Source organism: Streptomyces sp. S186, from assembly GCF_051603415.1.
GTDB lineage: Bacteria > Actinomycetota > Actinomycetes > Streptomycetales > Streptomycetaceae > Streptomyces.
Genome location: NZ_CP193932.1, coordinates 1,190,848 through 1,248,518, shown reverse-complemented (window position 1 = coordinate 1,248,518; position 57,671 = coordinate 1,190,848). Strand labels below are relative to the sequence as shown.

The following is a 57,671-nucleotide window of genomic DNA, read 5'->3' as shown; positions in this document are numbered from 1 at the left end:
GGTTCGCGGCGCTCGGCGTCCGCCGCGGGGAGATCGTCCTGCTCATGATGGGCAACCGGCCCGAGCACTGGCTGGGGGATCTAGGGCGCGGTGCCCGTCACGGTCCACGGCACTGCCGCCCCGGGCCAGATCGCCCAGATCGTCCGGCACAGCCGGGCCCGCCTGGCCGTGGTCGAGGGCCCGCGGGAGCGGGCGCGCTGGGCGCCGCTGCTCGACGACCCGGCGGCCCGGCTGGAGCGGCTGGTCGTCGTCGAGCCCGAGGACGGTTCGCCGGCCGCGGACCCCGGGGCGGCACACCGGTGCCGGAGCTTCGCCGCCGTGGCGGCCCGCGGCGCCGAGGCGTACGACCCCGCGGCGTTCGAGGCGGCCTGGCGGCGGGGCGACGCCGGCGACACCCTCACCGTCGTCTACACCTCCGGCACGACCGGCGACCCCAAGGGGGTGGTGATCACCCACCGCCAGGTGCTGCTGAACGCGGTGGCGCTGGACGGGGTCGTCGAGCTGCCGGATCACGCCGCGCACCTGAGCTACCTGCCGTTCGCGCATATCGCCGAGCGGATGCTGGGCCTCTACCTGCCGGTCTTCCGGGCGGCGCACGTCCACCTCTGCGCGGATCCGGCGGAGGTCGCGCCAGCCGTCCGCGAGCTGCGGCCGGTGCAGTTCTTCGGGGTGCCGCGGGTGTGGGAGAAGCCGGCGGCGGCCCTGAAGGCGACGCTGGCGGAGCTTCCCACGAAGCGGCGGGAGGCGGTGGCGGCGGCCGCGGAGACGGCACGGGCCCAGGTCGCGTGCCGGGAGCGCGGGGAGCGGCCGTCGGCCGAGCTGGCGGCCGCGTATGCGACGGCCAGGGCGCGGGTGCTGGACCCGCTGCCGGCGGCGGCGGGCTTCGACCGGCTGGTGTGGACGGCGAGCGCCGCCGCGCCGATGCCCCCGGAGGTGGTGCGGTTCTGGGCCGGCTTCGGCATCGTGATCATGGACGCGTGGGGGCTCACCGAGACGGTGGGGGTGGCCACGACCAACGGGCCCGACGGCTTCCGGCCGGGCTCGGTGGGCCGGCCGCTCGCCGGGCTGGAGGTGCGGACGGCCGCCGACGGCGAGATCGAGGTGCGCGGCCGGACGGTGTGCGCGGGGTATCTCCGGGCGGACGGGACGGTGGAGCCGGCGACGGGGGCGGACGGCTGGTTCCGCACCGGCGACATCGGCCGGATCGACGCGGACGGCTTCCTGTGGCTGACCGACCGCAAGAAGGAAATGATCGTGACCTCGACCGGCAGGAACGTCTCGCCCGCGCTGGTCGAGAACGTCCTCAAGGAGCATCCCCTCGTCGGGCAGGCGCTGGTGCACGGCGACGGCCGGTCGTATCTGGTGGCGCTGCTGGTGCTGGACCCTGAGCTGGCCCCGGCCTGAGCGGCCCGGCACGGGATCGCCGGGAGTCTGCCGGAACTGGCCCGGCATCCGGTCGGCGGCGCGGAGGTGGGGCGGGGCGTGGCGGCGGCCAATGCGCGCCTGAACCACACAGAACAGGTCAAGCGATTTTCTTTGCCGGGTGAGGAATGGCGGCTGGAAAGTGGCGAACTAACGCCGTCGCTGAAACTCCGGCGCCGTGTTATTCGCCACAAATATGGACAAATCCTGGAGCGAATGTACGCCATGTGATCTCGCACACAGACGGGGGGCCGTAACTCGTGGAAGGTGTGCGACTGGCCGGTTCGCGCGATCCGCGGAACCGGTCATGTTCAAGCGCTCCGAAAGTGAGATACCAGTAGTGAGCACAGAAACCGTCGTGGATGAAGCCCAGCGGCCATCGGACGGGGGGAGCGGGATCCGGCAGGACGCGGGCGACGCCGGATACAGCAAGGGCCTCAAGGGCCGGCACATCAACATGATCGCCATCGGCGGCGCGATCGGTACCGGCCTCTTCCTGGGTGCCGGCGGCCGACTGCACTCCGCCGGTCCCGCTCTGGCCGTCGCCTACGCGGTCTGCGGCCTGTTCGCCTTCTTCGTCGTCCGGGCCCTCGGCGAACTGGTGGTGCACCGCCCGTCCTCCGGCTCGTTCGTCTCCTACGCCCGGGAGTTCCTGGGGGAGAAGGGCGCCTACGTCGCGGGCTGGATGTACGTCGTCAACTGGTCGACGACCGGTATCGCCGACATCACCGCGATCGCTCTGTACACGCACTACTGGAGCATGTTCACCAGCATTCCGCAGTGGGTGATGGCGCTGATCGCGCTGGCGGTGGTGCTCTCGATCAACCTGATCTCGGTGAAGATCTTCGGTGAGATGGAGTTCTGGTTCGCGATCATCAAGGTCGCGGCGCTGGTCGTCTTCATGTTCATCGGGATCTTCCTGCTGGCCACCCAGCACCCGGTCGACGGACACACGCCGGGCCTGAACCTGATCACCGACCACGGCGGCATCTTCCCGACCGGCCTGCTCCCTGTGGTGATCGTGCTCCAGGGCGTCGTGTTCGCCTACTCCGCCGTCGAGCTGGTCGGTGTCACCGCGGGTGAGACCAGTGAGCCGCACAAGGTCGTGCCCAAGGCCGTGAACTCGATCATGTGGCGGGTCGGCATCTTCTACGTCGGCTCGGTGATCCTGCTGGCGATGCTGCTGCCGTGGAACATGTTCAGCGCCGATCAGAGCCCCTTCGTCACCGTGCTGTCCCACGTCGGCATCCCGCACGCCGGCGACGTGATGAACCTCGTCGTGCTCACCGCCGCGATGTCCAGCCTGAACTCCGGGCTGTACTCCACCGGCCGCATCCTGCGCTCGATGTCGATGGCCGGCTCCGCGCCGAAGTTCGCCGGGCGGATGAACCGCAACCAGGTGCCCTACGGCGGCATCATGCTCACCTCCGCGGTGTGTGTGCTCGGTGTCGGGCTCAACTACTGGCTGCCGGGCAAGGCGTTCGAGATCGTGATCAACATCGCGGCGCTGGGCATCATCAGCACCTGGTGCACCATCATGGTCTGTCACATGGTGTTCGTCCGCCGCGCCAAGGAGGGCTTGGTCGAGCGGCCGCGCTTCCGGCTGCCGGGCACGCCGGTCACCGACATCGCCACCATCGTGTTTCTGCTCGGCGTCATCGTGCTGATGTGGTTCGACGACGGCGTCGGCCGGCAGACCGTGCTGCTGATCCCGGTCCTCGCCGCGGCGCTGGTCGGCGGCTGGTACGCGGTCCGCGGCCGGGTCCGCCGGATCGCCGCGGAACGCGAACTCGCCCAGCAGGCCGAGTAGCCGCGCGAGAGCGCCCCACCCGCACACCGGAGGCGGCCGCGGAGGACCGGAAGGTCACCGCGGCCGCCCTCGTGCGTCCGGGGCCGGGCCGGCGGGCTCGGACGCGTACGGGCTCAGCCGCCGATCACCGGGTAGTGATCGGAGAGGTTGGTGTAGGTGTAGTCCTTGCCCCAGCTGGAGACGGTCCAGGGAGCCGACTGCTCCTTGACCACCGTGTTCCGCCAACCGGTGGGCCGGGCATGGCCGTTGCGGAACAGCACATAGTCCAGGTCCTCACGGGGATCGTTCGGGTAGCGGTCCTTGGCGATCGAGTTCTCCTGAGTGTCGAAGGAGTACGGGTGGCCGGTGCGGCTGTCCGCGGGGGCCAGGTCGGCGTTGGCCAACAGGGCGTCGTACTCGCTGCCGTGGGAGTCGATGTTCATGTCGCCGGCGACCATGATCTCCTCGTCCGCCGGGATGTTCCTGGCGTCGAGGAAGGCGTCCAGCTCCTTGAGCTGCCTGGCGCGGTCGGCGGCCGCCTCACCGGCCCCGCAGCCCGAGTCGGTGGACTGGGTGTGGGTGCCGACCACATGCACCCTGGTGCCGTTGACGTCCAGCACCGCGTAGACGAAGCCCTTGTTGGAGTAGGAGTCCGAACCGCAGGCGTCCTTGTAGATGTACTGCTCCTTGCGCAGCACCGGCCACTTGCTCAGCAGCGTCACCCCGCCGTCCTCGGGGGTGACGGCCGAGTAGGCGCCGCCGGTGGCGTCCCAGCCGCTACGGCTGCGGCCGACGATCGGCGTCTGGTGCGGGTACTCCGTGGCGGCCCGTGCCTTCAGCGCGTCCGACGAGGAGTTGTCGAAGGCTTCCTGGAGCACGACGACGTCGTTGCCGTGGAAGAAGTCCGCGGACGCGATGGCCTGGGCCCGGTGGTCCTGGCCCCAGTTGGGATAGAGGTTCTTGCTCATCAGGAAGGTGTTGTAGGTCAGCACCTTGAGCCGGGGCGCGCTCGCGGCCGGCGGGGCCGCGGCCGACGCGGTGGGGGCGGCGACGGCCAGCGTGACGGCGAGGGCCGCGGCGATCGCGGCGGCCCGGGATGTGCGCAGCGCGGAGTGCGGCACGGAAACTCCCTGTGGAGGTGGGGGCGTGGGGTGTGAACCGACGCCGCACATCAAACCAGTTGGAGTTACTTCCAGGTAACATCCCGGCGGGCGGAAGATTGACAACTCGCAGCGCTTGACGGCGGGTTCGCGGAGGCGAGCCGAGGCCGACGGCGGGGTGCAGGCCCTGCCTCAGTACGCGCGACTCTCGTCCGCGGCCCTGGCGCCGACCCGCTGTCCCCGGGGAGCCGCCGTATCATGAGTAGGCGTATGAGTACGGTACAAACGCTCCCAAAACGCACGGACCCCGCACCCCCGCCGCCCGGCGGCGTGCTCTGGTCGCTGGTCGGGGACATCAGATCGCTGCTGACCCTGCCCGCCGCGCTGACGATGCAGGTGGCGCACCCCGCGGTGGGCGCGGGCGTGGACGACCACTCGGTCTTCCGCACCGACCCCTGGGGCCGCGGCGAACGCTCCCTGGCCTCGCTCCAGCTGTGGGTCTACGGCGGGGCGGCGGCGGCCGAGGAGGGCCGGCGGCTGCGGCAGCTGCACCGCTCCATCCAGGGCACCGACGCCTACGGCCGGAAGTACCACGCGCTCACCCCCGCGTACTACGCCTGGGTGCATGCCACCGGCTACCCCGTTTTCCGGCACTCCCGGCGCTACCTCGGCCGCCCGTTCACCCCGGCACAGGAGCGGCAGCTCTACGCGGAATGGCTCCAGGTCGGCCGGATCCTCGGCATCCACGACCGGGACATGCCGCAGACCATCGAGGAGTTCTGGCCGTACTACCACAAGGTCCTCGACAACGAGATCGAGGAGACGGCGGTGGTGCGGGAGCTGACCGCCACCGACCGTCCGCTGCCGGCCCCGGACCGCGGCCCCTGGTGGGTGCTGCTGCCCTTGCGCCTCGTCTGGCCGGTGCTCAGGCCGGGCTTCGCCCGCTTCCGCCGGTTCGTCACCATCGGGCTGATGCCGCCGGACGCCCGGCGCGCCATCGGACTTCCCTGGACCGACGCCCAGGAGCGCCGGCTGCGCCGCCTGGGGCTGGTGGTGCGGCTGGTGGTGCCGGTGCTGCCGGAGCGGCTGCGGTTCATGCCGATCGCCCGGCGGGCCCGCCGGGAACACCGGGCGGCCCGCCGCTGAACGGCCGGCGGGCGGAGCCGGGCACGCCCGGACCCCGCCCGCCGCTCCGGGTCAGCGCCCGCCGTGCGCCTCGTGCACGTCGTGGGTGGCCGCGATCTGCTTCCACGACTTCGGCTGGGCGACCAGGCCGTGCGCGGCGAACGCCCGCACGCCCGCGCCGGCGGCCGGCCGGCTCGGCTGGTACAGCCAGGTGTCGAAGAAGCCGGCCAGCGGCTGCCCGGCCTTCTTCTCGGCGAACTTCACGAAGTCCCCGACCGCGGCGTTGCCGTACCGGTGCTCCGTCGGCCAGGACTTGAGGATGTCGAAGAACACCTTGTCGCCGACCTTGTCGCGCAGTGCCTGGAGGGCCAGCGCGCCGCGGTCGTAGACCGCCGAGTCGAACTGCTTGTCCGCGCCCGGGTCGCCCGGCTTCACCGTCCAGAACGGGTCGCCGGCCGGGTGCTGGGCGTAGACGTAGTCCGCCAGTTGCCGCGCGGTGCCCTCGCCCTCCTTCTCCGACCACAGCCACTGGCTGTACGCGGCGAAGCCCTCGTTGAGCCAGATGTCCTTCCAGTCCTTCAGCGACACGCTGTCGCCGTACCACTGGTGGGCCAGCTCGTGCACCACGACCGAGACGTTGGTGCCCTTGTCGAACGCCTTGCTGCCGTAGAACGGCCGGGTCTGGGTCTCCAGCGCGTAGTGCGCCGGGACGTTGGGGACATAGCCGCCGACCGAGTTGAACGGATACGGGCCGAAGACGCTCTCCAGCCACTCGGTGACCTCGGCGGTGCGCTCGATGCTCGCCCGCGCCGACCCCAGGTTGGCACCCAGGTCCGGGCTGACCGCGTTGATCACCGGCACCCCGTCCGCGGTGGTGTCGGTGGTGATGTCGAACTTTCCGATCGCCAGCGTCGTCAGGTACGTCGCCTGCGGCTTGTCCGAGCGCCAGTTGTAGCGCGTCCAGCCGAGCTTGGAGGTCTTCGAGGCCAGCACGCCGTTGCTGAGTGCCTGGGTGCCGTCGGGGACGGCGATGGAGATGTCGTACGTCGCCTTGTCGGAGGGGTGGTCGTTGCTGGGGAACCACCACACCGCGGAGTCCGGCTCCTGCGCCACCACCCCGCCGTCCGGCGTCCGGGCCCAGGCGCTGAAGCCGTCGATCTTCAGCTCGGAGGGCTTGCCGGCGTAGCGGACCACCACGCTGATGTCCTTGCCCTTCTCCAGCGGCGTGGCCGGAGTGACCTCCAGCTCGTGCAGCCCGGAGGTGGCGAAGGCGGCCTTCTTGCCGTTGACCCGGATCTCGCTGACCTTCAGCCCGAAGTCCAGGTTGAAGCGGGAGAGGTCCTGTGTGGTCCGGGCGAGCAGGGTCGCCGTGCCCTCCAACAGGTCGGTCTTCGGCTGGTACTTGAGCCGCAGGTCGTAGTGGGAGACGTGGTACCCGCCGTTGCCGCTGTACGGGTAGTAGCTGTCGCCCACGCCGGGGGCACCGGGCTTGAAGTCGGCTGCCGACGCCGGGATCGCCAGCAGCAGGCTGAGCGCAGCCGCGCCCGGGACCAGGAGTCTGTGACGCACGAGTCCTCCAACTCGTAGGGGAGGTCGATCTCCTACGGACCCTATGTACGCACTGGCAGCCGCGTCATGTCCATGGCCACATCCGACACATGACCGACATCTCGCCGACATGCGTCCCGGACCGCCCCCTTCTGCACAGGAGTTGACCCGCGCTACCGTCCGCCCGTGACAATACGTATGGGACCTCCCCACACCCCATGGAAAACGCTGGTCGGCGCGGCCGTGCTCGCGCTCCTCGCGCTGCTCGCCGCCCCCGGCGCGGCAAGCGCGGCCCCCGCCCCCCGGGAGAGCAAGCCCGTCTACTCCTACGACCGCGCCGTTCGCGAGACGGTCTGGGTGGACACCGGCCTCGACGGCGACGGCGACGGCCGCACCGACCGGGTCGCCGTCGACATCATCCGGCCCTCCGAACCCGCCCGGCAGGGCCGCCGGATCCCCGTGATCATGGACGCCAGCCCCTACTACTCCTGCTGCGGACGCGGCAACGAGAGCCAGAAGAAGACCTACGACGCCCAGGGCCGCCCGGTCCAGTTCCCGCTCTTCTACGACAACTACTTCGTGCCCCGCGGCTATGCGACGGTCCTCGTCGACCTGGCCGGAACCAATCGCTCCGACGGCTGCGTCGACGTCGGCGGACGCTCGGACATCCAGTCCGCCAAGGCCGTCGTCGACTGGCTGAACGGCCGGGGACGCGGCTACACCGCCCGCAGCGGCGGCAAACCCGTCACCGCCGACTGGTCCAACGGCAACACCGGGATGATCGGCAAGAGTTGGGACGGCACCATCGCCAACGGCGTCGCCGCCACCGGCGTCCCCGGCCTGAAGACCATCGTGCCGATCGCCGGCATCACCTCCTGGTACGACTACTACTTCGCCCAGGGCGCCCCGCTCTACGACGGCGGCCCCGACGGGCTGGCGGCCGCGGTCGAGAGCCCCGGCGCGCACAAGAACTGCGCCGCCGTCCAGCGCAAGCTCAAGGAGGGCGCTCCGCGCAACGGCGACTGGACCGGCCTGTGGACCGCACGGGACTACGTCCGCGCCGCCGCCAGGGTCCGCGCCAGCGTCTTCCTCGTCCACGGCATGCAGGACCTCAACGTCCGCACCAAGCACTTCGGCCAGTGGTGGGACGCGCTCGCCCGGCACGGCGTCCAGCGCAAGATCTGGCTCTCCCAGACCGGCCACGTCGACCCCTTCGACTACCGCCGCGCCGACTGGGTGCGCACCCTCCACCAGTGGTTCGACCACTACCTGATGGGCTACGACAACGGCATCGAGCGGGCCCCGATGGCCGACGTCGAACGCGCCCCCGACACCTGGACCACCGACGCCCGCTGGCCCGCGAAGGGCACCGCCACGGTCCCGCTGTACCCGCGCGTCGGCAGCACCGCTGGCGTCGGCGTCCTGGGCGCCCGCCCCGCGCCGGCCGGCCAGAAGGCGGCGTTCACCGACGACCCGGCGCTCGACGAGGCCGACTGGGCCGGCGCCGTCGACCGCCCGACCCCGGCCAAGGCCGGCTTCACCACCGGCCCGCTGACCGCACCGCTGCGGCTCTCCGGCGCCGGCACGGTGACCGTCACCGCCACCCCCAGCACCACCAGCGCCCACCTCTCCGCCGTCCTCGTCGACCTCGGCCCGGACACCATCCGGAACTACGCCGGCGACGGCGAGGGCATCGTCACCCGGAAGACCACCAGTTGCTGGGGCGCCGGCACCCGCGGCGACACCGGATGCTTCAAGGACACCGCGGCCGACACCAGCAAGGTCGGCTTCACCGTCTTCAGCCGCGGCTGGGCCGACCTCGGCCACGCCACCGACCCGCGCCACGGCCACCCGCTCACCCCCGGCAAGCCCTACACCCTCACCCTGCAACTCGCCGCGAGCGACCACATCGTCCCCGCCGGGCACCGGCTTGCGCTCATCGTGGCCGGCACCGACGCCCATCTGATCGACCCGCCCGCCTCCCGCCCCACCCTCACCCTCGACCTGGCCCGCACCGCGGCCCGGCTGCCGGTGACCGGTGGCGCCCCGGCCCTGGCCCGGGCCACCGCGGGCACCCCGGCGGCCCTCCGCCCGACCGGGACCGGGAGCGCACTCAAGGGCATCGCCCCGCCGCCGGCCCTCAGCCGGCTCCCGTACGGAGACTGACCGGAAGCGACCGGCCTGGGCCGCCCCGTGGGAACGGGGCGGCCCACCATCCCGCTGCCGACCCCGGAGGCATCACGTGGCACCTCTCGGCTCACTCCGTTCACTCCGCTCCCGCGGCCTCGCCCTCGGCGCCCTGGCCGCCGCCCTCACCGCCGCGTTCAACCCGTTCCCGTCCGCCCGGGCCACCGCAACTCCCGTGCCCCGTACGGGATTCGAGACCAGTCACGGCGCCCGCTGGACCGGCGAGGCCGAGGAGACGGCGTTCCTGGCGGCCGTCGCCCGGGCCCCCGGAGGCCCGACCCCGGTCCGCGTCGACCGGATCGGCACCACCGCACAGGGCCGCCCGCTGCGCCTGGTCCGCCTCGGCGCCCCCGCCCTCCGCGGCCGGCGCGCCGGCTCCGTGCTGCTGGTCTGCTCCCAGCACGGCGACGAACCCGCCGGCCGCGAGGCATGTCTGACCACCGTCCGCGACCTCGCTCATGCCAGGGACCCCGCCACCCGGAACCTCCTGGCACACACCGGCGTCCTGGTGGTACCCACCGCCAACCCCGACGGCCGGGCCGCCGACACCCGCGGCAACGCCGACGGCACCGACATCAACCGCGACCATGTGGCGCTGGCCACCCCCGAGGCCCGCGCGATCGCCGCGGTGCTCCGCGACCAACGCCCCGAGGTCGTCTACGACCTGCACGAATACACCCCCAAGGCGCCGTACTACACCAAGGACCTGCTCTCCCTGTGGCCGCGCAACCTCAACACCGCGGCCCCCGTCCACCGCGAATCGGCCGCCCTGTCCGAGGACTTCGTCGCCCCCGCCGCCCGGGCGGCCGGTTTCAGCACCGGCGTCTACGGCATCTGGACCGACCCGGTCACCGGCGCGCCCGTCAAACAGGTCGCCGGCGACGGCCAGGAGCGCATCCTGCGCAACACCGCCGGGATCAAGGGCTCCGTCGGGCTGCTCGTGGAAACCCGCGTCGACGCCCGCACCGAAGCCGAGAAGGCCGACCCGGCGCGGAACAACCGGCGCCGGGTGTCCTCCCAACGCGCCGCCCTCAAAGGGCTGTTCACCTTCCTCGTGCGGCACCGCGGACGCGTCGAGGCGGCCACCGCGGCGGCCCGCACGGCCGGCCTGGCCGACCGCGGTCCCGTGTACCTCGGCGGCGCCGACAACGAACCACCGGCCGCTGAGCGGGTCCTGACGCATCCGCCGCGCGCCTACCGCCTCGACCCGACGCGGTTCGCCCGGGCCGAAGCCGTACTGGCGGCGCACGGCGTGCACTGGCGGCGGGACCCCGGCGGCGGTGCCACCGTCCCGCTCCGCCAGCCGCTGCGCGCCCTGATCCCGCTGCTGCTGGACGCGCGGGCCGACCATCCCGTCGTGGCCGGCACACCGGTGGACGGGCGGGACGACGGGTGAACGGGCGGGCCGGCGAGGGGCTGCTGACGGGTCTCCGTGGAGGAGCTCCCCAGGTCCGCCGCCACCGCGTCCCCCGTGGCGATCAGGACGGCGCGAGCCTGTCCCGCACCAGCCGCAGGACCTCGTCCGCGCACCCCCAGGAGACGGTCACCCCGGCGCCCCCGTGGCCGTAGTTGTGCACACAGACCGTCCCGTCCGGCAGGCGCTCCGCCGCGAGCCGCACCACCGGGCGGGCCGGGCGCAGGCCCACCCGGTGCGCCAGCACGCGGGCCCGTGCCACCCGTGGGAAGAACCGGGCACAGCGCGCCACGATCGCCTCCGCCACCGCCGGATCGGGCACCCGCGACCAGGCCCCCGCCCGCGCCGTCCCGCCCAGGACCAGCCCGAACGGCTGCGGCAGGAGATACGTCGAGTCCGCCGCGTCCGCCGCGCCCTCGTCGGCGGCGGTGAACCACTCCTCGACTCCCGGGTTCTCGACGATCACCAACTGCCCCTGGACGGGGTGGACCGCGGGATCGGGGACCAGCTCGCGGGCGCCGAGCCCGGAGCAGTTCACCACCGCCCGGACGCCGACGGCCGCCTCCGCCAGGGACGCCACCGGGCGCGCCACCACTGTCCCGCCGGCCGCCGCCAGCCGCCGCTCCAGATAGCGCAGGTGCACCGGCATCTCCACCAGCGGCGTCCGCGCCCGCCGGCCCCCGGTGCAGCCCGGCGGGAGTTCCCCGGCGCGGGCCCGCCGCAGCCCCGGGACCGCCGCGTACCAGGCACCGAGACCGTCGTCGGGGAGCCCGTCACCGCCGGCCGCCCCCGGCCCGTCCGCCACGGTGCCCGTCACCAGCCGCGCCCCGGTCTCCGCCGGCCGCCCGGCGAGGGCGGTGAGCACCTCCAGGGAGCGCAGCGACCACCGGACCGCGTCGTCGTACGGCCGGATCCGGTACGGCCAGCACAGGCCGCCGGCGATCGCCGAGGTCGTCGCACCGGCGGAGTCCCGGGCGACCACCCGCACCCCGTACCCGGCCTCGGCGAGCACGATCGCCGAGGTCAGGCCGATCACCCCGGCGCCGACCACGCAGATCTCCGGTATCTCCGGTGGCGCCGACTTGGGGGGCGCGCTGTCCGGGGGCGCTCCGTCCGGGGCCGCCGGGCCGCCCGTTTCCCCAGACCGCTCGTCCGTCATCTCCGCAGCCTCCCCTGGTCCCGGATCGATCCGATGTCCGCCTGTGATCTTCCACCTGTGATCCGCGCGTAACCCGCCGGCAGCGGTCCGGACAGAACCGGACCTTAGGCTGGTAGGGCCCCCGGTGGACCGGCTCGTACCGTGCCACACCCGGGCCCCGGCACCGTCGGCCGATGACGCCCCTCGGATCCGCCCGCGCGACCTACGCGACCCCGCTGGCTCGCGCTCCGTATTCCGTGCCCCTGCCATCGCCGAGGAGACCCATGCCCCGCCACCGGCGCGCCGTGCCCGCCTGGCTCGCCCACCCCTTCCGCTGGCAGCGGCTGCCCGTGCCCTGGGCCGCGGTGGCCCGCGGCGCGCTGTGCGCGGGACCGCTGCTGGCCGCGGGGATCGCCGCCGGGCGCCCGGCCGCCGGCGTGCTGACCGCCCTCGGCTCGATGCTCGCCGGCGTCAACGACCGCCCCGGCACCCGGCGCACCGGCATCGTCCACATCGGCCTGCCGGCGCTGGCCGCCGCGTTCGGGATGCTGATCGGCGCCTCCCTGCGGGCCGCCGACGCGGGCTGGTGGGTGGTGCCGGCGCTCTGCGCGGTCGGCTTCGTCTCCGGCGCGGGCAGCGTGGCCGGCCCGGTGCGCTCCACCGCCGGGATGCAGATGCTGGCCACCACCGTCCTCGGCGCTGGCATGCCGCTGCCCGGCACACCCTGGGCCAAGGCTCTCTACGTCCTCGCCGGATGCCTGTGGCTGCTCCTGCTGCGGCTCGTGCTGCGCTCCCCGCGCCCGGCGGGCGGCCCGCTCAGCGGGGAGCGGGCGGCCGTCGCCGCGGTCTTCGACGCGCTCTCCGACGCGCTGGCGGCGGTCGGCGGGCCGGGCGCGGAGCCCGCCCGTCGCCGGCTCACCGCCGCCCTGGACCGCGCCGACGAGGCACTACGGTTGCGCCGGCTCACCAGCCGCCTGCTGCGCCGCCCCGCCCGCCCCGAGGAGCGGCTGCTCGCCGAGCGGTTCGCCGCGGCCACTGCGCTCTGCGAGGCCAGCGTCGCCCTCCTGTGGGAGGCCCGGCCGCTGCCGCCGCGGGTCGCCGCGAGCCCCCGCCGGTTCGCCCGGGCGCTGCGCACCGGAGAGCCGCCGGGCCGGCTCTCCGCCCCGGAGAACAGCTCCGCCGCCCGCGGCGCCTTCGACCACGCCCTGCTGGACGCCGCGGTCGCCTTCGCCCGCGAGCGGCCGCTGCCGCCGCCGACGACCGGCGAGCGCACCCCGCCCGCCCGGCCGACCGGGACCCGCGGCGCGCTCGGCCCGGCCGCCCGGGACTACGGCCTGCGGGTCGCCCTCTGCATCGGGGCCAGCACGGCGGCGGCCCTGCTGCTGCGCGCCGACCACTGGTACTGGCTCCCGGCGACCGTCACCTTCCTCGTCAAGCCCGACCTGGGCCCGCTGTTCTCCCGTACGGTCAACCGCTTCGCCGGCACCGCGGCCGGCGTCCTGGTCTTCGCGGCGGCCGCGGCACTACTGTCCGGGAGCTGGTGGCCGGCGGCGTTCGCCGGCGCGGGCGGCGCACTACTGCCGTTCGCCACCCGGCACTTCGCCCTCCAGACCGGCGCGATCACCGTGATGGTGCTGTCCTTCGTCTACGTCGGAGGCGCCCCCGAGGCCGCCGGCGAGCGGCTCGTCGACACCTCCCTCGCCTGCGCGATCGTGCTCGTCGTCGGGCATCTGCCGCGGCTGGCCGACCCGCGCCGCCGGGTCGGCCCGCGGGTCACGGAGGCGCTGCGGAGCACCGAGCGCTTTCTGCGCCACGTCCTGGCGCCCCGGCCCGCCGCCAACCAGGAGGCCGGAATCGGCGCCTTCGCCGCCCGCCGGCTGGCGCTGCGCCGGGACGCCTACCGGACGCTGGCCCAGGCCCGAGCTGCCGCGGAGACCGCCGCGGCGGAGTTCCGCCCCGGCCGCGACCCCGGCACCGACTGGCCGACCGTGGTCGCCGCCGCGGAACGCATCGTCGACGCCGCCACCGCCTGCGCCGTCCGCCTCGACCGCGGCGCCCACCGCCCGGGCCCGGAGGAGTCCGCACGGCTCTGCCAGGCGCTCCTGGCGATGGCCGACGTCCTGGAGGACCCCCGCCGCCCGCCCGGCACCCCGCAGCCGGAACTGCGGCCGGTACCGGACTGCGCCACTCTCACCGACGTCGCCGCCGAACTGGAGCGACTGCGCGAGTACGCGGCCGCCCGGTGACCGTGCGGCCCCGGCCGCGGGGCCGCACGGCCAGGACCCTGGACTCCCGCCCGTCACGGAGCGGGCGCCGGCACCTTCCCGCCACCGCCGGTCGCCCGCCGCCGACTCCGCAGCCGTACGCCCTCCGCCGCCCCGCCGAGCGCCAGCGCCACGGCCACCAGCAGGGCGCTGACCCACAGCGGCGCGCGGTAGCCGAAGCCCGCGGCGAGGGCGACACCGCCCCACCAAGGCCCGGTCGCGGCGCCCACGTTGAGCGCGGCGGTCGCGAAACCCCCGCCCAGCGTGGGCGCTTCGACCGCCGCGTAGAGCACCTGCGCGATCAGCGTGGAGCCGACCGCGAACGACAGCGTCCCCTGGACGAGGACCAGGACGACGGTGGCCACCGCGTTCTGGGCCGTCAGCGCGAACACCGCCCAGCCCGCGAGCAGTGCCCCGCCCCCGACGGCGAGCACCGCCCGGGGCCGCCGGTCGGCCAGTCGCCCGCCGGCTGTGACACCGGCGAACGAGCCCAGCCCGAACAGCGCCAGCACCACCGGCACCCCGCCCGCACCCAGGCCGGTGACGCCGGTGACCAGCGGCGCGAGATAGGTGAAGGTGCAGAACGTGGCGCCGTTGACCAGCGCCCCCAGCAGCAGCGTCACCAGCAGCCGCGGACGGCGCAGCGCCCGCAGCTCACCGCGCGCACCCGTCCCGGCCGCGCCGGACCCGGCCGGACCGCCCGGCACCGACACCACGATGGCGACCAAGGCCGGTACCGACACCGTGGCCACCGCCCAGAACGCCGCCCGCCAGCCCCACTCCTGGCCCAGCACGGCACCGGCCGGGACACCCGCGACACAGGCCAGCGTCGTACCGCCCAACAGGATGGCGGTGGCCCGGCCCTTGGCGTCCGGTGCGGCCATCGCCGCCGCGGTCGCCAGCGCCACCGCCAGGAACCCGGCGTTGGCCAGCGCCGCCACCACACGGGTCGCCAGCAGCACCGCGAAGCTGGTGGTCACCGCGCCCAGGACGTGCACCAGCAGAAAGGCGACCAGGAACACCAGCAGGGCGCGCCGCCGCGGCCAGCGCCGGATCAGCAGCGCCATCAGTGGCGCCCCGACGATCATCCCGGCGGCGAACGCCGAGGTCAGCGCCCCGGCGGCCGGTATGGAGACCTGGAGATCGGCGGCGATGTCCGGGATCAGCCCGGACAGCATGAACTCCGACGTGCCCTGCGCGAACACCGCCAGCGCGAGCATGTAGAGAGCGAATGGCATAGAGAAGTCTCCGCAACCACACAGGCACCGGCACGGGATACCGACGCGTGGCGTCGACGGAGCCGACGGCGCGTCGGTACGGCCGGTGAAGGAAGCGGCAGCCCCGGCTACCGCGATGACAAGACCTGCCCGAAGAGGCGGTCCGGTGGCGGAGAACGACGAAAGCCACCGGACGGCGCCCGGTGGCTAACGTCTTGAGGACTCGGGGCTGGACATGATCAGCAGGCTAACCGGCCGGCCCGGCAGCCGTCCACGTAATTACCGCGCTAGCGGCCGCCGTTGCCGCCCAGCAGCCCGGCCCGCCGCAGCGCGTCCGCCATCGCGTCGTTGACCGGCCCGGCGTCCCGGCCGCCGGCCCGGCGCTCGCCGCCCCGCTGGCCGCCGTCCTGCCGCTGCCGCGGCGCACCGCCCCGGCCGCCGCCGCGCCGTTCACCGTTGCCGCGCCGTTCAGCGCTGCCGCCGCGTCGCTCACCGCCGCCGGCCGGCGCGGCCTTCCCCGGCGCGGCCTTTGCCGGCTCGTCGTCCAGCCGCAGGGTCAGCGAGATCCGCTTCCGCGGGATGTCGACGTCGAGCACCTTGACCCGGACGATGTCGCCGGGCTTGACCACGTCCCGCGGGTCCTTGACGAAGGTCTTCGACATCGCAGAGACGTGCACCAGCCCGTCCTGGTGGACGCCCACGTCCACGAACGCCCCGAAGGCGGCGACGTTGGTGACCACACCTTCCAGGAGCATCCCGGGCGTCAGGTCGCCGATCTTCTCCACGCCCTCCTTGAAGGTCGCGGTCCTGAACTCCGGCCGCGGGTCGCGACCCGGCTTCTCCAGCTCCTGGAGGATGTCGCCGACCGTCGGCAGACCGAAGGAGTCGTCGACGAAGTCCGCCGGCCGCAGACCGCGCAGCACCGCGGTGTTGCCGATCAGCTCGCCGACCTCGCGCTTGGCCGCCCGCACGATCCGGCGCACCACCGGATACGCCTCCGGGTGCACGCTGGAGGCGTCCAGCGGGTCGTCGCCGTCCCGGATCCGCAGGAAGCCCGCGCACTGCTCGTACGCCTTGGGGCCCAGCCGCGGCACGTCCTTGAGGGCCTTGCGGGAGCGGAACGGGCCGTTGCCGTCGCGGTGGGCGACGATGTTCTCGGCCAGGCCCGAGCTGATGCCGGAGACCCGGGCGAGCAGTGGCGCGGAGGCGGTGTTGACGTCCACGCCGACACCGTTCACACAGTCCTCGACCACCGCGTCCAGCGAGCGCGACAGCTTGGTCTCGGCCAGGTCGTGCTGGTACTGGCCGACGCCGATCGACTTGGGGTCGATCTTGACGAGTTCGGCGAGCGGGTCCTGGAGGCGGCGGGCGATGGAGACCGCGCCGCGCAGCGAGACATCCAGGTCCGGCAGCTCCTGGGAGGCGAACGCGGAGGCGGAGTACACCGAGGCGCCGGCCTCCGACACCATCACCTTCGTCAGCTTCAACTCCGGCTGCGCGGCGATCAGTTCGGCGGCCAGCTTGTCGGTCTCCCGGGAGGCGGTGCCGTTGCCGATCGCGATCAGCTCGACGCGGTGCTCGCGCGCCAGCCGGGCCAGGGTGGCCAGCGCCGCGTCCCACTTCTGCTGCGGCACATGCGGGTAGATCGTCTCGGTCGCCGCCACCTTGCCGGTCGCGTCCACCACGGCGACCTTCACGCCGGTGCGGAAACCGGGATCCAGGCCCATCGTGGCGCGCGTCCCGGCGGGCGCCGCCAGCAGCAGATCGCGCAGGTTCGCGGCGAAGACCCGGACCGCCTCGTCCTCGGCGGCCTGCCGCAGCCGCAGCCGCAGATCGATCCCGAGGTGCACCTGCACGCGCGTGCGCCAGGCCCAACGGACCGTGTCCTGCAGCCACTTGTCGGCCGGCCGGCCCCGGTCGGCGATCCCGAAGCGGTGCGCGATGGACCGCTCGTACGCGCTGGGCCCCTCGCCCGCCTCCGCCGGGTCCTCCGGCTCCAGGGTGAGGTCGAGGACGTCCTCCTTCTCACCGCGCAGCATCGCCAGCACCCGGTGCGAGGGCAGCTCGGTGAACGGCTCGGCGAAGTCGAAGTAGTCGGCGAACTTGGCGCCTTCCTCCTCCTTGCCGGCGCGCACCTTCGCCGCGACCCGGCCGCGCGACCACATCCTCTCGCGCAGCTCACCGATCAGGTCCGCGTCCTCGCTGAACCGCTCGGTGAGGATGGCCCGCGCGCCCTCCAGGGCCGCGGCCGGATCGGCGACGCCCTTGTCCGCGTCCACGAACGCCGCGGCGGCCGCGGACGGTTCCACCGACGGGTCGGCGAGCAGCCCGTCGGCCAGCGGCTCCAGCCCCGCCTCCCGGGCGATCTGCGCCTTGGTGCGCCGCTTCGGCTTGAACGGCAGGTAGATGTCCTCCAGCCGGGCCTTGGACTCGGCACCGCGGACCTGCGCCTCCAGCGCGGCGTCCAGCTTGCCCTGGGACCGCACGGACTCCAGGACGGCGGTCCGCCGCTCCTCCAGCTCCCGCAGATAGCGCAGCCGCTCCTCCAGGGACCGCAGCTGCGCGTCGTCGAGCAGCTCGGTCGCTTCCTTGCGGTAGCGCGCGATGAACGGGACGGTCGAGCCGCCGTCGAGCAGTTCGACCGCGGCCTTCACCTGCCGCTCCCTGACGCCGAGCTCGTCGGCGATCCGCGCTTCGATGGACCCGAGGGCCCCGATGGGCTCAGTGGCTGCCGTCACGTTGATCCTGCCCGCCTTCCAGCGACTTTCCTGAGCCTGCATTGTGCCGCCTGGCGGCCCGGACTGTCGCACCGCCCGGCCGGGAACGCCGGGGTGTGAGAAGACGCACCCACACCCCGGCGGCCCGGACGGACGGGTGCGTCACTCCTTGCCGAACAGGGCGGCGGGGAACGCCCCGGACTCCATGAGGCGGGCGGCGAACGCGCCCGCCAGTTCGGTCAGCCGGGCCACGCCCGCCGCCCCCAGATGCTCGTACGGAGCCCGGTCCAGACGGTCCGTCGCCCGCTCCAGATCCTTGCGCAGCTTCACACCGGCCTCGGTCAGCTCGCCCCCGGCGGTCAGCAGCCCGCGGCCGCGCAGCCGCTCCTGTGCCGCCGTCAGCTCCTCGTCCGACCAGCCGCGGGTCGCCTTGACGCCGCGGTAGTTCATCCCGCGCCCGCTGGCGGTGTGCGTGACCAGGGCCTCCACCGGGTCCAGCTCGGCGTCCATCAGGGCGATCAGATGGCCGTCGCCGCGGTGTTCGCGCAGCAGCGTCGCGGCGTGCCAGTAGGCGAGGTGCGGGGCGTCCGGCACCGGCAGGTCGGCGTGAGCGGAGTACAGCGGCCGCGAGTAGCGGGTGCAGCCCTCGGCGGCCCGCAGGGCGAGCTTCGCCGCCTCCGCCATCTCCGGCGACGCGAGCGCCTCCGCGCCGAGCTGCCGGCGCAGGCTGCCGTCCACCGCCCGCAGCCGGGCGTCCAGGACGACCTGCGGGGCGGCGACCGTCCACACCTGCGGGACGTGCTGCGCGACCAGCTCGTGACTGAAGGAGTAGAAGGCGGCGGTGACCGTCCCGGGACCCACCGCGCCCATCGGCGCGCTCCGGGCGGCGAGGTAGCCGGCCCTGCTGTTCTCCACGCCCACCGCGGTCAGTTCGGTGGCGAGCTCCGGGGCGAAGTAGTGCGCCGAGTGCAGGGGGTTGAGGGCGTTGTGGCAGTGCCGTCCGGCCCGTTCGGGCAGTGCGCTGGAAGACGTCATGCGAGCAGGTTACCGACCCGTTGGTATGGCGCCACCCCTGGCCCGTGCCCGCCTCTGCCGAGTCCGGCCCCGCTCCGCGGCCGGCAGGAAGGCATGGCAGGAAAGGTGGGAAACCTGTCATTGCCGCCATCCGTCCCGCCGACCAGGATGGACGGCATGGAACAGCGCGACGTGCTGGTCGTCCTCTACGACGGCGTGCAGAGCCTCGACGTGACCGGACCCGTCGAGGTCTTCGACGGCGCCGGGCGGGGCGTCCCGGGCGCCTACCGCATCCGCACCGCCACCCTGGACGGCGCCCCGGTCCGCACCACCAGCGGCCTCACCCTCGTGCCCGACCTCGCGCTGGCCGCCGCCGAGCCCCCGCACACCCTCCTCGTCCCCGGCGGCCACGGCACCGGCGACCCCGATCCGCGGCTGGTCGACTGGCTGCGCACCCACGCCCCGCGGACCCGCCGCCAGGTCTCGGTGTGCAGCGGCGCCTTCCTGCTGGCCGCGGCCGGCCTGCTGGACGGCCGCCGCGCCACCACCCACTGGAGCCTGTGCGCCGACCTCGCCGCCGCCCACCCCGCGGTCCGCGTCGACCCCGAGCCGATCTACGTCCGCGACGGCAGCGTGGCCACCTCCGCGGGCGTCACCGCCGGCATCGACCTGGCCCTGGCCCTCGTCGAGGAGGACCTGGGCCGCGACCTCGCGCTGGCCGTCGCCCGGCACCTCGTCGTCTTCCTCCGCCGGCCCGGCAACCAGACCCAGTTCAGCGCCCAGCTCGCCGCGCAGACCGCGGAGCGCCGCCCGCTGCGCGACGTGCAGCAGTGGATCACCGAGCACCCGGCCGCGGACCTCTCCGTCGAGACCCTGGCCGCCCGCGCCCGGCTCTCCCCGCGCCACTTCGCCCGCGCCTTCCGCGACGAGACCGGCATGACCCCCGGCCGCTACGTCGACCGGGTCCGCCTGGAGGCCGCCCGGCGGCGCCTGGAGGACACCGCCGACGGCATCGAGCAGATTGCCCGGCACTGCGGCTACGGCACCCCCGAGGCGATGCGCCGCGCCTTCCTCCGCGTCCTCGGCGCCTCCCCGGCCGAGTACCGCCGCCGCTTCCGTCCCGCACCGTCCCCCTGAACCACTCCCGCCCCGACCACTCCGGCAACGGACCTCCGTCACCACAAACCCAGGAACGAGGCACCCCATGCAGATCGCCGTCCTTCTCTACGACCGCTTCACCGCCCTCGACGCCATCGGCCCCTACGAGACCCTCGGCCTGCTCCCGGGCGCCGAGGTCGTGTTCGTCGCCGAGCGCACGGGCGTCCACCGCAGCGACAAGGGCTCCCTCGGCGCGGTCGCGGACGCCGCGCTGGGCGACGTCACCGCGCCGGACGTCCTCGTCGTCCCCGGCGGCCCCGGCCAGACCGCGCTCATGGAGGACGGCCCGCTGCACAAGTGGCTCCGCGCCGTGGACGCCGGCACCACCTGGACCACCTCGGTCTGCACCGGCTCGCTGGTCCTCGCCGCGGCCGGCCTCCTCAAGGGCCGCCGCGCCACCTCCCACTGGCTCGCGCTGGACCAGCTGCCCGGCTACGGCGCCGAGCCGACGGGGGAGCGGGTGGTCTTCGACGGCAAGTACGTCACCGCCGCCGGCGTCTCCTCCGGCATCGACATGGGGCTGGCCCTGGCCGGCCGGATCGCCGGCGACACCGTCGCGCAGACGATCCAGCTCGGCATCGAGTACGACCCGCAGCCGCCCTACGACGCCGGCGCCCCGGACAAGGCCCCCGCCGAGGTCGTCGCCGCCCTGCGGGACCACGGCCGCCTGATCCTTGCAGGCAAGAGCTGGCGGGAACAGGCCCTCGGGGAGAAGTGACGAGCAGTCAGTAGGGGTCGGTTGACGTCACGGGCACAAGTGGGCCGCCTCAAGTGGCGGCCCACCGGCCGCGGTTCACCCCTCGGACCACCCGAACCGCGGCGCCCGCCGCTCCAGGAAGGCCACGGCTCCCTCCGCGGTCTCCCCGCTCTCCCGTGCCTGCGCCGCCCAGTACGCCCCGCGCGCCGCCGCCTCCTCGGGCGGCACGTCCCAGGTCCCGTCGGCCAGCTCCTTCGCCGCGGTCTGGGTCAGCAGCGACCGGCTCGCCAGGACGGCGCCGAACTCCCCGATCCGCTTGTCCAACTCGCCCTCGGGCACCACCTCGTCCACCAGCCCGGTCCGCAGCGCCCGCGCGCAGTCGATCAACTCACCCGAGAACAGCAGGTACTTGGCGGCCGAGGGCCCCACCAGCCGGACCAGCCGCCGGGTCGCGGACGCCGGATAGGCCACCCCCAGCTTGGCCGGCGTCACCCCGAACAGCGCCCCCTCCTCCGCGAACCGCAGATCGCAGGCGGCCGCCAACTGCGCGCCGCCGCCCACGCAGTAGCCGCGCACCGCGGCCACCGTCGGCCGCGGAAAGTCCGCCAGCGCCTCCTCGGCCGCCACCGCCAGCCCCTGCGACCCGTCCGCCCCGTCCCGCAGCGACCCGATGTCCGCCCCCGCGCAGAACGTCCCGCCGTCGCCGGTCAGCACCAGGGCCCGCACGGCTTGGTCACCCGCCAGCCGCTCCAGCAGCGGCGGCAGCTCCCGCCACATCGCGACGGTCATCGCGTTGCGCTTGCCCGTGTTGCTGATCGTGACGGTCGCCGTACCGCCGCCGACATGCGTCTTCAGACCCGGTTCCATGCCCGGATATTAGAGCGACCGCCGGTCGCGTGGCCGGATACGATCGACGCCTGATGTCCGCAACCCTCGTCGCCAAAGACCTCGCCGCCGGCCACGGCGAGCGCGTCCTGTTCTCCGGTCTCGATCTGGTCGTCGCCCCCGGAGACGTGATCGGCCTGGTCGGTGCCAACGGCGCCGGCAAGTCCACCCTGCTGCGCCTGCTCGCCGGGCTGACGCGGCCGGAGCACGGCGCCCTCGCGCTCAGCCCGCCGACCGCCACCGTAGGCCACCTCCCGCAGGAGCCCGACCGCCGTCCCGGGGAGTCGGTCCGCGCCTTCCTCGCCCGCCGCACCGGCGTGGCCGAGGCCCAGCGCGCCCTGGACACCACCACCGAGGCCCTGGCCGAAGGGCGCCCCGGCGCCGACGACGCCTACGCCACGGCCCTGGAGCGCTGGCTCGCCCTCGGCGCCGCCGACCTCGACGAGCGCGCCGAGGAGACCGCCGCCCAGCTCGGCCTGGCGGTCGGCCTCGACCAGCCGATGACCACCCTCTCCGGCGGCCAGGCCGCCCGCGCCTCGCTCGCCTCGCTGCTGCTCTCCCGCTACGACGTCTTCCTCCTCGACGAGCCCACCAACGACCTCGACCTGGACGGCCTGGACCGCCTGGAGACCTTCGTCACCGGCCTGCGCGCCGGCACCGTCCTGGTCAGCCACGACCGCGAGTTCCTGGCCCGCACGGTGACCCGCGTCGTCGAACTCGACCTCGCCCAGCAGCAGGTCAACACCTACGGCGGCGGCTACACCGCGTATCTGGAGGAGCGCGAACGAGCCCGCCGGCACGCCCGCGAGCGCTACGACGAGTACGCCGATACCAAGGCGGCCCTGGAGGCCCGCGCGCACACCCAGCGCAACTGGATGGAGAAGGGCGTCCGCAACGCCCGCCGCAAGGCCACCGACAACGACAAGATCGCCCGCAAGGGCCGGGTCGAGGCCACCGAGAAGCAGGCCGCCAAGGCCAAGCAGACCCAGCGCCTGATCGAGCGGCTGGAGGTCGTCGAGGAGCCCCGCAAGGAGTGGGAGCTGCGGATGGAGATCGCCGCGGCACCCCGGGCCGGCGCGGTGGTCGCCACCCTCCGGCAGGCCGCGGTCCGCCGCGGCGACTTCCGCTTCGGCCCGGTCGACCTCCAGATCGACTGGGCGGACCGGGTCGCCATCACCGGCCCCAACGGCGCCGGCAAGTCCACCCTGCTCGCCGCCCTCCTGGGCCGGCTGCCACTGGACTCCGGCGCGGCCGCGCTCGGCCCCGGCGTGGTGGTCGGCGAGATCGACCAGGCCCGCGGCCAGCTGTTCCGGGGCGACGGCGACACCACCCTCATGGACGCCTTCCGGGCTGCCGTCCCGGACCTGGCACCCGCCGACGTGCGCACCCTGCTGGCCAAGTTCGGCCTCAAGGCGGCCCATGTGCTGCGCCCGGCGGGCACCCTCTCGCCGGGGGAGCGGACCCGGGCGGCGCTGGCCCTCCTCCAGGGCCGCGGGGTCAACCTCCTCGTACTCGACGAGCCCACCAACCACCTCGACCTCCCCGCCATCGAGCAGCTGGAGTCCGCGCTCGCCTCGTATCCGGGCACCCTGCTGCTGGTCACCCACGACCGCCGGATGCTGACGGCGGTGCACACCACGCGCCGGATCGAGGTCGACGGCGGCCGGATCACCGACCGGCAGGTCTGACCAGGCAGAACGCGACCGAGGGCCGGCTCCGGCAGGCGATTTGGCTCTGGAGCCGGGAACCCGTAAGGTAATCCGAGTCGACGCGGGGTGGAGCAGCTCGGTAGCTCGCTGGGCTCATAACCCAGAGGTCGCAGGTTCAAATCCTGTCCCCGCTACTCCGAAGAACAGCAGGCCCGGTGCATCACGCACCGGGCCTGCTGTCGTCGTCGCTCCCGCGGTGCGCCCGCTCACCCTGCCCCCTCCTCGCATAAGGGGTATACCGGGAAAAGGGTCCCCTTGCGCGAGGAGGCGGCGATGCCCCGCAGGTCCAGATCTTCCCGGCGCACTCCGGCGGCCCGGCTCGGGCGCAGCTTCGGGCTGCTCGCGATCCTCGGTGCCGTCCTCGTCCTGGCCGGAATCGTGGGGCTGGTCTACGTCGGCGTGGCCACGCTCACCACGATGCTGCTCTTCGGCTGGCTGCTGCTGATCGGCGGCGTGATCGGGCTGGCGCACGCCGTCCAGTCCCGGGGCACGAACTTCTTCTGGCTCGCGGTGATCGTCGCGGCGCTGAACATCGCCGCCGGCGTGGTGGTGATCCGCCGGCCCGACGCCGGCGCCGCCGCGCTGACCATGTTCGCCGCCCTGCTCTTCCTGACCGGCGGGCTGTTCCGCCTGGTCGGCGCCGTGGTGGTGCGCGGAGCACAGTTCGGCTGGACCCTGCTCCAAGGCGTGATCGGCCTCCTGCTGGGCATCCTGGTGCTCGCCAACTGGCCGCGGAGCAGCCTCTACGTCATCGGCTGCTTCTTCTCGCTGGCACTGCTCTTCGACGGGCTGGGCCTGCTCGCCATGGGGATCGGAGGCCGGCGCGTGGTCGGTATGGTGCAGGAGGGCAGAGTGGCTTGATCCCTACCCCGGCGGTGGCGGTTTCCGCGGGGGTCCGGCGCCCGGCTCCCGGCGCCGGCAAAGAAACGCGAAGGAAAGGCGCCGCAACGCGTCGTGCGCCCCATCAAATCCGCCAGAATCGGCCAAATGCCGTCGATAGGCGCTGACTTGCGTTCAGGAGCCCGGCCCGGACCGGACCATTCTCAACACTCGTCCTGTGAGGATGCCTTCCGGACCCCCCGCAGAACCCCCCGAGGAGCTGACCTCCCCGCTCGCGTACGAAGGTGTCTGGCGGTTCACCGCCCCGGCACTGGAGTCGTCGGTGCCCCACGCGCGCCACGCGGTCCGGGATCTGCTCGTCGAACAGCGCGTGCCGGTCGCCGACGCCATCCTGGACGGGTTGCTGCTGATCGTCTCCGAACTGGTCACCAACGCCGTCCGGCACGCCGCGCTGCTCTCCCCCCAGATCGCCGTCCAGCTCACCATCGGCGCCAACTGGCTGCGGATCGCCGTCGAGGACGACCACCCGTACCGCCCCAAGGCACTGGAGGCGGACGAGGACGACGTGGGCGGCCGCGGCCTGTGGCTGGTCAAGGTGCTCACCGCGGAGGTGGGCGGCAAGTGCGACGTGGAGCACACCCCGGCCGGCGGCAAGGCCATCTGGGCCGAGCTGCCACTGGCCCCGCTCGCTACCAGCCCGCCGACTGCCCGGTGAGCTCGCGGACCGCCGGACGCGCCGCGTCCAGCACGGTCATGAACCACGCGGAGAACGGCGCCCGGGCATGCCGCTCGGCCAGCTCCTCCGGCGTGACGAACGCGACCTCGGCGATCTCCTCGGGATCCGGCGCCGGCTCGGCCCGCAGCAGCCCCACGAACAGGTGGTTGTACTCCTGCTCCACCAGACCGGAGTCCGGATCGGGATGGTTGTAGCGCACCGTCCCCGCCTCGGCCAGCAGCGCCGGGGCCGCTCCCAGCTCCTCCGCGGTCCGCCGGGCCGCCGCCGCGAACGGCGTCTCGCCCGGATACGGGTGACCACAGCAGGTGTTGGACCACACGCCGGGGGAGTGGTACTTCGACAGCGCCCGGCGCTGGAGCAGCAGCCGCCCCTTCTCGTCGAAGAGGAAGACCGAGAACGCCCGGTGCAGCTGCCCCGGAGGCTGGTGCGCCGCGAGCTTCTCCGCGGTGCCGATCGTCGCGCCGTCCTCGTCGACCAGCTCCAGCATGATCGGCTCGGCGGCGCCGCCCGGCGCGCCCACCGCAGAGGTTCCGGCGGTCTGTGCGTTGGCAGGTGTGATCGGCATGCCCATCCTTGTCGTCGGTCGTCGACGTCAAGTCTGCCCCACCAGCGCTCCCCTCACTGGCAGAGCACCGCCCGCCGCCGCGCCTGCCGGTACCCGCGCACGCCGCCCGGGCGCTGCGCGCGCCTCCGGCATGGCCCTCGCCACAGCCACCCCGCGGCAACCGTGACCAGCCCCCGCATAACCGGCACCCGAGCCGGCGGCCAGTTGTTCCGGCCCGCCCCGATCCACCATGATGATCGCGGCAGGCTCAGCCGACGGTCACCCGATCGAGTGGTGAATACGTGGTGAACGGCCGCATCCCGCGATCGGATAGCCTCTGCCGACGTGCCTCCCGCCCCCAGGGACCGGGTGTGCCACGCCCGCCGCCCGGGTAGTTCGTGCCGAATGCGGACCGACCGGCGCTGCTCGTCAGCATCCAAGGAGTGAGTTCGTCTGTCGACCGCCATCCTCACCGGTCCGCCGGTCGCCGGGTCGTCGCTCGAAGCCGACCTGCGCACACTGGGTTTTGACGTCCGTACGGCCGGTGACGCCGCCGGCGCCACCGAGCTGCTCGCCGAGGTGCCCGCCCAGGAGCGGGTCGCCCTGGTGGACCCCCGCTTCGTCGGCCACCTGCACGCCCTGCGGCTCGCCCTGACCGACCCCCGCTTCCCGGCCGCCGCGGTGCCCGGCGTGCTCTCGGTCCAGGCCGGGGCCCGCGCTGCGCTGGACCGCGCGGCCGGCCGCATCCCGGTCGGCGCCGGCACCGCCCACCTGACCGACGTGCTCACCGACACCCTCACCGAGGCGCTCGACCGCGCCGACGTCGGACTGCACCGCGTCGAGCCGGGCAGCCTGGTCGCCACCCTCGCGCTGACCCCCGCCCAGCGGGAGGAGGCCCGCGAGGCGGTCGCCGCCGTCGACGACGAGGCGGTCCGGCTGCGCACCGCCGTGAAGTCCCGCGACGGCTTCTTCACCACCTTCTGCATCAGCCCCTACTCGCGCTACCTCGCCCGCTGGTGCGCGCGCCGCGGCCTCACGCCCAACCAGGTCACCACCGCGTCCCTGCTCACCGCGCTGATCGCGGCGGGCAGCGCGGCCACCGGCACCCGCGGCGGCTTCGTCGCCGCCGGCGTACTGCTGCTGCTCTCCTTCGTCCTGGACTGCACCGACGGGCAGCTGGCCCGCTACTCGCTCCAGTACTCGACGCTGGGCGCCTGGCTGGACGCCACCTTCGACCGCGCCAAGGAGTACGCGTACTACGCGGGGCTCGCCCTCGGGGCGGCCCGGGGCGGCGACGACGTGTGGGCGCTGGCGCTCGGCGCGATGATCCTCCAGACCTGCCGGCACGTCGTCGACTTCGCCTTCAACGAGGGCAGCGAATTCGAAGGCGGCGCCGGAGCCGCCGGCCCCGCGGTGGCGCTCTCCGACCGGCTCGACAGCGTCGGCTGGACGGTCTGGGTGCGCCGCATGATCGTGCTGCCGATCGGCGAACGCTGGGCCATGATCGCCGTCCTGACCGCGCTCACCACCCCGCGCATCGTCTTCTACGCCCTGCTCGTCGGCTGTGCACTGGCCGCCTGCTACACCACCGCCGGCCGGGTGCTGCGCTCCCGGGCCCGCCGCGCCCGGCGCACCGACCGGGCCGCCCGCGCGCTCGCGGACCTCGCCGACTACGGGCCGCTGGTCGAGCTGCTCACCGGCCGCGGCCGGGGCCGGGCGCGGACCGGTTCCCTCCTGGCACCCGTTATGGCGTTTCTCTCGTCCGCGGTGCTGCTGGTATGGGTGATCTCCCAGCCCGACCCCGCCACGTGGCTCACCGTCGGCGTCGCGGTCTGCTCCGCGCTGCTGGCCGCCGCGGCACTGTCCCGCCCGCTCAAGGGCGCCCTGGACTGGCTCGTTCCGCCCTTCTTCCGGGCCGGCGAGTACCTCACCGTCCTGGTGCTGGCCGCCCGGGCGGACGTCCACGGAGCGCTGCCCGCGGCGTACGGGCTGATCGCGGCGGTCGCCTACCATCACTACGACACGGTCTACCGCATCCGCGGTGGCACCGGGGCCCCACCGCGGTGGCTGGTCCGGGCGACCGGCGGGCACGAGGGACGGATCCTCGTGATCACCGTCCTGGCCGCCCTGCTGCCCGCCACAGGTTTCACGATCGCGCTCACGGCACTCGCTGTGGTCCTGGCGCTGCTGGTGCTCGCCGAGAGCATCCGCTTCTGGGTGGCCGCCCACACACACGGTGCACCCGCCGTACACGATGAAGGAGAACCCGCATGATCGGCCTCGTGCTGGCCGCCGGCGCCGGACGGCGTCTGCGCCCCTACACCGACACCCTGCCGAAGGCTCTGGTGCCGGTCGACGGGGAGACCACGATCCTCGACCTGACCCTCGGCAACTTCGCCGAGATCGGCCTGACCGAGGTCGCGATCATCGTCGGCTATCGCAAGGAGGCCGTGTACGAGCGCCGGGAGGCCCTGGAGCAGAAGTACGGCCTCAAGATCACGCTGATCGACAACGACAAGGCCGAGGAGTGGAACAACGCCTACTCCCTGTGGTGCGCCCGTGACGTGATCGCGGCCCACGACTCGGTGATCCTCGCCAACGGCGACACCGTGCACCCGGTCTCCGTCGAGAAGACGCTGCTCGCCGCCCGCGGCAACGGCCAGAAGATCATCCTCGCGCTGGACACCGTCAAGCAGCTCGCCGACGAGGAGATGAAGGTCGTCGCCGACCCCGCCAAGGGCGTCCAGAAGATCACCAAGCTGATGGACCCCGCCGAGGCGACCGGCGAGTACATCGGCGTCACCCTCATCGAGGGCGAGGCCGCCGCCGAGCTGGCCGACGCCCTGAAGACCACCTTCGAGCGGGACCCTGACCTCTACTACGAGGACGGTTACCAGGAGCTGGTCAACCGCGGCTTCAAGGTCGACGTGGCGCCGATCGGCGACGTCAAGTGGGTCGAGATCGACAACCACGACGACCTCGCGAAGGGCCGTGACATCGCATGCCAGTACTGACCCGCCTCATCCCGTCCCCGGTTGTCGTCGACATCAGCGCCGGCGCCCTGGACGACCTGGCGGGTCTGCTGGCCGACCAGCGCATCTCGGCTTCCGGCAAGCTCGCCATCGCGATCAGCGGCGGCTCGGGGGCCCGGCTGCGCCGGCGGCTGGCCCCCGCCCTGCCGGGCGCCGACTGGTACGAGGTCGGCGGCGGCACCCTGGACGACGCGATCAAGCTCGCCGACGCCATGAAGAAGGGGCACTACGACGCGGTCGTGGGCCTGGGCGGCGGCAAGATCATCGACTGTGCGAAGTTCGCCGCGGCGCGTATCGGCCTGCCGCTGGTGGCGGTCGCCACCAACCTCTCGCACGACGGCCTGTGCTCGCCGGTCGCCACCCTCGACAACGACGCGGGCCGCGGCTCCTACGGCGTGCCCAACCCGATCGCCGTGGTGATCGACCTCGACATCATCCGCGAGGCCCCGGTCCGCTTCGTCCGCTCCGGCATCGGCGACGCGATCTCCAACGTCTCCGCGGTCGCGGACTGGGAGCTGTCGCACCGGGAGACCGGCGAGGCGATCGACGGGCTGGCCGCGGCGATGGCCCGGCAGGCCGGCGAGGCCGTGCTCCGCCACCCCGGCGGCGTCGGCGAGGACGGTTTCCTCCAGGTGCTGGCCGAGGGCCTGGTGCTGACCGGCATCTCGATGTCGGTGGCCGGCGACAGCCGCCCGGCCTCCGGCGCCTGCCACGAGATCAACCACGCCTTCGACATCCTCTTCCCCAAGCGGGCGGCGAGCCACGGCGAGCAGTGCGGCCTCGGCGCCGCCTTCGCCACCCACCTGCGCGGCGACCGGGAGACCTCGGCGCTGATGGTCGAGGTGCTGCAGCGCCACGGCCTGCCGGTCACCCCGGGCGACATGGGTTTCACCGACGAGGAGTTCGTCCAGGCCGTCGAGTTCGCCCCGAAGACCCGTCCAGGGCGCTACACGATCCTGGAGCACCTGGACCTGTCCACCGACCAGATCAGGGACGCATACGCCGACTATGCCGAAACCATCAGTAGCTGAGCTCCGCCCGGTCGTTCACCCCGAGGGCGTGAAGGACCGGCGCAGCGGGGAGCACTGGGCCGGCCGCCTCTACATGCGGGAGATCTCGCTCCGCTGCGACCGGTACCTGGTCAACACCCGGGTCACGCCCAACCAGCTGACCTACGTGATGACCGTCTTCGGCGTGCTCGCGGCCCCGGCGCTGCTGGTGCCGGGCATCTGGGGCGCCGTGCTCGGCGTGGCCATGGTGCAGCTCTACCTCCTCTTCGACTGCATCGACGGCGAGGTCGCGCGCTGGAAGAAGCAGTTCTCGCTCGGCGGGGTCTACCTCGACCGGGTCGGTGCCTACCTCTGCGACGCCGCGGTGCTCGTCGGCTTCGGCCTGCGCGCCGCGGACCTGTGGGGCCCCGGACGGATCGACTGGCTCTGGGCGTTCCTGGGCACCCTGGCCGCCCTCGGCGCGATCCTGATCAAGGCCGAGACCGACCTCGTCGGCGTCGCCCGTCACCAGGGCGGCCTGCCGCCGGTCAAGGAGGCGGCGGCCGAGCCGCGTTCGTCCGGCCTGGCGCTGGCCCGTAAGGCGGCCGCCGCGCTGAAGTTCCACCGGCTGGTCCTGGGCATCGAGGCATCCCTGCTGATCCTGGTGCTGGCCGTGGTGGACCAGGTCCGCGGCGACCTGTTCTTCTCCCGGCTCGGCGTCGCGGTGCTGGCCGGCATCGCGCTGCTGCAGACCCTGCTGCACCTCGTGTCCATCCTCGCCTCCAGCAGGCTCAAGTGACCGCGGCGTCCACCATGCGGCTCGGTGCGGTTGTCCTGACCATGGGCAACCGCCCCGACGAGCTGCGCGCGCTGCTGGAGTCCGTCGCCAAACAGGACGGCGAGCCGATCGAGGTGGTGGTCGTCGGCAACGGCGCGCCGCTGCCCGAGCTGGCCGTGCCCGGGCTGGTCGTGCGGACGGTCGAGCTGCCGGAGAACGTCGGCATCCCGGCCGGCCGCAACGTCGGCATCGAGGCGTTCCGGAAGGACGGCCGGTACGGCTTCGACGTCGATGCGCTGCTGTTCCTCGACGACGACGGACTGCTGCCCCGCACCGACACCGCCGAGCTGTGCCGCGAGGCGTTCGCCGCCGACCCGGAGCTGGGCATCATCAGCTTCCGGATCGCCGACCCGGACACCGGCGCGACCCAGCGCCGGCACGTCCCCCGGCTGCGCGCCTCCGACCCGCTGCGCTCCTCGCGCGTGACCACCTTCCTCGGCGGCGCCAACGCGGTCCGCACCGCGGTGTTCGCCCAGGTCGGCGGTCTGCCCGACGAGTTCTTCTACGCCCACGAGGAGACCGACCTGGCCTGGCGCGCGCTCGACGCCGGCTGGCTGGTCGACTACCGGGCGGACATGATCCTGCACCACCCAACCACGGCCCCGGCCCGGCACGCGGTCTACCACCGGATGGTGGCCCGCAACCGGGTCTGGCTGGCCCGCCGCAATCTCCCCGCCCCGCTGGTTCCGGTCTACCTCGGTGTCTGGTTCCTGCTCACCCTCGCCCGCCGGCCGTCGCTGCCGGGACTCCGGGCCTGGCTGGGCGGTTTCCGGGAGGGCTGGGCCACCCCGTGCGGTCCCCGGCGCCCCATGAAGTGGGCTACCGTTTGGCGACTGAGCCGGCTGGGCCGCCCTCCCATCATCTGACAAGCTCGTATCTGAGAGCATCAGGCGCGAACCGGGGCGTCCCCGGCAGCGCACCTTGAGGACGAAAGTGTCAACTGTGAGCGAGACCACGCACGACAGTGCGGTCGCCATGAGTGCCCCGCCATCCGCCGACGAAGGACTCACGCCCCTTCAGCGTGCCCAGAAGTACGGACTGGCGCAGAGCGGGGCCCGGCCCGGCCTTGCGGAGTACGTCCGCCAGCTGTGGGCCCGCCGGCATTTCATCTCGGCCTTCGCCAGCGCCAAGCTGACCGCGCAGTTCAGCCAGGCCAAACTGGGCCAGGTCTGGCAGGTGGCGACACCACTGCTGAACGCGCTCGTCTACTACCTCATCTTCGGCATCCTGATCGGCACGAGTCGCGGCGTCCCGGACTACGTCCCGTTCCTGGTGACCGGTGTCTTCATCTTCACCTTCACCCAGAGTTCGGTGATGGCCGGTACGCGGGCGATCTCCGGCAACCTCGGCCTGGTGCGCGCGCTGCACTTCCCGCGGGCCTGCCTGCCGATCTCGTTCTGCCTCATGCAGCTCCAGCAACTGCTGTTCTCCATGGGCGTGCTGGTGGTCATCCTGCTGGCCTTCGGGCAGCTGCCCACCTGGTCCTGGCTGCTGGTGGTGCCCGCGCTGCTGCTCCAGTTCGTGTTCAACACCGGCCTGGCGATGATCATGGCCCGGCTCGGCAGCAAGACCCCGGACCTGGCGCAGCTGATGCCCTTCATCATGCGGACGTGGATGTACGCGTCCGGCGTGATGTTCAGCATCAGCGTGATCCTCAAGGGCAAGCACGTCCCGCACTGGATCGAGGTGCTGCTCTACGCCAACCCGGCCGCCGTCTACATCGACCTGATCCGGTTCGCGCTGATCGACAGCTTCAAGGCGAGCCAGCTCCCGCCCCACGTGTGGGCGTTCGCCCTCGGCTGGGCGGTGCTGGCCGGCGTCGCGGGCTTTGTGTACTTCTGGAAGGCTGAGGAGCGGTACGGACGTGGCTGAGCAGGTGGCCGAGCAGCAGATGGTGGAAGACGTCCGGCCGGCGGCGCCGGCGCAGGAGCGGATCCCGACCGTGATCGCGGACGAGCTGCACATCGTGTACCGCGTCTACGGCACCGGTGCGGGCAAGGGCAGCGCGACCGCGGCGCTCAACCGGATCATCCGGCGGCGCCCCTCGGCGGGCGTGCGCGAGGTGCACGCGGTCAAGGGGGTCTCCTTCACCGCCTACCGCGGCGAGTCGATCGGCCTGATCGGTTCGAACGGCTCCGGCAAGTCGACCCTCCTCAAGGCGGTCGCCGGCCTGCTCCCCGCCGAGCGCGGCAAGGTCTACACCCACGGCCAGCCCTCCCTGCTCGGCGTCAACGCGGCCCTGATGAACGACCTCACCGGCGAGAAGAATGTCCTCCTCGGCGGTCTGGCGATGGGCATGTCCCGCGAGCAGATCCGCGAGCGCTACGACGGCATCGTCGACTTCTCCGGCATCAACGAGAAGGGCGACTTCATCTCGCTGCCGATGCGCACCTATTCGTCCGGTATGGCGGCCCGGCTGCGGTTCTCCATCGCGGCCGCCAAAGACCACGACGTGCTGCTGATCGACGAGGCGCTGGCCACCGGCGACCGCGCCTTCCAGAAGCGCTCCGAGGCCCGCATCCGCGAACTGCGCAAGGAAGCGGGTACGGTCTTCCTGGTCAGCCACAACAACAAGTCGATCCGGGACACCTGCGACCGCGTGCTGTGGCTGGAGCGGGGCGAGCTGCTGATGGACGGCCCGACGGACGAGGTCATCAAGGCGTACGAGAAGGAGACGGGCAAATAGCCCATCTGCCGCAGAAGGCCCTCGCGAGTCCGGTTCGCGGGGGCCTTCGGGTGTGACGGAATGGTCAACTCCGTGGAAAGCGGGAACAGTTGGGTTCCCTGTGATGTTGACCGGATCGTTGCCCGGGCCCCGGGTACCCGCTCGGACGATTCACAGATGTACGGCGTAAGCTGTACGGGTACTGAACAGCACAAGTGGTGCAAAGTCGGGCAAAGTGCACCCAGGCGGGCGGCGAGGGCTCGATCGGAGCGCGTCGCCTGCTGCGGCGTGTCCGAAATGGGATGTTTTGGTCTGGCGGTGTAGAACGGGAGACGTGACGGCAATGGCTACTGGTTCGCTCCGGCTCCACAACACGCCGGGTAGCCCCCGGTGAGCCGAGGAGACGAGCAGGCGCGTCGCGCCTTCCTCCGGAGGGTGGCGGTGAGTGGCGGGAAGGACCACACACGCACCGTGCTCGATCAGGCCGCGCACGAGAATTTCCCGGTCGCACCGTTCTTCCTGCCCCGTGCCTGGCGTGCCGACCTGATGGCCCTGTACGGCTTCGCCCGTCTCGTCGACGACATCGGCGACGGCGACCTGGCCCCCGGCGGCGGCGACGCCGTCCTCCTCGGCCTGGACCGCGCCCAGTACGACGACCGCCCGGCACTGCTCGACGCCCTGGAGGCGGACCTGCACCGGGTCTTCAGTGACCGCGCCCCCGGCCCCAAGCACCCGCTGATGCGCCGCCTCGGCCCGACCGTCCGCCGCTGCGCGCTCAGCCCCGAGCCCTTCCTCGGCCTGATCGAGGCCAACCGCCAGGACCAGCGGATCAGCCGCTACGCCACCTACGGAGACCTGGCCGCCTACTGCGAGCTGTCCGCCAACCCCGTCGGCCGGCTCGTCCTCGGCATCACCGGCACCTCCAGCCCCGAGCGCATCCGCCTCTCGGACGCCGTCTGCACCGCGCTGCAGATCGTCGAGCACATCCAGGACGTGGCCGAGGACCTCGGCCGGGACCGGATCTACCTCCCCGACGAGGACATGAAGCGCTTCGGCGTCACCGAGGACGACCTGGCGGCGCCCACCGCCGGCGCCTCGGTGCGCGCACTGATCGCCTTCGAGGCGGAACGGGCCGGTGAGCTGCTGGATGAGGGCGCGCCGCTGGTGGGTAGCGTGCACGGCAGACTCAAGCTGCTGCTGGCTGGCTTCGTCGCCGGCGGGCGCGCCGCCCTCCGGGCGGTCGCCGCCGCCGATCACGACGTACTCCCCGGACCGCCCAAGCCGGCCAAGCTCAGCCTGCTGCGCGAGGTAGGGGCGACACTGCGACGAGAGGGGTGAGTCGGACCGTGGAGGCAACCGCACAGATGTCCGCGCCGGTGCTCGCTGCGTACCGCTACTGCGAAACGGTCACCGGGCAGCAGGCGCGCAATTTCGCGTACGGGATCCGGCTGCTGCCGGCCGACAAGCGGCAGGCCATGTCGGCGCTCTACGCGTTCTCCCGCCGGGTCGACGACATCGGCGACGGAGCCCTGGAGCCCGACGCCAAGGCCCGCCGCCTGGAGGACACCCGTGCCCTGCTCGCGCGTGTCAGGGACGGCCGGATCGCCGAGGACGACACCGACCCGGTGGCGGTCGCGCTCGCCGACGCCGCCCGGCGCTTTCCCATCCCGCTCGGCGGGCTGGACGAGCTGATCGACGGGGTGCTGGCGGACGTCCGCGGCGAGACCTACGAGACCTGGGACGAGCTCAAGGTCTACTGCCGCTGCGTCGCGGGAGCGATCGGCCGGCTCTCCCTCGGTGTGTTCGGCACCGTACCGGGCGCGCTCGACGCCGAACGCGCCCCGGAGTACGCCGATACGCTCGGGCTCGCGCTCCAACTCACCAATATTCTCAGGGACGTTCGCGAGGACGCGAGCAACGGGCGGACGTACCTTCCGGCCGAGGATCTCGCCAAGTTCGGCTGCTCGGCGGGGTTCCACGGCCCGGTGCCGCCGCCCGGCGCCGACTTCGCCGGCCTGGTGCAGTTCGAGGTCCGGCGGGCCCGCACGCTGTTCGCGGAGGGCTTCCGGCTGCTGCCGATGCTCGACCGGCGCAGCGGCGCCTGCGTGGCGGCGATGGCCGGTATCTACCACCGGCTGCTGTCGCGGATCGCCTCCGACCCGGAGGCGGTGCTCCGCGGCCGGGTCTCGCTGCCCGGCCGGGAGAAGGCGTTCGTCGCGGTGCGCGGGCTCTCCGGGCTCGACGCACGGGCGATCGGCCGCCGGCAGGCCCTGAGCAGGAGGCGTGGATGAGGTGCCGGACCGCGGCGTGGAGGTCGGGCCGCTCCGCGGAGGGCGGCCGCGGTCCGGCGCCGGTGCGGCAGGCAACCCTTCGCCGGACGGCTGCGTCCATGACGGGCGTAAGGGGGGAGAGCACATGACAGCGGGAACGACGCTGCCCGGGCGCGACTCCGCCCGCCCCTCCGGCCGTCCCGAAGGGGCGGCCGCGGTGGTCGTCGGGGGCGGACTCGCCGGCACCACCGCGGCGCTGGCCCTGGCCGACGCGGGCCTGCGGGTCACCCTGATCGAGGGCCGGCCGCGCCTGGGCGGCCTGGTCTTCTCGTTCCGCCGCGACTCCGCCGCAGGACCGCTCACCGTCGACAACGGCCAGCACGTCTACCTGCGCTGCTGCACCGCCTACGGCGACCACCTGGCACGGCTCGGCGCACAGGACCTGGCGCCCGTCCAGGACCGTATGGACGTACCGGTCCTGGACCCGGTCGGCGCCCGGGGCCGGGCGCGGCTCGGCCGGCTCCGCCGCACCGCGCTGCCGGTCCCGCTCCACCTCGCCAGGAGCCTGGCGCTCTACCCGCACCTCTCGCCCGCCGAACGTGCCGGCGTGGTCCGCGCCACCCTCGCCCTCGGCCGGCTGGACCCGGCCGACCCCGCGCTGGACGCCACCGACTTCGGCAGCTGGCTGCGCCGCCACGGCCAGAGCCCGCGCGCCGTCGAGGCGCTGTGGGATCTGGTGGGCATCGCCACCCTCAACGCCACCGCCGGCGACGCCTCGTTGGGGCTGGCCGCCAAGGTCTTCAAGACCGGTCTGCTCTCCGCCCCCGGCGCCGCCGACATCGGCTGGGCCCGGGTGCCGCTCGGCGACCTCCACGACACCCGCGCCGCCGCCGCGCTGCGCGAGGCCGGCGTCCGGGTCGCGCTGCGCACCCGCGCCGCCGCCGTCACCCGCGACGGCGCCGGCTGGCAGGTCGCGGTGGAGAACGGCCCGCACGGCCGGGAGACCCTCACCGCGGACACCGTCGTGCTCGCCGTACCGCAGCGCGAGGCGCACGCCCTGCTGCCCGACGGGGCGCTGCCGGCCAAGGACCGGCTGCTGGACATCGGCACCGCGCCGATCCTCAACGTTCATGTCGTCTACGACCGCAAGGTGCTGCGCCGCCCGTTCTTCGCCGCGGTCGGCTCCCCGGTCCAGTGGGTCTTCGACCGCACCGGCGCCTCCGGGCTGACCCGCACCGCCGGCCACGCACGCAGCCAGTACCTGGCCCTGTCGCAGTCCGCCGCACAGCAGGAGATCGACCAGCCGGTCGCCAAGCTCCGCGCCCGCTACCTCCCCGAGCTGGCACGGCTGCTGCCGGCCGCCCGGGGCGCCCGGATCCTCGACTTCTTCGTCACCCGCGAGCGCACCGCGACCTTCGCGCCCGCACCGGGCGTCGGCCGGCTCCGCCCGGCCGCCCGCACCCAAGTCCCCGGCCTGTTCCTGGCCGGTGCGTGGACCGCCACCGGGTGGCCCGCGACCATGGAGAGCGCTGTCCGCAGCGGCACCGCCGCCGCCCGTGAGGCACTCACCGAACTCGGCGTCCCCCACGGCCAGTTGCCACCGGAGGCGGCATGACCAGGCGTACGCGCGCTCGCACGAGCACAAGCATCGGAAACAGAGGAGAAACCGTGGCTTCCCCGGCTATCGACACCGCGAGCGTCACCGCGCTGCTGGAGCGCGGGCGGACACTCGCCACTCCCGTGCTGCGTGCCGCCGTGGCCAGGCTCGCCCCTCCCATGGACACCGTCGCCGCCTACCACTTCGGATGGATCGACGCGACCGGCAACCCCACCACCGGTGACAGCGGCAAGGCCGTCCGGCCCGCGCTCGCCCTGCTGTCCGCCGAGGTCGCGGGCCAGGCCCCCGAGGTCGGCGTGCCCGGCGCGGTTGCCGTCGAGCTGGTGCACAACTTCTCGCTGCTGCACGACGACCTGATGGACGGCGACGAGCAGCGCCGGCACCGCGACACGGTCTGGAAGGTGCACGGCCCCGCCCAGGCCATCCTCGTCGGCGACGCGCTGTTCGCGCTGGCCAACGAAATACTGCTGGAGCTCGGCACGGTCGACGCCGGCCGCGCCACCCGCCGGCTGACCCTGGCCACCCGCAAGCTGATCGACGGTCAGGCCCAGGACATCTCCTACGAGCACCGCGAGCGGGTCACCGTCGAGGAGTGCCTGGAGATGGAGGGCAACAAGACCGGCGCCCTGCTCGCCTGCGCGGTCTCCATCGGTGCCGTCCTCGGCGGCGCCGACGACCGCACCGCGGACATCCTGGAGAAGTACGGCTACCACCTCGGCCTCGCCTTCCAGGCCGTCGACGACCTGCTGGGCATCTGGGGCGACCCGGAGGCCACCGGCAAGCAGACCTGGAGCGACCTGCGGCAGCGCAAGAAGTCGCTGCCGGTCGTCGCCGCGCTCGCGGCCGGCGGGCCCGCCTCCGAGCGGCTCGCCGGCATCCTGGCCGCCGACGCCAAGAAGAGCGAGACCGAGATCGCCGACTTCACCGAGGAAGAATTCGCCTCCCGCGCGGCGTTGATCGAAGAGGCCGGCGGCCGCGAGTGGACCTCCCAGGAGGCCCGCCGGCAGCACGCCACCGCGGTCGCCGCGCTGGACGAGATCGACATGCCCGAAGCGGTCCGCGAACAGCTCGTCGCGCTCGCGGACTTCGTCGTCGTACGAGAGAGATGATGGCCATCAACACGCACTAGATCGCAGTCGCCGGCCGGCGCCGCTCCGGCGCCGGCCGACGGAATCCCTGAGCACGTCGACAGATTCACTGCAGAAGGGGAAGCCATGACAGCGACGACCGACGGCAGCACCGGGGCCCGCCCGTCCCGGGGCTCCTCGGCCACCAGGACCTCCGCCGTGCTGCAGGACACGGCGGAGGCCGCGCGGGAGGCGACCGCCCGCGCCACCGACCACCTGCTCTCCCTCCAGGACCCCGCCGGCTGGTGGAAGGGCGATCTGGAAACCAACGTCACCATGGACGCCGAGGACCTGCTGCTCCGTCAGTTCCTGGGCATCCAGGACCCGAAGCTCACCGAGGCCGCCGGCCGCCACATCCGCGGCGAGCAGCGCGAGGACGGCACCTGGGCCACCTTCTACGGCGGCCCCGGCGAACTCTCCACCACCATCGAGGCGTACGTCGCGCTGCGGCTGGCCGGCGACGAGCCGGACGCCCCGCACATGGCCACCGCCGCCGCCTGGATCCGCGCGCACGGCGGCATCGCCGCCGCCCGCGTCTTCACCCGGATCTGGCTCGCCCTCTTCGGCTGGTGGAAGTGGGACGACCTGCCCGAACTCCCCCCGGAGCTCATCTACTTCCCCAAGTGGTTCCCGCTCAGCATCCATGCCTTCGGCTGCTGGGCCCGGCAGACCATCGTGCCGTTGACCATCGTCTCGGCCCAACGCCCGGTCCGCCCGGCGCCGTTCGCCCTCGACGAGCTGCACGCCGACCCCCGGGAACCCAACCCGCCGCGGCCCCTCGCCCCCGCCGCGAGCTGGGACGGCCTCTTCCAGCGCCTGGACAAGGCGCTGCACCTGTACCACAAGGTCGCCCTGCGCCGGCCGCGCGCCGCCGCGATGCGTTCGGCCGCCCGCTGGATCGTCGAACGGCAGGAGAACGACGGCTGCTGGGGCGGCATCCAGCCCCCCGCCGTCTACTCGATCATCGCCCTGCACCTGCTCGGCTACGACCTCGACCACCCGGTGCTGCGGGCCGGCCTGGAATCCCTGGACCGGTTCGCGGTCTGGCGCGAGGACGGCGCCCGGATGATCGAGGCGTGCCAGTCGCCCGTCTGGGACACCTGCCTGGCCACCATCGCGCTGGCCGACGCCGGAGTGCCCGCCGACCACCCGCAGCTGGTCCGCGCCGCCGACTGGATGCTCGGTGAACAGATCGACCGGCCCGGTGACTGGTCCGTGCGGCGCCCCGAACTCCCCTCAGGAGGCTGGGCGTTCGAGTTCCACAACGACAACTACCCGGACATCGACGACACCGCCGAGGTGGTGCTGGCGCTGCGCCGGGTCCGGCACCCCGACCCGCTCCGGGTCGAGGCCGCCGTCGACCGCGCGGTCCGCTGGAACGCCGGCATGCAGTCGAAGAACGGCGCCTGGGGCGCGTTCGACGCCGACAACACCAGCCCGTTCCCCAACCGGCTGCCGTTCTGCGACTTCGGTGAGGTCATCGACCCGCCGTCGGCCGACGTCACCGCCCATGTCGTCGAGATGCTCGCCGAGGTCGGCCGGACGCACGACCCCCGCACCCGCCGCGGCCTGGCCTGGCTGCTGGCCGAACAGGAGCCGTGCGGCGCCTGGTTCGGCCGCTGGGGCACCAACTACGTCTACGGCACCGGCTCGGTGCTGCCCGCCCTGACCGCCGCCGGAATCCCCGCCTCCCACCCCGCGGTCCGACGGGCCGTCGGCTGGCTGGAGCGGGTGCAGAACGACGACGGCGGCTGGGGCGAGGACCAGCGCTCGTACCAGGACAAGGAGGGCTGGGCCGGGCGTGGCGCCTCCACCGCCTCGCAGACCGCCTGGGCGCTGATGGCGCTGCTCGCGGCCGGCGAGCGGGACGGCGAGGCGGTCCGCCGTGGGGTGGGGCGGCTGGTGGAGACCCAGCTGCCGGACGGCTCCTGGGACGAGCCGTACTTCACCGGCACCGGCTTCCCGTGGGACTTCTCCATCAACTACCACCTCTACCGCCAGGTCTTCCCGCTGACCGCCCTCGGCCGCTACGTCCACGGCGGACCGGCCACCGGCCAGGCCGCCGGGGCGGCGGTGGGGGACTGATGCCGAGACGGCCCCCGTCGGACGCGGAACCGCCGCTGCTGGTCGCCTGCGCGCTCGGCATCGAACGGTTCGCGCTGCGGGGCGGTGACCACGGGGCGGAACCGCCCGTGGTCACCCTGCGCACCGGCATGGGGCCGCAGGCGGCGGAACGCGCCGTGGCCGCCGCGCTGGGCGCCGGCTCGGCCACGGCGGGTTCCCCCGTCGTGGCCAGCGGATTCTGCGCCGGGCTGGCCCCCGGTACGCGGCCCGGGGACGTGATCGTCGCCGAGGCCACCCGGGGCCACCGGCCCGGCGCCCCCGAGGTGACCTGCCGGGACAACGGCCCCCTGGTGCGCGCCCTGCGGGAGCGCGGGCTGCGGGTGCACACCGGGCTGCTGCGCGGCTCCGACCACGTCGTACGGGGCGCCGAGCGGGCCGCGCTGCACGCCGAGGGGGCGATCGCGGTGGACATGGAGTCGGCCGCCACGCTCCGGACGGCGGTGCGCTGCGGCAGTCCCGCGGTTGCCGCCGTCCGGGTGGTCGTGGACGCCCCGGAACACGAACTCGTGCGCATCGGGACGGTACGCGGTGGAATACAGGCCTTCCGCGTGCTGCGCTCGGTATTTCCTGTTTTCTTTGAATGGCACCGTTCTTTGCTGCTCCCCAGGAGGTGAGCCAGATGGCCATGCCGCTCCGTCAGTCCATTCGGGTCGGAACCTATCTGTTTGAACAGAAAGTGCTGCGCAAGCGGGAGAAGTTCCCGCTGATTGTCGAACTGGAACCACTCTTCGCCTGCAATCTGAAGTGCGAGGGCTGCGGGAAGATCCAGCACCCGGCCGGCGTACTGAAGCAGCGGATGCCGGTGGCCCAGGCGGTGGGCGCGGTGCTGGAGTCCGGCGCCCCGATGGTCTCCATCGCCGGCGGCGAACCCCTGATGCACCCTCAGATCGACGAGATCGTGCGGCAGCTGGTGGCCCGCCGGAAGTATGTCTTCCTGTGCACCAACGCGATGCTGCTGCGGAAGAAGATGGAAAAATTCCGGCCCTCGCCGTATTTCGCCTTCGCGGTGCACATCGACGGAATGCGGGAGCGCCACGACGAATCGGTCGCGAAGGAGGGCGTGTTCGACGAGGCGGTGGCGGCCATCCGGGAGGCCAAGCGGCGCGGCTTCCGGGTCACCACCAATTCCACCTTCTTCAACACCGACACCCCGCAGACCGTCATCGAGGTCCTCAACTTCCTCAACGACGACCTGAAGGTCGACGAGATGATGCTCTCGCCCGCCTACGCCTACGAGAAAGCCCCCGACCAGGAGCACTTCCTGGGCGTCGAGCAGACCCGGGAGCTGTTCCGGAAGGCGTTCGCCGGCGGCAACCGGCAGCGCTGGCGGCTCAACCACAGCCCCCTCTTCCTGGACTTCCTGGAGGGCAAGGCGGACTTCCCGTGCACCGCCTGGGCGATCCCCAACTACTCCCTCTTCGGCTGGCAGCGCCCTTGCTACCTGATGAGCGACGGCTACGTCCCGACGTACCGCGAGCTGATCGAGGAGACCGACTGGGAGAAGTACGGCCGGGGCAAGGACCCGCGGTGCGCCAACTGCATGGCGCACTGCGGCTACGAGCCCACCGCCGTGCTGGCCACCATGGGCTCCCTGAAGGAGTCCCTGCGGGCGGCCAAGGAGACCGTCGGCGGCAACCGCGGATGACGCGGCGAGCGGAGCGCCGGCGGCACCGGAGCCTTCCGGTGCCGCCGGCCCGGCCCGGGGCGGCGCGGCCCGCCGCCCGTGAGGAGCACACCCCGTGACCGGATTCGACCTGACCAGGCTGCTCGCCGAACGCGGCGGCGAGCGCTACGAACTCCACCGCCGCCATCTGAACCACCAACTGCCGCGGATGCTGCAGACCATCGGCTTCGACAAGGTCTACGAACGGGCCGAGGGCGCCTACTTCTACGACGCCGACGGCCAGGACTACCTCGACATGCTCGCCGGCTTCGGGGTGATGGGCCTGGGCCGGCACCACCCGGTCGTCCGCCGGGCCCTGCACGACGTGCTGGACGCCCAGCTCGCCGACCTCACCCGCTTCGACTGCCCGCCGCTGCCCGGACTGCTCGCCGAGCGGCTGCTGCGCCACGCTCCCCACCTGGACCGGGTCTTCTTCGGCAACAGCGGCACCGAGGCCGTCGAGACGGCCCTGAAGTTCGCCCGCTACGCCACCGGTCGCCCGCGCGTCCTGTACTGCACCCACGCCTTCCACGGTCTGACCACCGGCTCGCTCTCGGTCAACGGCGAGGACGGCTTCCGGGACGGCTTCGCCCCGCTGTTGCCGGACACCGCCGTCGAGATGGGCGACCTGGCCGCGCTGGAGCGGGAGCTGAAACACGGCGACGTGGCGGCCTTCGTCGTCGAGCCCGTCCAGGGCAAGGGCGTCACCGTCGCGCCGCCCGGATTCCTGCGCGCCGCCCAGGAGTTGCTGCACCACCACAAGGCGCTGCTGATCGCCGACGAGGTGCAGACCGGTCTCGGGCGCACCGGCGACTTCTTCGCCTACCAGCACGAGGAGGGCGTGGCGCCGGACCTGGTCTGCGTGGCCAAGGCCCTCTCCGGCGGCTATGTCCCGGTCGGCGCCACCCTGGGCAAGGAGTGGATCTTCAAGAAGGTCTACTCCTCGATGGACCGGGTGCTGGTGCACTCCGCCAGCTTCGGCGCCAACGCCCAGGCGATGGCCGCCGGCCTCGCGGTGCTCTCGGTGATGGCGGACGAGAAGATCGTCGCCAACGCCCGGCACACCGGCGAGCTGCTGCGCTCCCGGCTGGCCGCGCTGGTCGACCGGTACGAGCTGCTGCACGAGGTGCGCGGCCGCGGCCTGATGATCGGCATCGAGTTCGGCCGCCCCAAGTCCCTTGGCCTGCGGAGCCGTTGGACGATGCTGCAGGCCGCCCGCAAGGGGCTGTTCGCGCAGATGGTCGTGGTGCCGCTGCTCCAGCGCCACCGCATCCTGACCCAGGTCTCCGGCGACCACCTGGAGGTCATCAAGCTGATTCCGCCGCTGATCATCGGTGAACGGGAAGTGGACCGGTTCGTCGAGGCGTTCACCGCCGTCATGGACGACGCCCACAGCGGCGGCGGCCTGATGTGGGACTTCGGGCGGACGCTGGTCAAACAGGCGGTCGCCAACCGCTGACCGCGCCCGGGGCGGTGGGCCGCAGGCGACGGCGGCCCGCCGGCCCCGGGAACCGTGCGGGACCCCGTCCCGCGGGCGTCAGTCCGTCAGCAGGCGGTGGCGCAGCTGCTCGCGGACGGCCGGGGAGAGCTTCAGGCCGTCGGTGAGGTAGGACTCGGTGGAGCCCCAGGTCTCCTCGATCGCGTCGAAGGCGGCGGTGAGGTAGTCGATGTGCGCGCCGAACAGCGGCGCGAGCAGCTCCTGGATCTCCGGCGACATCCCGGCCGGCGAGTTGTCCGAACGGCGGACCCTGTAACGTCCGCTGGGGTCGTTGGACTTGAGGTAGTCCTCCTCGATGGCGTCCCGCTCCACGCCGACCGCGAGCAGGGTGACCGCGATGGTCAGGCCCGCGCGGTCCTTGCCGGCCGCGCAGTGCATCAGCGCCGGCACGCTGTCCTCGGCGAGTGCGTGCAGCACCCGGCTGTGGTCCGCGGTGCGGGTGGTGATGATCTCGCGGTAGGTGTGGGCCATGCGCCCCGCGGCCTTGCCGTCGCCGAGCGCGACCCGGAGGTGGTCCAGCTCGCCGTCCCGTACCATCGTCCAGAATTCCGCGCCGTCGGCCGGGTCGGTGAGCGGGATGTTGACGTTCCGCACGCCGGGCAGGGTGACGTCGGGGCCCTCCAGCTTGATGTCGGCGGCGTTGCGGAAGTCGAAGACGGTGTGCAGCCCGAGGCCGGCGAGGAACGTGGCGTCCGCCTCGGTGGCGTGCGCGAGGTGGCCGCTGCGGAAGAGCCGACCGTGCCGGATGCGACGCCCGTCGACGGTCGGCAGCCCGCCCACGTCGCGGAAGTTGCGCACCTCCGCGAGCTTCGGCTGGGACTGGGGGACCTGCGGCGTCTGCTGCGTCACGGGCGCTCCTCGGGGTCGGCCGCCGACGCTGCTCGTCGACGAGACAGGGCTCCTTCGACGATACGACATTGGTGCAATGCGCAATCAGGTGGCAATGCCGTGAAACACCGGCGCAACGGCGCGCATGATGCCCTACTCGTGGCGCTGAAGCAGCACCTTCCGATCGATCCTTATTCCAACTTGGGCAGAATTTGACCTGGTGGTATTAATCACCTCTCGTCAACCCCTGGTTACGGTGGCGTAGGTCACTTCTCGCGGTGAAGTATGTCCTGACGTGGCAGACGATTCGAAGAACATCAGCAACGGCGCCCAGAGCGCCATCGGGTCGTACGCAGCCGTCGGGGACAGCTTTACCGAGGGGGTCGGAGATCCCGGTCCGGACGGGGCGTACATCGGCTGGGCGGACCGGCTCGCGGTTCTCTTGGCCGACCAGCGGAACGAGGGGGACTTCCGCTACGCGAACCTCGCCGTGCGGGGGCGGCTCCTGGACCGGATCATCGAGGAGCAGGTGCCCCGGGCGAAGCAGCTCGCCCCCGAGCTGGTGACGTTCTGCGCCGGCGGCAACGACATCCTGCGACCGGGCTCGGACCCGGACGCGGTGGCCGAGCGGTACGAGGCGGCGGTGGCCTCGCTGCGCGAGACGGTCCCGACGGTGCTGCTGTGCACCGGTTTCGACACCCGGGGCGTCCCGGTCCTCAAGCACCTGCGTGGCAAGATCGCCACGTACACCGCCCATGTCCGGGCCATCGCCGACCGGCACGACTGCCCGGTGCTCGACCTGTGGTCGCTGAAGTCCGTCCAGGACCGCCGGGCGTGGAGCGAGGACCGGCTGCACCTCTCGGCCGACGGCCACACCCGGGTGGCGCTGCGCGCCGCGCAGGTGCTGGGCCTCGCGGTGCCGGCCGACCCGGACCAGCCGTGGCCGCCGGAGACGGAGCGGACCGCCGCCGAGGCGCGGCGGGACAACATCCACTGGGCGCGCGAGCACCTCGTACCGTGGATCGGCCGCCGGCTGCGCGGCGTCTCCTCCGGCGACGACGTCGCGCCCAAGCGGCCCGACCTGCTGCCGCTGTAGCCCTTTTCCGGAACGTAAGGAACGGAAGGCCCCGTGCCGCCCCCGTGGCGGAGCGGGGCCTTCAGTGCGTCGCGGGCGTGGTGCGGTACGGCAGGTCGGCCCAGACCACCTGGCCCCGGCCGCCGTCGTCGGGGCGGGTGCCCCAGCTGTCGGAGAGCGCACCGACCAGGAACAGGCCGCGCCCGCCCTCCTGGTCGGGGGAGCCGAGCCGGGCGTGCGGTGCGGAGCTGCAGGGGCCGCCCTCGTCGGTGATCTCTATCCGTATGTGCGCGCCGACGACCGCGATCTCGCAGCCGACCTTCTCGCTGTCGGTGTGCCGCACCGCGTTGGTGAACAGCTCGGTGACCACCAACTCCACGTCATCGCGGACCTGTTCGGCGGCGCCCCACTCGCGCAGCAGCGTGCTGACGCGCTTGCGCGCCTCGGGCACGGACGTGCACCGCGCCGGCAAGTGGAACGCGTCCTGCGGGCTCTGGGCGAGGAAACCCCCGCATCGCCCTAACGACGGAGCGTTTTTGTAGGAAGCCACGACACAACTATGTGCGATGTTGCTCACCGTTGGCAAGGATCACTCTGTAATTTGCAGAATTAAAAGTGCAGTCTGTTCGAGCTGATGACGGCATGACACACTGCTGAACACTGAAGCTGGTTGGAGGGGATCGGACGTGGCGGACCCACGGTCTGCAGGTGCACCGACCGTCCTGCGGGTGGTGCTCGGCAAGCGACTGCAGGATCTGCGGGAGAGGGCGGGGCTCTCCTTCGAGCAGGCGGCGGGCGCACTGGATGTGACGCACGCCACGATACGGCGCATGGAAAAGGCCGAGGTCGGCCTCAAGATCCCTTACGTCGAGAAGCTGTTGGCGACCTACGGCGTCACCGACCAGGGCGAGATCGACGGCTTCCTGTCCCTGGCCCGCGAGGCCAACCGCCCCGGCTGGTGGCACCGCTTCCGCGACGTCCTCCCCGAGTGGTTCAGCGCCTTCGTCAGCCTGGAGAGCGAAGCCAACCTCATCCGCTCCTACCAACCGCACTACGTCCCCGGTCTGTTGCAGACCGAGGACTACGCCGCCGCCGTGCTGCGCGCCGGAATGCCGCACGCCGCCCCCGCCGACATCGACCGCATCGTGGCCCTGCGTATGGAACGCCAGGCGCTGCTCACCCGCGAGAACGCCCCGATGCTGTGGTCGGTCATGGACGAGACCGTGCTGCGGCGGCCCATCGGCGGAACCAAGGTGATGCGCGACCAGATCACCCGGCTGATGGAAGCCACCTCGATGCCGAACGTCCGGCTCCAGGTGATGCCGTTCGCCGCGGGCCCGCACCCCGCCATGTACGGGCCGTTCCACATCTTCCGCTTCCCGATCCCGGAGCTCCCGGACATCGCGTACGCGGAAAGCCTCGTCGGAGGCGTGTACTTCGACCAGCGCAACGACGTCTCGCAGTTCCTGGAGGCCCTGGACCGGATGTGTGCGCAGGCCGCGCCGGCACACACCACCGAGGCCATTCTGGGTGGCTTTCGCAAGGAGATCTGAACCCCCCATGGATCGCATACGCATCTACAACGGCATGCCCGCCAACGAGCTGGGCACGGACGGCTGGCACAAGCCCTGGAGCGGCGGAAACGGCGGCGAGTGCGTCGAGGCCATGCGCCTGCGCGACGGCCGGGTCGCCCTGCGGCAGTCCACCGACCCGGACGGTCCCGCACTGATCTACACCCACCGCGAGATGGTCAGTTTCATCGAGGGCGCGAAGGCCGGCCACGCCGACTTCCTGCTCTCCGCCGCGCCGTGCCCGGCGCACTGAGGGAGGAGCCATGACCGACCAGCACAGCCCTCCCGAGGGGGACGGCGGTGTCCCGGAGTTCGGGCCGTACCCGCCCGGTCCTGACCACCTCGGCTTCGCCGCGGAGGAGATCGACACCAGCCGCCCGCACCCGGCCCGGATGTACGACTACTTCCTCGGCGGCTGGGACAACTACGAGGTCGACCGGGTCGCCGGCGACCGCGTCATCGAACTGCACCCGCAGGTCCGCGGCAGCGTCCGCGCCAACGGCGACTTCCGTGCGCGCGCGGTCCGCACGGTGGTCGCCGCCGGCGTCCGGCAGTTCCTCGTCCTCGGCATCGGCATCCCCACCTCGCCCAACACCCATGAGGTGGCCCGGGAGTCCGCCCCCGAGACCCGGGTGGTGTACGTCGACAGCGACCCCATCGTCGCCACCCACGCCCGGGCCCGGCTCGCCAACGACCCCGGCACCGCCTTCGCCCTCGGGGACCTCCGCGACCCCAAGGCCGTCCTGGACGACCCGGTGGTGCGCGAGCTGATCGACTTCGAGCAGCCGGTGGGGCTGCTGATCGGCGGTGTGATGGACTTCCTCACGGACGACGACAACCCCGCCGCGCTGCTCGCCGCCTTCGGCGCCGCCATGCCGGCCGGCAGCCATCTGGTGCTCTCCCACAGCACCTACGAACCGTACGAGGGCTACGCCGAGGGCCGGGTCGACGAGGCCGCCCGGGCGCATGTGGAAGAGGTCTACAAGAGCGCCACCACCCCGCTCGCGCTGCGCACCAAGGGCGAAGTCGCGGCGCTCCTCGGGCCGTTCGACCCGCTGGAACCGGGCGTCGTACGGGTGCCGCTGTGGCGGCCGGACGGTCCCGTGCCCGGTCCGGAAGAGCTCAACAACACCATCTTCTACGGGGTGGTGGGCCGCAAGGGCTGACGCGGCGTAAGCCGTACGGCCGGACGCCGGTGCCCCGCCCGCGGGGCCGTGCCGGAGTGGGAGTCCGGCCGGCCAGGGGGTCCGCCCCGGGGCGCCGCGAGCCGCCCGGCGCGGGAACCGGTGCCGCGGTGCGGACGAGGGCTATGCCCCGGTGGGGGAGACCTCGGGCTCGGCGGCGGGCAGCGGGGGCGGCGCGGGCGGGGCGGCTCCGAGGTCGTCCGGTCCGGCGAGGGCGGTGTGGGTGCCCGCCGCCGTACAGGCATGGGCGCCCGCCACGGCACCGAGCCGGGCACACTCCTCCAGGTCCCGGCCCGACAGCCGGCCGTAGAGGAAACCGCAGGTGAAGGCGTCACCCGCACCGTTGCTGTCGATGACGGGGCCGGGCGGTACGGCGGCCGGCACCAGTCGCGGGGTGCGGTCCTCGGGGGTGAGGAGGTAGGCGCCGCCCGCGCCGGCGGTGGCGATCACCGCCTGGGCGCGCCCCTCGCGGAGGATCTCCCGCATGATCGAGCTGATCCGCTCGCCGGCCCCCGCCGTGCTCAGGAAGACCAGATCCGAGCGGAACGCGAAGTCGCGGTGGTGCTCGGTCAGGCCGTCCCAGTCGTGCAGGTCCGTGGAGACGGGGATGCCCAGCGCCTCGATGTCGTCGAAGAGATAGCGGGCGAAGTGGCTGATCGAGAGGTGGACGTGCCGGGTGCGGCGGAGCAGCGGGAGGTAGTGCTCGGGCGGCATCCGCAGGTCGAGCGGGTCGCGCGCGTCGTAGAAGGACATCCGGCGGCCGTCGGGCGAGACGAGGTTGACCGCCCGTCGGGTGCCGTGGGGGGAGGTCAGCGGGCGGAAGTCCACACCGCTGCCGGCCAGCCGCTCGCGGACCAGGGCACCCGGTGGGTCGTCGCCGAGGAAGTCCGCGAATCCGGTGGTGAGTCCCAGCGCCGCGCAGCCGAGCGCGACCCCGGTACCGGTGTGCCCGGCCCATTCGCGGATGGGCGGCACCGCATGGCTGTCGGCGGATGGTACGGGCAGCGCACTGACCCGCACGATCGTGTCCACGCCCGATCCGCCGACGACGAGTACGTCATATGGCTCAGATACCTGCTGGAAGGTCACAAGCGTCCCTGAATCCCTTGCTGGTGAGAGGGTTCCCGTGCTGGTGGGAGCGGCCGCGGCCGCGGTGCGCCCGCCGTCGGGAGTCTAGACGCACAGTCGCCTCATATCGGGATGTTAGGGACTGGCGCGACGCGCGGGGGAGGGGCCGGGCGGCCGGGACGCCACCGCCCCCGACCGGCTCCTGGCCGACCCCGCCGGAGCGTTGACACGGGCGCGCCCGGGCGCGGAGGCTGAGGCGGACCAGCGATCAGGTCCCGGGACGGGGAGGACGGCCAGCCGCGGGGCGGGACGGCCGGGGGTGAAGGAGTACGCATGGTGGAGCACACCGGGCGCGGGCGGACCGCTCTCGTGATCGGCGGGGGACTCGCCGGAATGCTCGCCGTCACCGCCCTGCGCGGCCACGTCGAGGCGATCACGGTCGTCGAACGCGACCGCTATCCGGCCGGCCACGCCTTCCGCAAGGGCGTACCACAAGCCCGCCACCTGCACCTTCTCCTCAGTGGCGGGCAGCGCGCACTGGACCGGCTGCTGCCCGGCACGGTCGCCGCGCTCACCGGGGCCGGGGCCCGCAGCCTGTATCTGCCGAGCGATCTGGTCACCCGTACGCCCACCGGCTGGCAGCGCCGCTTCGACGAGCGGAGGCATCCCACGCTCAGCGTCACCCGGCCGGTCCTGGACGCCGTCGTCCGCGAGCGGGCGCTGGCCGCCGCCGGGCCGGCCACCCGCATCGAGGTGCTGGAGGCGACCGAGGCCGTCGGCCTCACCGGCGACGCCCGTCGGGTCACCGGCGTCAAGGTCCGCGCCCGCGACGGCGACCGCACCGCCGGGGCGGTCCGCACGCTCGCTGCCGACCTGGTCGTCGACGCCTCCGGACGCGGCTCCCGCACGCCCCGGTGGTACGCCGAACTGGGCCGCGAGGCACCGCACGAGGAGACCGTCGACTCCGGCCTCGCCTATGCCACCCGGATGTACCGCCCCACCGACCCGGACGGCGGACCGGTGGTGGGCGTCAACGTCCCCGGCCGGCCCGGATGCCCGCGCGGCGCCGCCTACATCCCCGTGGAGGGCGGCAACTGGCTGCTGACCCTCTCCGGAGTACCCGGGCATCACCCGCCCACGGACGGGGCGGAGTTCGCCGCCTTCAGCGCCACCGTCGACCCCTGCGTCCACGAACTGCTCGCCGGCGCCGAACCGGTCTCGCCGGTGCACGGCTTCCGCGACACCCGCAATCGCCGCCGCCACTACGAGCGCCCCGGTGCCGCCCCGGACGGCCTCCTCGTCCTCGGGGACGCCACCTGCACCTTCAACCCCGTCTACGGCCAGGGCATGTCGGTGGCCGCGCTCGGCGCGCTGGCCGTACGCGACACCCTCGACGCCGCCGGCGGTCTCGGGCCCGGCGTCCTCGCCCGGGCCCAGCGGGCGATCAGCCGGTCCGCCGAAACCGCCTGGGCGGCGGCGGTCGGCGCGGACCGCCCCTACGTCCGCGGAACGGCAACCAAGGCAGGCCCCGGCGAGCGGCTGACGACGTGGTACCTCGACCGGCTCGCCGCCCGCGCCGCCATCGACCCGGTCGTCGGCGCCGCCTTCCGCGACGTCTTCTGCCTGACCGCCGCGCCCTCCCGCCTGATGACCCCGCACGTCCTCCTGCGCACCGTCCTCCTCCCGCGCCGCCCTGGCCTGCCCTGCCTGCCGGCCGCGGTGGAGGCGGCGTGACCGGGCTGGCGGCGGCCTGTTCACCTGAACGGATGTCGTCAACTGGCGGTCACAGGTGACCTGTCGTACGGGCCGGATTCAGCCACTGCTTCCGCAACGGGCGGTGTCCGGAAGGTGAGGCCGGGAATGCGGGGGGCGGGCGGGCTGTTGTGACGGAGAGTGCCGGTGCCGGAGCCACGGCCGGCCGTCGCGCGGCGGCCGGTGGCGCCGGAACCCGGCGTTGATGCGGTCCGTTCACTTCGCGACTGCCCGACCATGGAGGTGCCGTGACCGCATCCCGACCCCGCGCCACGCGACTGTCCGCGCTGCGCCCCGCGAGCTTCGGCGCCGAGCCGACCGGCGAGCGGCTGGCGCGGATGCGCAGATCCCCGCAGTTCGTCGACGGTCAGTTCCGTAATCCGGCGCCCACCCGGCAGCTGCTGCGCGGCGCCGCCTGGCCGATGGCCCGTACGCAGCTGAGCCGCGAGGGGCGGCTGCGGCGGGCGCCCGTCGGGCGGATCCCGGTGCACCGCCCGACCGCTGAGGACTGGGGCCGCCCGCCCGCCTCCGGGCTGCGGATCACCTGGATGGGACACTCCAGCGTGCTCGCGGAGATCGACGGGCAGCGGGTGCTCTTCGACCCGGTGTGGGGCGAGCGCTGCTCGCCGTTCGACTGGGCCGGGCCGAAGCGGATGCATCCGGTGCCGGTGGAGCTCGCGGAGCTTCCGCCGGTCGACGCGGTGGTGATCTCGCACGATCACTACGACCACCTCGACATGCCCACCATCAAGAGCCTGGCCGGCTCCGGCGCGGTCTTCGTCGTACCGCTCGGCATCGGCGCCGACCTGGAGTTCTGGGGCGTACCGGCGGCGCGGATCACCGAGCTGGACTGGCACGAGTCGACGCGGGTCGGCGGGCTGACCCTCACCGCGACACCGGCCCAGCACTTCTGCGGCCGCGGGCTGCGCGGCGCCCAGCACACCCTCTGGGCCTCCTGGGTCGTCGCCGGCCCCGAGCACCGCATCTTCCACAGCGGCGACACCGGTTACTTCCCCGGCTTCGGGGAGATCGGAGCGGCGCACGGCCCGTTCGACGCGACGATGGTGCAGATAGGCGCGTACTCCGACTTCTGGCCCGACATCCATATGACGCCGGAGGAGGGCATGCGGGCCCATCTCGACCTGCAGGGCGGGGAGCCGCGTGGGGTGCTGCTGCCGATCCACTGGGGCACCTTCAACCTCGCGCCGCATCCCTGGGCCGAGCCCGCGGAGCGGACGGTGGCGGCGGCGTACCGGGCCGGGGCGGAGGTGGCCGTGCCGACGCCGGGCCGGCCGTTCGAGCCCGCGGACGAGCAGGTCGTGGAGCCGTGGTGGCGGGCGGTGGCGGTGCCGCCGGTGCAGGGCTGGCCGAGCTGGCCGCCGGCGGGTCCGGTGCTTCGGGCCGCCGCGGTGGCGGACGGAGCGGCGGCGGGGCCGGCGGACGGTGCGGTGCGACGGGCGTCGGCCGAACTTCCGTAGTGAGGCGGGGGCCGTGGTGCGCCTGAGGCGCCTGCGGCGAGGCTCAACATCCGCTTTCTGTACGGGAGTTCGGATCTTTTCGCACCCTCGTACGGGTCGTGCCTACCCAAGGAGCTGGCGCGGGGTGGCGAACCCCGGAGAGGGACCGTACTCCGCCCCCACAACAACTAGCGTGCGTGCTCCGCGAACTGCCAACGGCCGATCCGGAGGGCGCCCATGCCTACCGCTGTCCCGCAGAGGACCGAGACGTCCCGGGAGATTTCCCGGTCCCATGGGGGACGGCAGGGCCGCGCGGCCTCTCCGGAGCCGGTCCCGGACGCGGCCATACGGTCCCGCCTGGTCCGCCTCGCCGCCGTCCCCGCCCTGCTGGTGGCCGTGGTCTGCGCGGGCGTCGCCGCGTTCGTGGTCCGCAGCGGCGGCGCCCGGCTCACCGGCCGCGAATGGGCGGTGCTGGCCGGCGGCCTCACCGTGGTCTGCGGCATCGTCCTGATCGGCGCCCTGGTCGGGAACTCCGAGGCCCGCGCCCTGGCACACCGCTACGGCCGCCTGCGCGAGGTGTGCACCCATGCCCGTAACGACCTCGCCGACCTCCTCGACCGGGTGCGCAACGACGAGTGGCTGCGGCCCGGCGAGGAGCGCGAGCCGCTGCCGGAGCCCGGCGGCGACTCCCTCGCCCGGCTCGCCCACGAGGTCGCCGCCACCGGCCGGGCCGCCGAGGCCGCACTCATCGAGGCGGTGGGCATCGTCCGCAGCGACGCCACCGGCAACCAGCAGAAGCTGGAGGTCTTCGTCAACCTCGCCCGGCGCCTCCAGTCCCTCGTCCACCGCCAGATCCTGACCCTGGACGAGATGGAGCACCAGGTCGAGGACCCGGACCTGCTCAAGGGCCTGTTCGTCATCGACCACCTGGCCACCCGCATCCGCCGGCACGCCGAGAACCTCGCCGTGCTCGGCGGCGCCATCACCCGCCGCCAGTGGACCCGCCCGATCACCATGACCGAGGTCGTCCGCTCCTCGACCGCCGAGGTCGAGCAGTACACCCGGATCAAGCTGGTGTCGCCCTTCGAGGGCACCCTGCGCGGGCACGCGGTCGCCGACGTCGTCCACCTGCTCGCCGAACTCGTCGAGAACGCCACCGAGTTCTCCGACCCGGAGACGCCGGTCACGGTGCGGGCCCGGCACGTCACCGCGGGACTCGCCGTCGAGGTCGAGGACCGCGGCCTGGGCATGCCGGCCGAGGAGCAGGAGCAGATGAACCGGCTGCTGACCGACCCCGAGCGGATCGACCTCACCGAACTCCTCGACGACGGCCGGATCGGCCTCTACGTCGTCTCCTCGCTCGCCCAGCGGCACGGCCTCCTGGTGCGGCTCCAGAGCAGCATCTACGGCGGCGTCCAGGCGGTGGTGATCATCCCGCCGGAGCTGCTGGGCGCCAACTCGGCGGAGACCCGGGAGGAGTTCCCGGACGGCATGGAGGACGAGGAGAGCGAACCGGCGTCCGGACGCGGCCGGCGGCCGCACGGCGACCGGTTCGAGTCCGCCCCCGAGCGTCGGGAGGTCACCGCCGGACCGGCCCCGTCCGGTGCCGCCGCCCCCGCCCCGGCCCGCGCGCTGCCCGCCGGCTCCGACGCCGTCCCCACCCGCCGGCGCATCATCCGCACCCCCGCCTCGGCCACCGCCGCCAGCGTCGAGGCCGCCGCCACCGCCCCGCAGCACACCTCCGGCGCGCCCGACGGCCCGTCCCGCGGCGGCCACCCCGCCGATCCCGGCCCGGTGGTGCTGCCGCCCCCGCCGCTGCCCCTCGACGACACCGACCGCCCCCGGCTGCCGCGCCGCGTCAAGCAGGCCCACCTCGCCCCGCAGCTGCGCGAAGGACCGGTCCGGCCACCCGACCGCACCGGGCCCGAACGCCTCCACGACCCCAACCTGATGGCCGCCTACCAGCGCGGCTTCAGCCGCGGCGACCCCAGCTACGCGGCCGGCCTCGCCGCCGCCGGCCACCCCGCCTCCGCTCCCGCCCCCACCCCGGGCCGGCGCGGCGGCACCGGCAGACCCGGAGACCCCGAGCCGCACCCCGCCCCCGACCACGACGCCCCGATGGCCCGCCCCCGAGGAGACGACCCCGACCATGGTGAGTGATGTGCGCGCGCAGACGTCCACGGAGTACCGCGGCAACCAGCACACCGACCTTTCCTGGCTGCTGACCGGACTCGTCCAACGGGTACCGCACACCCGCAGCGCCGTCCTGCTGTCCGCCGACGGCCTCGTCAAGGCATCCCACGGCTTCGAACCGGACGTCGCCGACCACATGGCGGCGCTCTCCTCCGGCCTGTACTCCCTTGCCCGCAGCGCCGGTTCCCGCTTCGGGGAGGGCAGCGACATCCTCCAGGTCGTCGTCGAGATGGAGCAGACCTTCCTCTTCGTCGCCGCCGCCGGGTCCGGTGCCTGCCTGGCCGTCCTCGCCGACCGCGAGGCCGACGCCGGCGTGCTCGGCTACGAGATGGGGATGCTGGTCAAGAGCGTCCGGCCGTATCTGGCGACGCCCCCGCGCCACCAGGCCCCGGCGGGTGGCCGTTGACCTTTGCCCTGCCCCGCCGGCAGCGGCCGCCCGGTCCGGACGCACCCCTGGTCGACGACGTGGCGGGCCGGCTGGTCCGCCCGTACACCGTCAGCAGGGGGCGCACCCGCCCCTCGGCGCACTTCGACCTGATGACCATGGTGCGGGCGACCGGGCGGCGGCCCGCCGGCCTCCAAGGCCCCGACTACGACCGGGTCCTGGGGCTGTGCGACGGGCCCGTCCCGGTCGCCGAGATCGCCGCGCACATCCGCCTGCCCGCCGTGGTCACCAAGGTGCTCCTCGCCGACCTCGTCGACTGCGGGGCGCTCACCGCGCGAACCCCCTCGGCCGTCTCGGCCGGGCCCGCCTTCCGTACCGACCGTGCCCTGCTGGAGGCCGTGCTGCATGGACTTCGTGAACGACTCTGACCCCCGGCCCGCGGGGGACCCCGGAGCCGATTCCTTTCCCACCGCGGTGAAGATCCTGGTCGCGGGCGGGTTCGGAGTCGGCAAGACCACCTTCGTCGGCGCGGTCAGCGAGATCGAACCGCTCAGTACCGAGGAGCTCATCACCCAGATCAGCGTCGGCACCGACGACCTGGAGGGGGTGGCCGAGAAGACCACCACGACCGTCGCCATGGACTTCGGCCGGATCACCCTCGGCCCGGACCACGTCCTGTACCTCTTCGGGACGCCCGGGCAGCACCGCTTCTGGTTCCTGTGGGACGAGCTGTCCCACGGCGCGCTCGGCGCGGTGGTGCTCGCCGACACCCGACGGCTGGACCAGTGCTTCGCCGCGGTCGACTTCTTCGAGGGGCGGGGCATCCACTTCGTCGTCGCGGTCAACGAGTTCGACGGCGGCCACCGCTATGCGCCCGAGGAAGTCCGGGCCGCCCTGGACCTCGACCCGGAGGTCCCGGTCGTGGTCTGCGACGCCCGGCAGTGCGCCTCCGGCACCCAGGTCCTGGTGTCCCTCGTCGGCCACCTCCTCACGTCACCCGCCCGCACCGCCACCCCGGAGCTGCCATGAACGTCCCCTCCGCGCGCTTCCCCTTCCCGTCCCGCCAACCGTCCTGGCGCAGCTATCCCTCCTCCCAACTTCCCTATCTGGACGACGACCTGACGAGGCGTCTGCTGATCACCCCGGAGGACCACGAGGCGCCGGCGCGGGTCGCCCGGCTGCGCGAGCTGGGCATCGGCAAGAACCCGCTGCCCGCCTTCGACGCGTTCGCCCGCAAACTCGCCAAGGCCACCAACACCCCTTATGCCATGGTCAACTTCATCGACGAGCGCGAGCAGTACTTCGCCGGCCTGTACGCCCCCGACCTCGACACCTCCGTCGAGCTGGGCCCGGCGCCGCCCAGCGGCCGCCCGGAGCGGATCATGGCCCGCGACCACGGCTACTGCCCGTACGTCGTGGTGCGGCGCAAGGCGCTGGTCCTGGAGGACGTCTGCGACTACCCGCGGTTCGCCGGGAACCCCGTCGTCGACGAACTCGGCATCCGCACCTACCTCGGCGCCCCGCTGATCGACCACACCGGCATGACGCTGGGCACCGTCTGCGTCATCGACCGCGAACCCCGGCCCTGGGGCCGCGAGGGTCTGCACACCATCAAGGCGTTCGCCGCCGAACTCGTCGAGCAGATCCACGAGATGGAGCAGCGGCAGCGGGAGGCCGACGCCTCCTGACCGGGCCCGCCCGCGGCCCCGGAGGCCCGTACGGCCGGCCGGGGCCGCACCCGGCGGCGGCGCGGCGGGCCCGGCGCTCAGGACACCCGGACCAGCGCCTCCCGGCCCTCGGGCACTCCGGGCACCCCGGCCCCTCCTTCTTCGTCCCGCCACTCCGCCGGCGCCGCCCGCAGCAGCTCGGCGAGCCGGTCCGACCACTCGCCCTTGCCCTGGCCCAGCGCCAACTCGCCCAGCCGCAGCAGCTGGACGTCGGAGGTGCCGGCCGGCGCGAAGATGTGGTGCGCGTCGCGCAGGAAGCGCTCCACCGGCCGGTCGGTGAAGAGGCCGCAGGCGGCGTGGATGTCCATCGCGTCCCGCGCGGACTCCAGCGCCGACTCCACGTTCACCAGCTTGGCGTTCATCAGCTCCGCGTCGCACGGCAGCCCCTCGTCCAGCAGGTGCACCGCGTGGTACGCGGACAGCCGGGCGAGCAGCAGCCGGGACTGGATACGTCCCAACTTCAGCTTGACGGTGGGAAGTTCCGCCAGCGGCTCGCCGTAGCGGCGGCGCTCGGTGCAGAACGCCGTGGTCTCGTCCAGCACCGCCTGGTGGATGCCGAGCGAGACCGCGGTCAGATTCGGCCGCCCGTACAGCACGCTGGAGGAGTACGCCACCGGCAGGCCGTCGCCCTCCCGGCCCAGCAGGCGTGTCGCCGGCACCCGGCAGTCGTCGAAGAACAGCTCGCCGAAGCTGAAGCCGTGCAGGCCCATCGCGGGCTGCTGCGGGCCGACCCGGAAACCGGGGGTGCCGGACTCGACGAGGAACGCCGACAGCCCCTTCGAGCCCTCGCCGGTGCGCACCACGACCCCGTGCAGATCGCCGATGTGGCTGTTGCCGACGTAGATCTTGCGGCCGTTGAGGACGTAGTCGTCGCCGTCGCGGACCGCGGTGGAGGCCATGCCCAGCACATGGCCGCCGGACTGCGGCTCGGTGACCGCGATGGTCGGCAGGCAGTCGCCGGAGGCGATCGCCGGCAGCCAGGTCTTCTTCTGCTCCTCGCTGCCGAAGTGGACGATCTTCGCCACACCCAGCTGGGACGCCTGCACCATGGCGCCCATCGCGGCACTCACCCGCGACAGCTCCTCGATGATCAGGGTCTTGGC

General features: G+C 73.1%; 48 protein-coding genes, 1 tRNA gene and 1 pseudogene (2 of these 50 only partly in view). 38 read left to right on the top strand and 12 right to left on the bottom strand.

Translation table 11 applies throughout. The features are described from left to right. Both ACRAS8_RS05460 and ACRAS8_RS05455 read left to right on the top strand, forming a co-directional pair. A pseudogene (locus ACRAS8_RS05460) lies at positions 1-1,653 on the top strand (AMP-dependent synthetase/ligase); it begins 178 nt to the left of the window's first position. A 127-nt stretch (positions 1,654-1,780) separates the two neighbouring features. Beyond that, positions 1,781-3,232: an amino acid permease gene (locus ACRAS8_RS05455; RefSeq protein ID WP_438490354.1), complete on the top strand. Its 1,452-nt coding sequence runs from the start codon at positions 1,781-1,783 to the stop codon at positions 3,230-3,232. 113 nt (positions 3,233-3,345) lie between these two features. On the opposite strand, the gene sph is transcribed toward ACRAS8_RS05455, so the two are convergent. Next, positions 3,346-4,332: a sphingomyelin phosphodiesterase gene (gene sph / locus ACRAS8_RS05450; protein ID WP_438484633.1), complete on the bottom strand. Its 987-nt coding sequence runs from the start codon at positions 4,330-4,332 to the stop codon at positions 3,346-3,348. Positions 4,333-4,581: 249 nt separating this feature from the next. Between sph and ACRAS8_RS05445 the strand changes: the two genes are divergently transcribed. Next, a complete protein-coding gene (locus ACRAS8_RS05445; RefSeq protein WP_438484632.1) occupies positions 4,582-5,457 on the top strand; it encodes an oxygenase MpaB family protein in 876 nt (291 codons plus the stop codon). A gap of 51 nt (positions 5,458-5,508) precedes the next feature. Here the strand turns inward: ACRAS8_RS05445 and ACRAS8_RS05440 are convergent, their stop codons facing one another. Continuing rightward, positions 5,509-7,005 (bottom strand): M1 family metallopeptidase, encoded by a 1,497-nt coding sequence (locus ACRAS8_RS05440; RefSeq protein WP_438484631.1) that lies wholly within the window; start codon positions 7,003-7,005, stop codon positions 5,509-5,511. A 177-nt stretch (positions 7,006-7,182) separates the two neighbouring features. Here ACRAS8_RS05440 and ACRAS8_RS05435 point away from each other — a divergent pair, with 177 nt between their 5' ends. Continuing rightward, a complete protein-coding gene (locus ACRAS8_RS05435; RefSeq protein WP_438490353.1) occupies positions 7,183-9,150 on the top strand; it encodes a Xaa-Pro dipeptidyl-peptidase in 1,968 nt (655 codons plus the stop codon). 76 nt (positions 9,151-9,226) lie between these two features. Beyond that, positions 9,227-10,567, top strand: coding sequence for a M14 family metallopeptidase (locus tag ACRAS8_RS05430; protein ID WP_438484630.1), 1,341 nt, complete (start codon positions 9,227-9,229; stop codon positions 10,565-10,567). An 82-nt stretch (positions 10,568-10,649) separates the two neighbouring features. Here the strand turns inward: ACRAS8_RS05430 and ACRAS8_RS05425 are convergent, their stop codons facing one another. Next, the gene (locus tag ACRAS8_RS05425; protein WP_438490352.1) at positions 10,650-11,636 is read right to left on the bottom strand and encodes an FAD-dependent oxidoreductase; all 987 of its coding nucleotides are present in this window, start codon (positions 11,634-11,636) and stop codon (positions 10,650-10,652) included. Between the two features lie 371 nt (positions 11,637-12,007). On the opposite strand from ACRAS8_RS05425, the gene ACRAS8_RS05420 reads away from it, so the two are divergent. Continuing rightward, positions 12,008-13,969 carry an FUSC family protein gene (locus tag ACRAS8_RS05420; RefSeq protein WP_438484629.1) on the top strand — a complete coding sequence of 654 codons (1,962 nt, stop codon included), beginning with the start codon at positions 12,008-12,010 and terminating at the stop codon, positions 13,967-13,969. Positions 13,970-14,022: 53 nt separating this feature from the next. Here the strand turns inward: ACRAS8_RS05420 and ACRAS8_RS05415 are convergent, their stop codons facing one another. The 3 genes from ACRAS8_RS05415 to ACRAS8_RS05405 all read right to left on the bottom strand — a co-directional run bounded on the left by ACRAS8_RS05415 (position 14,023) and on the right by ACRAS8_RS05405 (position 18,956). Further along, positions 14,023-15,225 (bottom strand): Cmx/CmrA family chloramphenicol efflux MFS transporter, encoded by a 1,203-nt coding sequence (locus ACRAS8_RS05415; protein ID WP_438484628.1) that lies wholly within the window; start codon positions 15,223-15,225, stop codon positions 14,023-14,025. 266 nt (positions 15,226-15,491) lie between these two features. Continuing rightward, positions 15,492-17,942, bottom strand: a complete 2,451-nt coding sequence (locus ACRAS8_RS05410) for a Tex family protein (RefSeq protein WP_438484627.1) — start codon at positions 17,940-17,942, stop codon at positions 15,492-15,494. A 141-nt stretch (positions 17,943-18,083) separates the two neighbouring features. Continuing rightward, complete coding sequence (locus tag ACRAS8_RS05405; RefSeq protein ID WP_438484626.1) at positions 18,084-18,956, bottom strand: SCO6745 family protein; 873 nt, start codon at positions 18,954-18,956, stop codon at positions 18,084-18,086. A 156-nt stretch (positions 18,957-19,112) separates the two neighbouring features. On the opposite strand from ACRAS8_RS05405, the gene ACRAS8_RS05400 reads away from it, so the two are divergent. Further along, entirely contained in the window at positions 19,113-20,072 is a 960-nt protein-coding gene (locus ACRAS8_RS05400) for a GlxA family transcriptional regulator (RefSeq protein ID WP_438484625.1), read from the top strand. Positions 20,073-20,139: 67 nt separating this feature from the next. After that, positions 20,140-20,811, top strand: coding sequence for a DJ-1/PfpI family protein (locus ACRAS8_RS05395; RefSeq protein ID WP_438484624.1), 672 nt, complete (start codon positions 20,140-20,142; stop codon positions 20,809-20,811). 75 nt (positions 20,812-20,886) lie between these two features. On the opposite strand, the gene ACRAS8_RS05390 is transcribed toward ACRAS8_RS05395, so the two are convergent. Then, entirely contained in the window at positions 20,887-21,657 is a 771-nt protein-coding gene (locus ACRAS8_RS05390; protein WP_438484623.1) for an enoyl-CoA hydratase/isomerase family protein, read from the bottom strand. 53 nt (positions 21,658-21,710) lie between these two features. Between ACRAS8_RS05390 and ACRAS8_RS05385 the strand changes: the two genes are divergently transcribed. The 4 genes from ACRAS8_RS05385 to ACRAS8_RS05370 all read left to right on the top strand — a co-directional run bounded on the left by ACRAS8_RS05385 (position 21,711) and on the right by ACRAS8_RS05370 (position 24,939). After that, a complete protein-coding gene (locus ACRAS8_RS05385; RefSeq protein ID WP_438484622.1) occupies positions 21,711-23,363 on the top strand; it encodes an ABC-F family ATP-binding cassette domain-containing protein in 1,653 nt (550 codons plus the stop codon). An 81-nt stretch (positions 23,364-23,444) separates the two neighbouring features. After that, positions 23,445-23,518: transfer RNA gene (locus ACRAS8_RS05380), tRNA-Met, on the top strand. A 139-nt stretch (positions 23,519-23,657) separates the two neighbouring features. Further along, entirely contained in the window at positions 23,658-24,245 is a 588-nt protein-coding gene (locus tag ACRAS8_RS05375) for an HdeD family acid-resistance protein (RefSeq protein WP_438484621.1), read from the top strand. A gap of 202 nt (positions 24,246-24,447) precedes the next feature. Then, complete coding sequence (locus ACRAS8_RS05370) at positions 24,448-24,939, top strand: ATP-binding protein (protein ID WP_438484620.1); 492 nt, start codon at positions 24,448-24,450, stop codon at positions 24,937-24,939. Here the strand turns inward: ACRAS8_RS05370 and idi are convergent. Beyond that, positions 24,914-25,525 carry an isopentenyl-diphosphate Delta-isomerase gene (idi, locus tag ACRAS8_RS05365; protein ID WP_438484619.1) on the bottom strand — a complete coding sequence of 204 codons (612 nt, stop codon included), beginning with the start codon at positions 25,523-25,525 and terminating at the stop codon, positions 24,914-24,916. The two genes, ACRAS8_RS05370 and idi, sit on opposite strands and share 26 nt — an antisense overlap. A 432-nt stretch (positions 25,526-25,957) precedes the next feature. Here idi and ACRAS8_RS05360 point away from each other — a divergent pair, with 432 nt between their 5' ends. From ACRAS8_RS05360 to ACRAS8_RS05290, 15 genes are all read left to right on the top strand, one after another. Next, complete coding sequence (locus ACRAS8_RS05360; protein WP_438490351.1) at positions 25,958-27,778, top strand: DUF5941 domain-containing protein; 1,821 nt, start codon at positions 25,958-25,960, stop codon at positions 27,776-27,778. After that, entirely contained in the window at positions 27,775-28,518 is a 744-nt protein-coding gene (locus tag ACRAS8_RS05355; RefSeq protein WP_438484618.1) for a sugar phosphate nucleotidyltransferase, read from the top strand. The genes ACRAS8_RS05360 and ACRAS8_RS05355 overlap by 4 nt, the downstream gene beginning before the upstream one ends. After that, positions 28,506-29,567, top strand: a complete 1,062-nt coding sequence (locus tag ACRAS8_RS05350; protein WP_438484617.1) for an iron-containing alcohol dehydrogenase family protein — start codon at positions 28,506-28,508, stop codon at positions 29,565-29,567. The genes ACRAS8_RS05355 and ACRAS8_RS05350 overlap by 13 nt, the downstream gene beginning before the upstream one ends. Next, complete coding sequence (locus ACRAS8_RS05345; RefSeq protein ID WP_438484616.1) at positions 29,545-30,324, top strand: CDP-alcohol phosphatidyltransferase family protein; 780 nt, start codon at positions 29,545-29,547, stop codon at positions 30,322-30,324. Before ACRAS8_RS05350 ends, ACRAS8_RS05345 begins: the two co-directional genes overlap by 23 nt. Positions 30,325-30,338: 14 nt before the next feature. Beyond that, positions 30,339-31,229, top strand: coding sequence for a glycosyltransferase family 2 protein (locus tag ACRAS8_RS05340; protein ID WP_438490350.1), 891 nt, complete (start codon positions 30,339-30,341; stop codon positions 31,227-31,229). A gap of 76 nt (positions 31,230-31,305) precedes the next feature. Beyond that, complete coding sequence (locus ACRAS8_RS05335; RefSeq protein WP_438484615.1) at positions 31,306-32,235, top strand: ABC transporter permease; 930 nt, start codon at positions 31,306-31,308, stop codon at positions 32,233-32,235. A gap of 19 nt (positions 32,236-32,254) precedes the next feature. After that, positions 32,255-33,049, top strand: coding sequence for an ABC transporter ATP-binding protein (locus ACRAS8_RS05330; RefSeq protein WP_438490349.1), 795 nt, complete (start codon positions 32,255-32,257; stop codon positions 33,047-33,049). 450 nt (positions 33,050-33,499) lie between these two features. Continuing rightward, complete coding sequence (hpnC, locus tag ACRAS8_RS05325) at positions 33,500-34,366, top strand: squalene synthase HpnC (protein WP_438490348.1); 867 nt, start codon at positions 33,500-33,502, stop codon at positions 34,364-34,366. A gap of 26 nt (positions 34,367-34,392) precedes the next feature. Beyond that, complete coding sequence (gene hpnD, locus ACRAS8_RS05320) at positions 34,393-35,319, top strand: presqualene diphosphate synthase HpnD (RefSeq protein WP_438490347.1); 927 nt, start codon at positions 34,393-34,395, stop codon at positions 35,317-35,319. Positions 35,320-35,443: 124 nt separating this feature from the next. Continuing rightward, entirely contained in the window at positions 35,444-36,913 is a 1,470-nt protein-coding gene (hpnE, locus tag ACRAS8_RS05315) for a hydroxysqualene dehydroxylase HpnE (RefSeq protein WP_438484614.1), read from the top strand. After that, the gene (locus tag ACRAS8_RS05310; RefSeq protein WP_438484613.1) at positions 36,910-38,025 is read left to right on the top strand and encodes a polyprenyl synthetase family protein; all 1,116 of its coding nucleotides are present in this window, start codon (positions 36,910-36,912) and stop codon (positions 38,023-38,025) included. Before hpnE ends, ACRAS8_RS05310 begins: the two co-directional genes overlap by 4 nt. A 105-nt stretch (positions 38,026-38,130) precedes the next feature. Further along, positions 38,131-40,128 carry a squalene--hopene cyclase gene (shc, locus tag ACRAS8_RS05305; protein WP_438484612.1) on the top strand — a complete coding sequence of 666 codons (1,998 nt, stop codon included), beginning with the start codon at positions 38,131-38,133 and terminating at the stop codon, positions 40,126-40,128. Then, positions 40,128-40,781, top strand: coding sequence for a phosphorylase family protein (locus ACRAS8_RS05300; RefSeq protein ID WP_438484611.1), 654 nt, complete (start codon positions 40,128-40,130; stop codon positions 40,779-40,781). The genes shc and ACRAS8_RS05300 overlap by 1 nt, the downstream gene beginning before the upstream one ends. Positions 40,782-40,786: 5 nt before the next feature. Beyond that, entirely contained in the window at positions 40,787-41,812 is a 1,026-nt protein-coding gene (hpnH, locus tag ACRAS8_RS05295) for an adenosyl-hopene transferase HpnH (RefSeq protein ID WP_438484610.1), read from the top strand. Positions 41,813-41,906: 94 nt separating this feature from the next. Further along, positions 41,907-43,289, top strand: coding sequence for an aspartate aminotransferase family protein (locus ACRAS8_RS05290; protein ID WP_438484609.1), 1,383 nt, complete (start codon positions 41,907-41,909; stop codon positions 43,287-43,289). 78 nt (positions 43,290-43,367) lie between these two features. Here the strand turns inward: ACRAS8_RS05290 and ACRAS8_RS05285 are convergent, their stop codons facing one another. Further along, positions 43,368-44,177, bottom strand: a complete 810-nt coding sequence (locus tag ACRAS8_RS05285) for a tyrosine-protein phosphatase (protein ID WP_438484608.1) — start codon at positions 44,175-44,177, stop codon at positions 43,368-43,370. Positions 44,178-44,451: 274 nt separating this feature from the next. Here ACRAS8_RS05285 and ACRAS8_RS05280 point away from each other — a divergent pair, with 274 nt between their 5' ends. Then, positions 44,452-45,252 (top strand): SGNH/GDSL hydrolase family protein, encoded by an 801-nt coding sequence (locus ACRAS8_RS05280; protein WP_438484607.1) that lies wholly within the window; start codon positions 44,452-44,454, stop codon positions 45,250-45,252. Between the two features lie 61 nt (positions 45,253-45,313). On the opposite strand, the gene ACRAS8_RS05275 is transcribed toward ACRAS8_RS05280, so the two are convergent. Then, entirely contained in the window at positions 45,314-45,781 is a 468-nt protein-coding gene (locus ACRAS8_RS05275) for an ATP-binding protein (RefSeq protein WP_438484606.1), read from the bottom strand. A gap of 136 nt (positions 45,782-45,917) precedes the next feature. On the opposite strand from ACRAS8_RS05275, the gene ACRAS8_RS05270 reads away from it, so the two are divergent. The 3 genes from ACRAS8_RS05270 to ACRAS8_RS05260 are packed head-to-tail and all read left to right on the top strand — an operon-like array spanning position 45,918 to position 47,968. Next, positions 45,918-46,784, top strand: a complete 867-nt coding sequence (locus ACRAS8_RS05270) for a helix-turn-helix domain-containing protein (protein WP_438484605.1) — start codon at positions 45,918-45,920, stop codon at positions 46,782-46,784. Between the two features lie 7 nt (positions 46,785-46,791). Further along, on the top strand, positions 46,792-47,055 hold the full coding sequence (locus ACRAS8_RS05265) for a DUF397 domain-containing protein (RefSeq protein WP_221911991.1): 264 nt from the start codon (positions 46,792-46,794) through the stop codon (positions 47,053-47,055). 10 nt (positions 47,056-47,065) lie between these two features. Then, positions 47,066-47,968, top strand: a complete 903-nt coding sequence (locus ACRAS8_RS05260; protein WP_438484604.1) for an SAM-dependent methyltransferase — start codon at positions 47,066-47,068, stop codon at positions 47,966-47,968. A gap of 141 nt (positions 47,969-48,109) precedes the next feature. Here the strand turns inward: ACRAS8_RS05260 and ACRAS8_RS05255 are convergent, their stop codons facing one another. Further along, positions 48,110-49,018 (bottom strand): carbohydrate kinase family protein, encoded by a 909-nt coding sequence (locus tag ACRAS8_RS05255; protein WP_438484603.1) that lies wholly within the window; start codon positions 49,016-49,018, stop codon positions 48,110-48,112. Between the two features lie 369 nt (positions 49,019-49,387). Between ACRAS8_RS05255 and ACRAS8_RS05250 the strand changes: the two genes are divergently transcribed. The 7 genes from ACRAS8_RS05250 to ACRAS8_RS05220 all read left to right on the top strand — a co-directional run bounded on the left by ACRAS8_RS05250 (position 49,388) and on the right by ACRAS8_RS05220 (position 56,529). Further along, positions 49,388-50,788, top strand: coding sequence for an NAD(P)/FAD-dependent oxidoreductase (locus tag ACRAS8_RS05250; RefSeq protein WP_438484602.1), 1,401 nt, complete (start codon positions 49,388-49,390; stop codon positions 50,786-50,788). 266 nt (positions 50,789-51,054) lie between these two features. Beyond that, entirely contained in the window at positions 51,055-52,284 is a 1,230-nt protein-coding gene (locus tag ACRAS8_RS05245; RefSeq protein WP_438484601.1) for an MBL fold metallo-hydrolase, read from the top strand. A gap of 216 nt (positions 52,285-52,500) precedes the next feature. Next, positions 52,501-54,423 (top strand): sensor histidine kinase, encoded by a 1,923-nt coding sequence (locus ACRAS8_RS05240; RefSeq protein WP_438484600.1) that lies wholly within the window; start codon positions 52,501-52,503, stop codon positions 54,421-54,423. Continuing rightward, on the top strand, positions 54,413-54,862 hold the full coding sequence (locus tag ACRAS8_RS05235) for a roadblock/LC7 domain-containing protein (protein WP_438484599.1): 450 nt from the start codon (positions 54,413-54,415) through the stop codon (positions 54,860-54,862). The genes ACRAS8_RS05240 and ACRAS8_RS05235 overlap by 11 nt, the downstream gene beginning before the upstream one ends. Next, positions 54,859-55,269 carry a DUF742 domain-containing protein gene (locus tag ACRAS8_RS05230; protein WP_438484598.1) on the top strand — a complete coding sequence of 137 codons (411 nt, stop codon included), beginning with the start codon at positions 54,859-54,861 and terminating at the stop codon, positions 55,267-55,269. The genes ACRAS8_RS05235 and ACRAS8_RS05230 overlap by 4 nt, the downstream gene beginning before the upstream one ends. Next, entirely contained in the window at positions 55,247-55,870 is a 624-nt protein-coding gene (locus ACRAS8_RS05225; protein ID WP_438484597.1) for a GTP-binding protein, read from the top strand. Before ACRAS8_RS05230 ends, ACRAS8_RS05225 begins: the two co-directional genes overlap by 23 nt. Beyond that, complete coding sequence (locus ACRAS8_RS05220) at positions 55,867-56,529, top strand: GAF domain-containing protein (protein WP_438484596.1); 663 nt, start codon at positions 55,867-55,869, stop codon at positions 56,527-56,529. The genes ACRAS8_RS05225 and ACRAS8_RS05220 overlap by 4 nt, the downstream gene beginning before the upstream one ends. A 77-nt stretch (positions 56,530-56,606) precedes the next feature. On the opposite strand, the gene ACRAS8_RS05215 is transcribed toward ACRAS8_RS05220, so the two are convergent. Continuing rightward, positions 56,607-57,671, bottom strand: the 3' portion of a protein-coding gene (locus tag ACRAS8_RS05215; RefSeq protein ID WP_438484595.1) for an acyl-CoA dehydrogenase family protein. 204 nt of this gene lie beyond the right edge of the window; 1,065 of the gene's 1,269 nt are visible here — the last part of the coding sequence; its start codon lies off the right edge, out of view — the gene reads right to left on this strand; it ends in the stop codon at positions 56,607-56,609.

Excerpts from the sequence above, each read along its gene's own strand:
- ACRAS8_RS05340 (WP_438490350.1), top strand. The coding sequence starts at position 30,339 with ATGCGGCTCGGTGCGGTTGTCCTGACCATGGGCAACCGCCCCGACGAG.
- ACRAS8_RS05445 (WP_438484632.1), top strand. The coding sequence starts at position 4,582 with ATGAGTACGGTACAAACGCTCCCAAAACGCACGGACCCCGCACCCCCG.
- ACRAS8_RS05220 (WP_438484596.1), top strand. The coding sequence starts at position 55,867 with ATGAACGTCCCCTCCGCGCGCTTCCCCTTCCCGTCCCGCCAACCGTCC.
- ACRAS8_RS05345 (WP_438484616.1), top strand. The coding sequence starts at position 29,545 with ATGCCGAAACCATCAGTAGCTGAGCTCCGCCCGGTCGTTCACCCCGAG.
- ACRAS8_RS05435 (WP_438490353.1), top strand. The coding sequence starts at position 7,183 with ATGGGACCTCCCCACACCCCATGGAAAACGCTGGTCGGCGCGGCCGTG.
- ACRAS8_RS05235 (WP_438484599.1), top strand. The coding sequence starts at position 54,413 with ATGGTGAGTGATGTGCGCGCGCAGACGTCCACGGAGTACCGCGGCAAC.
- ACRAS8_RS05370 (WP_438484620.1), top strand. The coding sequence starts at position 24,448 with ATGCCTTCCGGACCCCCCGCAGAACCCCCCGAGGAGCTGACCTCCCCG.
- ACRAS8_RS05310 (WP_438484613.1), top strand. The coding sequence starts at position 36,910 with ATGACCAGGCGTACGCGCGCTCGCACGAGCACAAGCATCGGAAACAGA.
- ACRAS8_RS05420 (WP_438484629.1), top strand. The coding sequence starts at position 12,008 with ATGCCCCGCCACCGGCGCGCCGTGCCCGCCTGGCTCGCCCACCCCTTC.
- hpnD (WP_438490347.1), top strand. The coding sequence starts at position 34,393 with ATGTCCGCGCCGGTGCTCGCTGCGTACCGCTACTGCGAAACGGTCACC.
- ACRAS8_RS05225 (WP_438484597.1), top strand. The coding sequence starts at position 55,247 with ATGGACTTCGTGAACGACTCTGACCCCCGGCCCGCGGGGGACCCCGGA.
- ACRAS8_RS05250 (WP_438484602.1), top strand. The coding sequence starts at position 49,388 with ATGGTGGAGCACACCGGGCGCGGGCGGACCGCTCTCGTGATCGGCGGG.
- hpnE (WP_438484614.1), top strand. The coding sequence starts at position 35,444 with ATGACAGCGGGAACGACGCTGCCCGGGCGCGACTCCGCCCGCCCCTCC.
- ACRAS8_RS05355 (WP_438484618.1), top strand. The coding sequence starts at position 27,775 with ATGATCGGCCTCGTGCTGGCCGCCGGCGCCGGACGGCGTCTGCGCCCC.
- ACRAS8_RS05405 (WP_438484626.1), bottom strand. The coding sequence starts at position 18,956 with ATGACGTCTTCCAGCGCACTGCCCGAACGGGCCGGACGGCACTGCCAC.
- ACRAS8_RS05390 (WP_438484623.1), bottom strand. The coding sequence starts at position 21,657 with ATGGAACCGGGTCTGAAGACGCATGTCGGCGGCGGTACGGCGACCGTC.
- hpnH (WP_438484610.1), top strand. The coding sequence starts at position 40,787 with ATGGCCATGCCGCTCCGTCAGTCCATTCGGGTCGGAACCTATCTGTTT.
- idi (WP_438484619.1), bottom strand. The coding sequence starts at position 25,525 with ATGCCGATCACACCTGCCAACGCACAGACCGCCGGAACCTCTGCGGTG.
- ACRAS8_RS05240 (WP_438484600.1), top strand. The coding sequence starts at position 52,501 with ATGCCTACCGCTGTCCCGCAGAGGACCGAGACGTCCCGGGAGATTTCC.
- ACRAS8_RS05375 (WP_438484621.1), top strand. The coding sequence starts at position 23,658 with ATGCCCCGCAGGTCCAGATCTTCCCGGCGCACTCCGGCGGCCCGGCTC.
- ACRAS8_RS05415 (WP_438484628.1), bottom strand. The coding sequence starts at position 15,225 with ATGCCATTCGCTCTCTACATGCTCGCGCTGGCGGTGTTCGCGCAGGGC.
- ACRAS8_RS05330 (WP_438490349.1), top strand. The coding sequence starts at position 32,255 with ATGGTGGAAGACGTCCGGCCGGCGGCGCCGGCGCAGGAGCGGATCCCG.
- ACRAS8_RS05385 (WP_438484622.1), top strand. The coding sequence starts at position 21,711 with ATGTCCGCAACCCTCGTCGCCAAAGACCTCGCCGCCGGCCACGGCGAG.
- shc (WP_438484612.1), top strand. The coding sequence starts at position 38,131 with ATGACAGCGACGACCGACGGCAGCACCGGGGCCCGCCCGTCCCGGGGC.
- ACRAS8_RS05300 (WP_438484611.1), top strand. The coding sequence starts at position 40,128 with ATGCCGAGACGGCCCCCGTCGGACGCGGAACCGCCGCTGCTGGTCGCC.
- ACRAS8_RS05265 (WP_221911991.1), top strand. The coding sequence starts at position 46,792 with ATGGATCGCATACGCATCTACAACGGCATGCCCGCCAACGAGCTGGGC.
- ACRAS8_RS05260 (WP_438484604.1), top strand. The coding sequence starts at position 47,066 with ATGACCGACCAGCACAGCCCTCCCGAGGGGGACGGCGGTGTCCCGGAG.
- ACRAS8_RS05395 (WP_438484624.1), top strand. The coding sequence starts at position 20,140 with ATGCAGATCGCCGTCCTTCTCTACGACCGCTTCACCGCCCTCGACGCC.
- ACRAS8_RS05400 (WP_438484625.1), top strand. The coding sequence starts at position 19,113 with ATGGAACAGCGCGACGTGCTGGTCGTCCTCTACGACGGCGTGCAGAGC.
- ACRAS8_RS05350 (WP_438484617.1), top strand. The coding sequence starts at position 28,506 with ATGCCAGTACTGACCCGCCTCATCCCGTCCCCGGTTGTCGTCGACATC.